We start from the raw sequence: 51,617 nt of genomic DNA, 5'->3' as shown, positions 1-51,617 counted from the left end.
CCCCAGGTACAGCCGGCCCTGGCGCGGTGACCTCCGGTGCGGCTGTCGGCGCGGCGGCCTTCGGCGCGATGGCGCCCGATGTGGCGGCCCCGGTCAGTGGCCGGCGCTGACGCCGCCGTCGACGTGCAGGATCTCGCCGGTGACGAAGGGGGCGTTCTCCAGGTAGACGATCGCGTCCACGATGTCCTTCGTCTCTCCCAGCCGGCCCACCGGCTGCAGCGCCGCGAGGGTGTCGTGGGTGTGGCGCGGGTGCATGGGGGTGGCGATGGTGCCCGGTGAGACGGCGTTGACGCGGATGCCGCGCGTGGCGTACTCGATGGCCAGGGACCTGGCGGCGGCCTGCAGGCCGCCCTTGGTCAGTGAGGCCAGCACGGACGGGACACGGGAGTCGGGGTTGTCGACCAGGCTGGTGGTGACGTTGACGATGTGGCCGCCGCCCTGGTCGAGCATGCGCTCGACGGCGAGCTGGGTGATGTGGAAGAAGCCGTCGAGGTTCACGCCGGTCACGGCGGCGTAGTCGTCGGCGGTGTAGTCGGTGAACGGCTTGGCGACGAAGATGCCCGCGTTGTTGACCAGGGTGTCCACCCGGCCGAACCGTTCGACGGCCGCCTTCGTCGCCCGTTCGGCGGTGGCGCGGTCGGCGACGTCGCCCTGGATGGCGACGACGTCGGCGTCGTCGGGGGCGGCGATGGTGCGGGAGATCGCGACGACGGCGTAACCGAGCCCGCGGTACGCCTCGACGAGTCCGGCTCCGATGCCCTGCGACGCGCCGGTGATGACCGCGACCTTCTGACCCTGGTGGTTCATGATGACCTTCTTCGCTGTTTTATGTTCACGGCCGCTTAGCCGACCGGTCGTCTATGACGGTAGACGACCGGTCGACAATCGTCAAAAACCAGGACGGCGTGTGCCGCATCAGACCCGGTGACCTGCGCGGACTCTCCCCCGAACTAGCATGATCGGAGAAGTTCGGGACACGGAAGGAAGCAGGGAGCCGATGACAGCGGATGAGCCAGAGTCCTCGCCGGCGATGACGATCGAGCTGGCCCGGTTCAGGGTGCGCGAGGGGGCCGAGGACAGGCTGGTGGCCGAACGCCCGGAGATGGTGGCGGCGTTGCGGCGGCGCTTCCCCGGATGCCTGGCCGCGTATCTGACCAGGGGCGACGACGGCGAGTGGCTGGATGTGATCCTGTGGCGCAGCCGGGCCGAGGCCGAGGAGTCCGCACGCGAGGTCAACTCGGTGCCGGAGGTCGCGGCCTGGTTCCGGCACATCGCGGAGTCGGGCGGATTGCGGCACGTGGAGGTCGTCTCCGCCTGGACCGATAGTCGACCGGTCGAGTAAAAAGTAGACGACCGGTCGTACACTAGCAATATGGGACGAACGAGTGACGCCAAGGAGAGGATCCTCAGCGCCGCGCAGACGCTCATCGAGCTGCGTGGCTACTCCGCGCTGGGCGTGGCCGAGATCTGCAAGGCGGCGGGTGTGCCGAAGGGGAGTTTCTACTACTTCTTCGCCTCCAAGGAGGATCTCGCCCTGGCCGTCATCGACGCGCACTGGGCCGTCCAGCGCGACGACTGGGGCCGCATCCTGGGTGCCGGAGACCCGCCGCTCCAGCGCCTGCGGCGGCTGTTCGAGGCGACCCAGGCCGTCCAGCACGCCGGGCAGCAGAGCTGCGGCACCGTCTCCGGCTGCCTGTTCGGCAACCTGACCCTGGAGATGAGCAACCAGACCGAAGCCCTGCGCGTACGCCTGCAGCAGATCTTCGACGCGCAGGCCGATCTGGTCGAGGAGGTCGTCACCGAGGCCAGGGAGCGCGGCGAGGTCACCGTCGCCGACACCCGCGAGGCCGCACGATCCGTGGTCGCCCAGCTTGAGGGCCAGGTGCTCTTCGCCAAGTTGTACAACGACACCGGGCGCCTCGACGCGCTGTGGACGAACTGCCTGGCCATCCTCGGCGCCACCGCGAGTGGCGCCGCGAGTGCCACCGCGAGTGACACGGTGAATGCCGCCGCGAGTGGCACGGGGAGTGCCGCCGCCGTCACCGCGCCGGAGCCGGAAGGCGTGCCGGCGCGGTGAAGATCACCTGACGACCTCGCGCCCGATCAGCCGGCGGGCCTGCCGAACCAGCGGGAGAGGTGCTCGTCCAGGTCCCGCTGGTCGTCGCCGATCCAGGCCACGTGGCCGTCGGGGCGGAGCAGGACGCACGGATGATCCAGCCGCGCGGTGGGATCCGCGACGTGGTCGACCCGGTCGGACCAGCCGCCGGCGGTCAGGCGTTCTGTGCGGTCCAGCAGCAGGCCGCGGCCACCGCGCAGCAAGTCATAGAGCCTGCCCTGTTTCACGTCGAGGTCGGGCAGCCGGCGGCCGAGCAGGTCGGGGCCCGGGCCGAAGTCGTAGCGGATGCCGATCGCGGCGATCTTCTCGATCAGGTGGCGGTTCACCTCGTCGAAGTCCATCAGCTCGGTGAGCAGCCTGCGCACGGCTCGCGGGCCGGGACCGGGGGCCAGCAGTTCCGCCTGGGCGCGGGTGTTGTCCAGCACGTCCTCGGCGACCGGGCGGCGTTCGGCCTGGTAGGTGTCCAGCAGTGGTTCCGGCGCCCAGCCCCGGATCCGCGCGGCCAGTTTCCAGCCGAGGTTGGCCGCGTCCTGCACGCCGAGGTTGAGCCCCTGTCCGCCGATGGGCGGATGGATGTGCGCCGCGTCGCCGGCCAGCAGCACCCGCCCGTCCCGGTAACGTTCGGCCAGCCGGGTGGCGTCGCCGAAACGGGACAGCCAGCGCGGTGAGTGCACGCCGAAGTCGGTTCCGGCGACGGCGCGCAGCTGCCGCCGGAAATCCTCCAGGGCGGGCGGTTCCGCGCGGTCGCCGACGTCTCCAGCGGGGACGACGACGCTGTAGACGCCCTGGCCGAAGGGGCGGAGCCAGAAGGGGTGCGGCAGCTCGCGCAGTGTGGCGAGCCTGGCGGTGATCTCCTCGTAGGGCACGCCCGCTTCCATCTCGCCCATCAGCGTCTCGTTCCGTGAGGGCTCGCCGGGAAAGCCGACGCCGAGCAGTTTGCGCACCGTGCTGCGCCCGCCGTCACAGCCGACGAGATAACGCGCACGCAGCCGTTCGCCGCCGGCCAGGTGGACGGTCACGCCTTCGCCGTCCTGCTCGAACCCGGTCACCGCGTGACCGCGCCGGATCCGCGCGCCCAGTCCGGCGGCGTGCTCTTCGAGCAGGCGCTCGATGACCGGCTGCGGGATGCCCAGCAGGTAGGCGTGCGCGGAGTCGAGGTTCTCGGGCACGGGTTTGCTGATCGCGGCGAAGAAACCGGCGGCCGGCCGCTTGCGTCCGTGTTCGAGCAGGCGGTCCAGCAGGCCGCGCATCGCCATCAGCTCAAGGCTGCGCATGTGCAGGCCGACGATGCGGACGAACGACTTCGGCTCGGTCTCCTGCTCCAGGACGAGGACCCGTACGTCGTGCAGCCGTAGCTCGGCGGCCAGCATCGCGCCGGTGGGCCCGCAGCCGGCGATGATCACGTCGTACGCGGGCGCGGCACCGGCCTCCGGCGACGGGAGTGCGGGGGCGTGGTGCGCCGAGGGTCCGGCGGGGAACTGCGGAGAGTCCATGGTGGTGCCTTTCGGGAGTGCCTTGGTGGCGAGGCGCTCCCGGCGACACCTACGTCAATCGCCGGCCGTGACGGAGAGGGGGAGCACCCACATCGCTACAGCGTTCATGGGACTCACCTCCTCGGGCGGTGTCACGGTCAACGGCACGCTACAAGCCCGGGTCTCCGCACGTCCAACCCTTTTCGCGGACGGCGCGCGCCGCCGATCGCCTTGACAAACAGATTTGTCGGTGCGAGGCTGGGCCCAGCTCACCGACAAATCTGTTTGTCAAGGAATGGAATCCCATGAGAAAGATCATCGCTAGCCTGTTCATCTCCCTGGACGGCGTGACCGAGGCGCCGGAGACCTGGCATTTCCCCTATCTGAACGACGAGATGCACCAGGCGGTGGCCGCCCAGATGGAGGCCGCGGACGCGCTGCTGCTCGGGCGGCGCACGTACGACATCTTCGCCGCGCACTGGCCCCAGCAGGACGCCGCCAAGGACCCCATGGCGGCGACGCTCAACGCCGTGCCCAAGTACGTCGTCTCCACCACCCTGACCAGCCCGACCTGGGAGAACACCACCGTCCTGGCCGGCGACCCGCACAAGGAGCTGACCCGGCTCAAGGACGTGCCCGGCAAGCACATCGGCGTCACCGGCAGCGTGGCCCTGGTGGCCTGGATGCTGCGCGAGGGCCTGCTGGACGAGCTCACCCTGCTGGTGCACCCCATCGTGCTCGGCTCCGGCAAGCGCCTGTTCGAGGAGGGGATCGGTAACATCCCGCTCGCTCTCACCCGTTCCGCCACCTTCAGCACCGGCGTGCTGAACCTGACCTACGAGAGGGCCTGACCACGGCCGCCAAGACCTTCGCCGCCAAGCTGCTCATCAAGCCGGAGACGGCGCTGTGGATCTCCGACCCGGCGCACCCGCCCGCTGGTGGAGCCGCTGCCCGAGGGCGCCCGGCATACTGCGGAGCTGAAGGAGGCGGGGGTCGCGGTGTTCTTCGCCGCCGACGCCGCGGCCGCCCGCCGCCTGCTCGCCGCGCATCGCCCGGTGGATGATCCGGATGCCGGTGAGATCGGGTTTGTCCATGTGACCAGGCTGCGCGCCGGCTTGGCCTCGAGGCGAGGGAAGGTCACCGGTCGAGCATGAGCTCCGCCACCGCCTCCGGGGCTTCACGCATCGCGTCGTGGCCGGTCGGCAGGTCGTGGACGCGCCATCCCGGATCGGCCCGCAGCCGGGTGCGGAGTTCGGTGAACGGGGTCCGCTCCGCCCATCCCGTGCAGTACACGAACTCCCGGCGGGGGACCCGGGCGTGCGCGCCGGTGAGCCGGACCGCCTGCAGGAACGAGGCGAGGGGATGGGGACGGCGGCGGGGGTCGCCGCCGCCCGGCGGGGAGACGGCGTAGCCGGTGCTCGCGGCGCCGGCCGCGATCAGGTCCCGGAAGTAGGGGTTGGCCGACGACCACCACGACTCGCCGTCGCGCGGGACGAAGGCGTCCAGGTGCACCAGTCGTGTGATCCGCCCGCCGGCGCGGTTGGCGGCGGCGGTGATCACCATCCCGGCGTAGCTGTGGCCGACCAGCGTCGCGCCGGTGACGTGGGCACGATCGAGCAGCCGCAGGACGTCGCCGGCGTGGGTGTCGAGGGTGGCCGTCGCCACCGTCGCGTCGTCGTCGTCCGGCCGCAGGCCGGTCAGGGTCAGGGCGTGAACGGTATGACCGGCCCGCTCCAGCAGCGGGGTCACCGCCTCGTACGCCCAGGAGCCCTTCCAGCCGCCGGGTACGAGGACGAACGTCGCCATGTGCCTCTCCTCCGCCGCTTCCGTTTGTGTAAACTTATCGTGTCGACAAATCGTGGGCAACCAGCGGTCAGGAGCGGGCGGACGATGACGGACACGGGCGAGCCGGGCAGGAAGGCACGCCCGCACGCGGGCCGTTCCCGTAACGAACAGGCGCGCCAGGACGTGCTCGGCGGCGCGCTCGAACTGGCCGCGGAGACGGCCTCGCGCGGATTCACGATGGAGGAGCTGGCCGCCCGCGCGGCGGTGAGCAAACGCACCCTCTACCGGTGGTGGTCCTGCCGGTCGGAGGTCCTGGCGGAGGCCCTGGTCGAACGGGCCCTCACCGTCGTGGACACCCCGGCGAGCGACGATGCCGCCGCCGATCTCAGGGCGTACATCCGATCCGTCTACCGCCAGGCGCACGCCCCCCAGGCGGCCGCCGCGCTGCGGCTGCTCATGGCCGACGCGCAGACCAGCCCCGCCGCCGCCGCGGCGTTGCGCGCCTTCACCGATCACCGGCGCGACACCTGTCTGGCCCTGCTGTCCCGCGCCCGCGAGCACGGCGTCGTCCCGGCCGGGCGCGATCCGGGGGTCATGGCCGACGTCATCCTCGGCACCGTCTGGTATCGCCTGCTCACCGCGGACCCGATCACCGGCGACACCGTGGCCGACGAGATCCTCCACCTGCTGTCGCGGTGACGGCCGCGCCGGCGACTGCGCACGCATGCGGCCTTCTTCCGGCGTCGCTGATACGTCACGGGCTGAAGGTGCGGAAGCCGGTGAGGGTGACGCTCCAGCCCAGCCGGGTGGCCGGGTCCAGCAGGTCGGCCTGGTAGACCATGGGTGCGGGCCGGGTGAGCAGCGCGGTGAGGCCGGTGCCGGCGGGCAGGCCGGTGAGCAGGGCCCCCGTCGTCCATGGCGTGCGGGATGAGCTGGATGGCCGGCAACGCGCGGCTGATGAACGCGATCCGGCCCTAGGTCACGTTCCGCAGCAGGAGCAGGGACTCGGCACGGGACAACCGCCTGGTCACCGGTGGGGGCGGCGTGGTTCGGTGTGGCACGCTCCCACCCTGCCGCGAGCGCGAGCGCCTGGGTAGGGACGAAAGTCCCAACCCCGATGATCTTCCGGCCCGCGCGCCTGCGGGCGCGGTCCCCGTCCGGAGGCGAGGATGGGCCTGACCCACCGATCGGCCACCAGATGGGGGAACCCGGTGAAACCCGTGTACGCGGCCGCCGCCGCGCATGTGCCCGCGCCGCCGGAGCAGGTGTTCGAGCTGATCACCGACTGGCCCAGGCATCAGGAGTGGATGTTCATGACGACGGCCCGCCAGGTGGGCGAGCGGGAGCTGGAGGCGTACACGGGGGTGTGGCCGATCGGGTTCCTGGACACGATGACGATCACCCACTGGCAGCCGCCGACGCTGATGCGGGTCACGCACACCGGCCGGATCGTGCGCGGCCGCGGCGCGATCCGCGTCAGCCCGTGCCGGGACGGCAGCCGCGTGGTGTGGGCCGAGGAGCTGGAGCTGCCGCTCGGGGTGCTGGGGTGGGCGGCGTGGCCGCTGGTGCGCCCGTTCGCGGTCGCGCTGGCGCGCCACTCGCTGCGTACGCTGTCCTCGCTGCTTCCCGTGCACGTCTGACGAGGATCGGAGGGACGCCGGACGGTATGTCAGGCCGTCGCGTCCGCGCGGGTCCAGTCCTGTTCCTGCCAGGCCGGGTCCAGCGGGGTGTGCGCGAGGTGGTTGGTGTAGTTCGACAGCGTCTTCATGCCGACGCCGAGCACGATGTCCAGCACGTGGCGGCGGGTGTGCCCGGCGGACAGGAACGCCTCGACGTCGGCCTCGTCCACCCAGCCGCGCTGGGTCACGACCGCGTGGGTGAACCGGCGGACCGCCTCCAGCGCCTGGTCGGCGAGGGGCCGGCCGGCGCGCAGGTCCTCGACCACCTCGGCCGGCACCCGGGCGCGCAGGGCGAGGGTGGAGTGGGCGGCCACGCAGTACTCGCAGCCGTTGGCCACGCTGGCCGTGATCAGCACCACCTGCTTGGCCGCCGCCCGCAGCGACGACCGGCCGAACTGCTCGGCCAGCGCGTTGTAGCCGGCCAGCAGTTCGGGTGATTCGGCCATCACCCCGTTCAGGGTGGTCACGAACCCCGTCCGCTCCTTGGCCGCCGCCGGCATCGGGCGGGCCGCCTCGGGCGCGTCACTCTCGTCATAGGTACGGAATCCGTGCATCATCTCTCCTCGGCAAGGGTGAAGGCGTCGACCACGGCACGCACGCCCGCCAGCAGGACGTCCGCCTCGGCGCCGGCTCGTGAGCGCAGGTTGACCGCGTACGCCTGCAGGGTCAGCGCCTCGGCGACCGCCTCCGGATCGAGGCCGGGCCGGAGCCGGCCCTTGGCGCGCGCGGCCTCCAGCGCGGCGCGCATCGCCGCGCGCAGCGCGTCGTGGTGGCGGTCCAGGATTTCCCGGATCTCGGGCGGGCCGCCGCCGGCCGTGGCGTGGGTGTTGGTGACGAGGCAGCCCCAGCGGGCGTGCTCGCCGGTGCACCGGGCCGCCACCAGCCGTTCGAAGAACGCGGTGATGGCCGGTACGCCGCGGGTGTCGGCGGCCAGGGCGTCGAGGACCGGCCGTGACTGGCGTTCCAGGTAGCGGCCCAGCGCGGCGGCCTGCAGCCGCTCCTTGCCGCCGAAGGTCGCGTACAGGCTGGACCGGCTGAGCCCGGTCGCCTGGACGACCTCGGCGATGCCGGTGGCCTCGGCCCCGCGCCGCCAGAACAGGGTCATCACCTGGTCCAGCGCCACCTCGGGATCGAAGTGCTTGACGTCGGGCATTCCGCCGACCCCCTATCTTGGAACGATCATTCCAAGATAGGGGGTGGCGAAGCCGCGGCACAGCTCGGAAAGAACGTGCCCGGCGGCCGACCGTCAGGCGTACCAGTCGCCCGCGCCGCCCGGCACCGGCGCGGCCGGGTCGTAGGGCTCGCGGGTGAAGATGAAGGTGTTGAGGTCGAGGTGGTCGGCGGCCGGCCGCAGCGTCTCGCCGGCGTAGTAGCCGTCGAGTCCCAGCCAGGTGCCGTCGTCCTGCGGCACGAACCGCGAGGCTCGCCCGCCGCCGTCGATCGGCTCCAGCGACAGCCCCCGGTCGGGCAGCAGCCGCAGCGCGTACGGCTTGGGCCCCCAGTGCCACAGCCCCGTCAGCGCCAGCAGGTCGGGGTCGGCGGGCACCGGCCGCCACTCGTCGGGCAGGCGCGGCTCGTGCTCGTCCAGGATGTCGAGCAGGTCGGTGAGCAGCGTCCCGCTCATGCCCGAGGTGGTGTTGGCCATGAACAGCACGCCGACGCCTTCCGACGGCTGGGCCCACACGGTGGCCAGGAAGCCGGGCATGGACCCGGAGTGGCCGGACAGGCGCCGCCCGCCCGTCCTGGCCAGCTGCAGGCCCAGCCCGAACCCGCCGGTCCAGGCGTCGCCGTCGACGACTCCGGCCGGTTCGCGCATCTCGGCGAGGGTGTCGGGGCACAGCACGCCCTCGCTGTCGCCGCACAGGAACGCCGCCCAGCGGGCCAGGTCGTGCGGGGTGGACCACAGCTGGCCGGCCGGCGCCATCGCGTCGGCGTCGTGCTCGGGCTCTTCGAGTACGACGTCGGCCCAGGGGTGGACGGCGTAGCCGGTGGCGTGCGGAAGGCGGGGGCGGGTGGTGGTGTCGTGCATGCCGAGCGGGTCGAGCACCTCGGCGCGCAGCGCCTTGAGCCAGGTGGTGCCGCGCAGCCGGCCGACGAGCTCGCCGAGCACGGCGAAGCCGACGTTGGAGTAGTGGAAGCGGCGGCCGGGCCGGTGCTTGAGCTCCTCGGGCCCGACCCGGTCGAGCAGGTCGGCGGCGGGGATGCCGGGGGTGCGCTCCCACCAGGCGGTGGGCGGCTCGGCGGTCAGCCCGGCGGTGTGCGAGAGCAGCTGGGCGATGGTCAGGTGGCCGAGCCGGGTGCCGGGCAGGTGCTCTTCCAGCGGGTCGTTCAGCCGCAGGGCGCCTTCGTCGCGCAGCCGCATGACGACGACGGCGACCATGCTCTTGGTGATCGATCCGATGCGGTACTGGGTGGCGGCGGTCGGGGCCGCGTCACCGACGCGCCCGCGCCCGCCGAACCACACGGTCCGCCCGTCGCGGACGATCGCCGCCGTCAGCGACGGCACCCTGCACTCGGCCTGTTCGACGGCGAGCCTGCGCATGAGCGCGCGCGCCGTCGGCTGTCCCACCTGACTCATGAGCGACAAGATTAGTGCGTTCCCGGGGGTCAGCCGCGGCTGATCGCGCAAGCCGCCCGCCGGTCGTCACATCGGGTCCCCGAGCGGCCCGTATCCGGCTTCCAGGCCGGCGGCCCGGTATGCGGCGAAGTCCGGCTGGCGGTGACCTCCACGACGCGCGCTTTTCCTGGCGGCCATCCCGACCTCTCGCGCCATCGCGGCGAGGGTGAGCTTCGCCGGCCCCTCCGGATGATCACCGCGGCCGCCGCTCACCGTGCGGGAGACCTTGGTGCGCCGGGGGCCGGCGGTCAGCGGGAGGGCGCGCGGTCGAAGGTGTCGAGGATCAGGCGGGTGGCGTCCAGGTCGCGGGCCGTCGCCCCGAGCCAGGGCAGCTCGATGCCGCCGGGCCAGGTGTGACCGCCCCCTTCGACCGTGTAGAGGCGCAGGGTGATGCCGGCCGGGCACGAGGTCCACTCGCGCAGCCGTACCTGGCGGGTGAGGGAGCGCGTGGTGCGGCCGGCGCAGCCGAGGCGGGCCGCCCAGCCGTCCGCCGCCCGCTGCACCGGGTCGAGCACGACGAGGTCGGCGAGCGCGCGCAGGTCGCCGGTGGCGTCGGGCAGCGGATGGCCGCCGCGGTAGGGGACGATGCGGTCGGCGGTGCCGTGGAAGGCCACGATCGTGGTCGGGACGGCCCGCTCGCAGGGGCGGACGATGTTGAGCCCGGCCACGGCGGCGACGGCGGCCAGGCGTCCGTCCAGGGCGCAGATCAGCGCGGCGGACATGGCGGCGCCGTAGGACATGCCGGCCGCGAACTCGCGGCCGGGGTCGACGCACAGGTTGCGCCGCAGGTGGTCGAGGAGCGCGGCCAGGAACGCGGCGTCGTCGGGGCCGCCGGTGTGCGGCAGCGTCCAGCCCATGCGCCCGTCGGCGGCCTGCGGGGTGGCCACGATGTATCCGCGGCGCGAGCCCTCCTCGGCCAGCCGGCTGTAGGCGGTCTGGCGGCTCGCGGTGGAGTTGAGGCCGTGCAGGTCGAGGATGACGGGGTGGGGGCCGTCGCCGTCCGGGACCGACAGCAGGAAGCGGCGTTCGAGCCCCGCGTGGCCGAGCCGGTGGGTGCCGGGTTCCAGCCGGGCGGCGGCCTGGCAGCCGCTGGTGGGGGCGGCCTGGGCGGGCGGGTCCGGCGGGGGAGGCGCGGTCGCGCAGCGGGCGGTGAGCAGCAGCGCCGCCAGCACCAGGGTCGCGCGTGTGGGCATCGGGGGCCTCCCGCGGCCGTGAAGTCTCCTGCTGGCAGTCTGCGGGACGGGGCCGTCGTCGCGCGAGCCGTACGCGGCGGGTGTATGGTCGTGGCGAGTCCTTTCCGGTGACCGCGCGTGTCGACCCCGCCCGGTCCGGGGGCTCTCCCCGTGGTGGCGTCCGTCCCCCTTTTTTTCTCTTTTCCCGTTCGTGTGCCTGGAAGGCAGCCGTACGACGATGAAGCGTTACATCCTCACCGGAACCCCCGGTTCCGGAAAGACGACGATCCTGCACCGCCTGGCCGCCCTCGGCCACGCGACGGTCGAGGAGGCCGCCACGGCGGTGATCGCGGCCGAACAGGCGCGCGGTGAGGACGAGCCGTGGACGCGGCCGTCCTTCATCGACCAGATCGTGGCCCTGCAGCGGCGGGCGTCTCTGCTTCCCCCGGCTGCTCGGCGGGGGTGGCAGTTCTTCGACCGCTCTCCCGTCTGCACGCACGCCCTGAGCACGTTCGCCGGCCACCCGATCTCGCCGGCGCTGTCCGCCGAGATCGAGCGGATCATCCGTGAAGGGGTCTATGAGCGGGACGTGTTCTTCGTCCGCAATCTCGGGTTCTGCGAGCCGACCGCGGCCCGCCGGATCGGGTTCGAGGAGTCGCTGGTGTTCGAACGCCTTCACGAGGAGACGTACCGCGCCTTCGGTTACCGGATCGTGGACGTGCCGGCCGGGCCGGTGGACGGACGGGTGGCGGCGATCGAAGCCGCCGCCGGCGCCGCCTGAGACGCGGCGTCGCCCGCGTCCTGGGCAGTCACCCGTGTCCTGAGGAAGTCGCCCGCGTCCTGGAGACGTCACCTCTGCCCGGGGAAAAGGAGGCGAAGGACCCGTGCTGCCTGTGTCACCATCTCGGCCATGTCTGTGCCGATCCCGATGCCGATGTCCGGCCGTGAGCCGAGCGCCGAGACCCTGGCGGCGATCGCTGCCCTGCACGGGGCCGGCGGCGGCCGGGTGCGGCCCCTTCCGCCGGGCGTCGCCAACCACGCCTTCCTGCTGGGCGAGGACCTGGTGATACGCATCCCGCGAACCGCGCGTTTCCTCGCGGACCTGGTCAAGGAGGCCGAGGTCATCCCCGTGGCCGTGCGCGCGGGAGTGCGGACGCCGCGGCTCGTCGCCTTCGACGACACGTGCTCGGTGGTGGACGTGCCGTACATGGTGCTGGATCGGGTGCGGGGCGACGATCTCGCGCGCCTCGACCTGCCCGCCGACCGCGCCGCCGACGTGCTGCGTCAGGTGGGAGGGGAACTGGCCCGGCTGCACCGCGTCCGCAGGGCCGCCGGGCCCGCGCTGGCCGCCGTCCCCGTGCAGGACGGCGATGTGGACGCGCGGGCCCTCATCGAGGACCTTCACACGGGCGGCTGGCTCGACGCCGAGGCCGCCCGCTGGCTGACCGGCTGGACCGGCCGCCTGGCGGAGCATCTGCCCGCCGGCCCGCCCCTCGTCCTGACGCACGGCGACCTCGCGCCGCAGAACCTGCTCGTCCATCCGGAGACGTCCCGTCTCAGCGGGATCGTGGACTGGGGCGACGCGCAGTGGGCGGACGCGGCTGCCGACTTCGCCAAGGTGCCCCTGACCGGCGTGCCGGCGGTGCTCGCCGGCTACCGGGAGGAATGCAGCGAAATGGACGCGCCGGTGGGGGAGGCCCGCGTGCTGTGGTACCACCTCACGTGGGCCCTGGCCCGGCTGGCCGACCCCGTCCCGCATCCGGGTGAGCGCCACTGGAGCGCTCCGGCGGCCGGCCGCCTCCTCGGGCTGTTGCGTTTCTTCACCTCAGGCCCGCCGGCCCCCTGGTCGGCGCTGGTCTGACCGTGGCCTGGAGCGGCCCGCCGGTCACTTCTTGAAGGTGTCCTTCACCTTCTTGCCCGCGTCCTTCACCTTCTCGCCGGCTTGCTTCAGGCCGCCCTCGGTCTGGTCGGCGCGCCCCTCGGCGCGCAGCCGCTCGTCGTCGGTGGCGTCGCCGACGTTCTCCTTCGCCCGTCCCTTGAGCTCCTGAGCCTTGTTACGGATCTTGTCGTCGGTGCTCATATCTGTGCCTTCCTCGTCGAATCCCCGCGAGCCCTTGTCCTTACCGAGCGGGAAGGCCGGAAACGTGTTTCCCGCGCGCGGGGGGCGACGATCACAGGTAGAGGCAGAAGGGATGCCCGTCGGGGTCGAGCATCACGCGTACGTCGTGCTGCGGCTGGAACCCGGCCTCAGCCGCCCCGCACTCCAGCGCCCACGCGACAGCCGCGGGCAGGTCGTCGACCTTGATGTCGAGGTGCTGCGAGGCGTTCTGCCGCCCGGGCTCGCTCGGCCACACCGGCCGCTCGTGACAGCGCTCCCACTCGAAACCGACCGTGAGCCCGGCCCCGCCCTGCGGCTCCCGGATCTGCGTCCACCCCGCCTCCTCGGGCTCGCCCTGCGCCGGCCCCTCCTCCGTGGTGACGGGCCAGCCGAGCAGCCGGGCGTAGAAGCGCGCGAGCTCACGCGGCCGCGACGTGCCGACGGTCACGGAGGTCAGCTGGAGACGAGGGGGCATCACGATCGGTTCCTTTCAGGAGCGGGCCCGAATCAGTGGCGGGCCCGGATCAGCACCGGTAGGCCCGGATCTCCCACCGCTTGATGTCCTGGCCGATGTCATCGGTCAGGCGGTGGAGTCCGGGTAGCCCTGTGCCCTTGAGAACCCAGCGGGAACCGTTCCAGTAGGAGACGTCGGAGCAGTACCCGGCGCCCGAGTAGAAGCCGTCGGCCTTGTTCCAGCCGAGGTAGGTGTCCGTGCGCCGCCCGGCCGGCAGGATCGCGTCGTAGTTGCCGTGCGTGTAACTCCCGTCGAGCTTGTTGATCACGCCGAGGCCGATCGAGCTCTGGTTGCTGACGTAGCTCTCCAGCCGCAGAGCCGTCGCACCGGAACTCGGCGCGGCGCCGGCGGGGATGGCGGCCGACAGCGCGGCGACGACGGGCAGGGCCATGAGCGCCGGCCTTCTCACGTACTTCATCGTGTCCCTTCTCCTCGGACGGCGGCGCCGCTTCGCCGCACCCGTGCGGCCGACGGCCAGGCGACGTCGTCGATGGCGAGCCACGGCGCGGCCGCCAGGGCCGAGGGGGTGAGGCCGGTGAACGTCATGATCTCGCGGTGGAGGTGGGACTGGTCGACGTAGCCGCTCTCGGTGGCGGCGCCGGCGGCGGTGTGGCCCGCCGCGAGCAGGTGGGCGGCGTGGTCGAAGCGCACCAGCCGGGCGGCGCGCTTGGGGGTGATGCCGAGCTGGGACCGGAAGCGGGACCACAGGCGTTTGCGGCTCCAGCCGACCTCGTCGGCCAGGCCGTCGACCCGTACCCGTCCCCGGCTGGTGACCGTCCGCCGCCAGGTGTGGGCGACCTGCGGATCGACCGGTGGGCGGGTGCCCAGCCGGCGGCCGAGGAGGCCGGCCGCGATCGCGAACCGTTCGTCCCACGACGCGGCGGCGCGCAGCCTGTCCTCGGCTCGCCCGGCGTCGCGGCCCCAGACGTCCTCAAGGGCGGTCACCGTCCCGCTGAGCTCGGCCGACGCCCCGAACAACGCCGCCGCCGCGACCGGCTCCAGCCGGATCTGAAGCAACTGGCCGGCTCCCCGCCCGGTCGCCCGGAGATCGCCGGGCAGGAGGCCGACGACGACGCTGCCGCGCTCGCGCCGGCCCTGGGTCTCGTAGACGGCGCCCTCTCCGTCGCTCAGATCGACGAGCAGGGTGACGGACGGGTACGCGACCATGGGGATGTCGACCACGCCCGGCGCCCGATGGCGGAACCCGGCCATGCTGACCCCGGGCAGCCGGACCGATGGGCCCGGGACCGCGACGTCCACCCACGCCCGGCCGGACGGCGTCCCGATCGGCTTCACAGTGCCAGTCTAGGCATCGGGGTCAGGGCCGCCGGCTCGTCGCCATGAAGCTGAGCAGCAGTTCGCCGACCGTCTCCGGGGCTTCCATCATGGGCAGATGCCCGACGCCGGGCAGCAGTTCGACCCGCGCGTCCGGCACCGCCTCGTACAGGCGCGCCGACGCCGGATCCCAGCGCGGGTCGGCGGCGCCGAAGATCACCTGCACGGGGAGCCGGAGGGCGGCCAGCCGCTCCGGCAGGCTCCGCTCGGCGATGTAGGCGGTGTTGCGGCGCAGCACGGTCCGCATCGCGGGGTAGGTGATGGCACGGATGCCGGCGACCACCTCGTCCGACAAGCTGATCGGGCGCACGGCTGTCGCGCCGATCCCTTTACGGATCATCGCGTCGGAACGCCTCGCCCACAGGAGCGGCCCCAAGGGCGGGGCCAGCAGGACCCGGAGGATGAACGGCTGCCGGAGCAGCGCGTCCGGGCGCGGGCCGGCGCTGATCAGCGCGAGCGAACCCACGAGGCCGGGCCGCTGCTCGGCCAGCGCGGTGGCGATGTAGCCGCCGCTGGAGTGCGCGACCACGGCGACGTGATCGAGGCCGAGGTCGTCCAGCAGCGCCGCCACCCGGCCCGCCTGCGCGGGCACGTCGTACGACGGCGCGGGCGGCGACTTGCCGCAGCCCGGCAGGTCGACCCGGATGAGGTGATGGCGGGCGGCCAGCGCCGGCACCACGGGGTTCCAGAAGCCGCCCGAGGCCCCCGATCCGTGGATGAGCAACACCGGCGGCGCCTGCCGCGGGCCGTGACGGGCGACGTACATCCCCTGCGCGTACTCACTCATGCGGTGACTATGCACGGACGGCCACCCGCCGGTCTTGGACTTTTGTTCCCGCGAAGCCGGGCACCGGCCCGGGCCGGGTGTCGCGGTGAGGATGATCTGCCCTAGTCTCCTCGGTGTGGGGAGGCCCGTGGGGAGCCAGGACGAGGGCTCGAAAAATGCCGGAACGACGCTGAACGCCGTACTTGAACGCATTGCCCCTAAACCACTAACTATCCTGATCGCATGCTGAGGCCGAATCCCCCTGGTCAGACCTTGATCCCTGCAATCGGCTACATCCGTGTCTCGATGATGCTGGAGGAAAAAATCTCTCCGGACATCCAGCGGACCGCCATCAAGGAGCTGGCCCGCCGCCGTGGCTACCGGATCATCGAGTGGGTTGAGGACCTCGACGTCTCCGGCCGAACCTTCCAGCGGCAGATCATGAAGGTCATCGCTGATGTCGAAGAGGCCAGGGCCAACGCGATCCTTGTCTGGAAGTACAGCCGCTTCGGACGCAACCGCACCGGCAATCAGCTCAACCTCGCCCGCGTCGAAAAGGCTGGCGGCGAGCTAGTCTCCGCCACCGAAGAAGTCGACGCCCGTACAGCGGTCGGGAAGCTGACGCGCGGCGTGCTGTTCGAGTTGGCCGCGTTCGAGTCGGACCGGGCTGGTGAGCAGTGGGGCGAAGCGTTCCAGAACCGTCTCGCCCGGGGGCTTCCTCCGCTCGGCGCGGCCCAGTTCGGCTACATCAGGCGCGGCCGGACACGACACCCGCTCTACCACGACAGAACCTTTGCTGCACCCGAGGACGGTCCTGAGCGCTACGAACCCGATCATGCAAGCGGTATGGCTAGCCTCTTCGCGGAGTCGTACCACCGGTGGATCGCTGACCGGAACTTCTCCGCCCTCGCCGACTGGCTGAACTCTCGCGGTGCCCGGACTGTAGCTGGCGGAATATGGAGGCCAAGCGAGCTGGTGCGGGTGATGGACCGGGGTTTCGCTGCTGGTCTGATCTGTGTCCACCATCGCGACTGCCGGTGCGCCAAGCCATCGAGTTGCCGGAACAAGGAGTACCACCCCGGCGCGCATGAAGCTTTGATCAGCGTGGAGACGTGGGAGACCTACAGAAGGCTCCGGAAGATCACATCCGCTCTGCCGCCCCGCGCCAGAAGAGCTGTCTACCCATGCTCCAAGCTGCTGAAGTGCGGCTACTGCACCAATTCCATGTACCCGCTCAAGGTCAACCACAGCGGCACGTTGGCGTGGGTGTGCGGCTCCATCTACCGGAAGCGATACGACATCCCTCGCTGCGGCACGCGGTTCGTGACGATGGAGGCCGTCGAGAAAGCGATCCAGCAGGTGCTCGTTGAGTGGCTGCCCGATATTGAGGCCGCGGCCGCTGCAGCAGCGGCTGACCTGCAGACGGTCCCAGAAGTTGAGGCCTCCCAACCAGAAGTGCTTCGCCGTGAGTTGGAGCGGATCGACAGGGCGCTCGAACGGCAGACCGAGCTGTTAATCAACGAGGTAATCCCGCAGTCGTCCTACGAGCCGGTGCGTGACAAGCTGCTCCGGGAACGCGAAAGCGTCTTGGGCTCGCTCGCCGAGTTCGAGAACCTGGCAGCCCCGATTGACCCGATGGACTGTGTGCCAGTGATTGAGGGGCTGGTCCAGGAGTGGGACAGTCTCCCCTCTGACCGGCTACGGAACATCCTGGCTGAGGTGATCAGCCACGTGGACGTGTACCGGCAGGATCCGGCGACGGCGTGGATTGTCGTCCACTCGGCGTGGGGCGAGGAGAGGCGTCGCGATCTGGTCGGCCGGTTCAGCAAGTGGAGCAGCCGGGAGCCTGTGGGATGATCTTGCGACTCACACGAAGGAGATTGATCGGCTAAATGAGAAACGGCCCGCAGTGCGGGCCGCCCCTGAAGTAACCAACTTCATCGCGATTTTCCCTGCTCTGTGCTTTGGCCGGCTGCGAGCGGGGTGTTATCGCGTTGCCCCCGTGGGGGCGTTGTGCTTGGAGTAGACGATAACACGCCTGTCCCCGGTTTGCGAACAAACCGAAAGCGGGGAGCGTCGGTGCAGGTCGACGCACACCCCTGTCACGCCTGTCCCCATGGACGGCCAAAAACTTGCACCCACCCGCGCCACCTGGCTCGACGCGGTGGACTACCTCGCCCGCGCCCACTGCAACCGGCAGCGGCACCGCAACCTCATGCGGCTCGCGTGGCAGCTCGCCACCCGCACCGACCGGACCATGATGACCGCGCCCAAACGCGGCGCCACCTGGGACGTGCTCGCCGAAGAGATCGAGGTGTCCCGCCGCACGATCGCCTACCTGCTGGGATGGATGCGCGACCAGCAGCTGCTCGTCACCATCGTCACCGGCTCCACCCCGCGCACCCGGCCGGGCAACCTGTGGGGCCTGCTCGACGACGGCCTGGGCAACCTCGCCGCCGAGTACGCGCTCACCATCCCCGACGAGCTGCTGCCTGACGACGTCGACGAACTTGAGGCGGCCGAGCTCGGCGAGGAGGAGGAAGAGACCCCGTGGCCGTGCGAAACCGTCACGGAGCGTCCCACGTTTTCCCACGTCAGCGGGCATGTGGATCAAATTTGCACCCCCGCTGTTCAGGGGTTCTCTTGGGGAGGATCTCTCCCATACGCGGGCGCGCGCGACAACTACGGGGCCACGGGCCCGTCCCGCTCGTGGCCACGCCACTCGACGCCTGGCAGCAGGAAAGACCAGCTCGCAGCATGTGAGCGGCTCCGCCAGGACAACCGGCTCACCCTCGGCATCCTGTCGGCGAAGGACCTGCGGTCACTGCTGCGTCCCCTGTTCACCGCTGGACATACCGTCGCCGACGTGGAGCACGCGCTGAACCGAATGCCGGACGGCAGGCACTGGGGGGACCTCGACCCCGGCCGCCTCGCAAGCACGGTTGCCCGCAAGCGGGGCATGCGGGCCCGCATCCGCCACCGCGTGGGCCTATGGGTCGACGCTGACGGCCGGCCGCTGGCACTGTCTGCGTCGCAGCAGACTCAGGAGGCCGAGGACGCAATGTGGTGGGCGCAAGCTCGCCGCCTCGTCGCCGCCTGGGGCGTTCACGACCCCGGGCCTGAGCCGGTCGACCAGGCGGGGCTCGTGGTCGATCTCGTCGAGCGGCGGCGGCCGCCCGCGGAGTACCTGGCCGCCCGGGCGGCGATGCAGTCACGGATGGAGGAGGGCGCGTGACGGGAGACCCGCCGCCGCAGGTGCCCAAGCATCTGCTGGACCTGGCCGGCCGCTTCTTCGACGCAGGTTGGAGTCACACGGACGTGCTGCACGCGCTGAACAACTCACCGAACGGCGCACCGGTGTGGGGCGACCCGATGCGGTGGGAGGTGGCGCGGGCGCGGTTGCGGCTCTGGATGGATGAGCAGCTGCAGCCGATCTTGTCGCGGTCGCAGCAGGTGGCTCGCGCAAATTCGGCGAGGATGCGAGCTCAAGCGCTTGCGAAGGTGGCGCGGGCTGAGGCCGAGCAGAGGGCGGCGCCGGATTTCGAGGCGACGATGGCGCGGGTGAGGGAGACGGTGGCGAAGGTGTTGCCGGCTGCTGCTGAGCCGTTGGTTAGGCGGGAGTCGAAGGTGGGGACGCGTGAGAATTGGGAACGGTGGCGTCGGTTGGATGAGGCGGCTGCTGCCGCAGTAGTGGCGGGAGCTGTGGCTGAGGTGCAGGTGCCGGAGCCCGAGTCGGAGGTGGATCTGCGGGATATGGCCCAGCGGCGGGCGTTGGCGCGGGCGCGGTGGGAGCGTGGCCGCAAGGGCGGAAGCGGTGTCGGTTGGTAGCAGAGGAATGCCGTTTGGTGAGCGGGGTCGTAGGGCGACTCGGCTCACGGCGCGCCCCGAGCCGGCCTATGACGATTCGGCCTGCTCCTGGGGTGGATCGTCGAGGAAACGGGCTGGCGGGCTTGCGCGCTGCTTCGCTGCTGCCGATTCAAACTGCGCCCTGGTCAAGCGTGCGCCAGCCAGGTCCGCGCCAGCCAGGCACGCACCGGTCAGCTTTGCGCCGACCAGCCTCGCGCCGATCAGTTTCGCATCGGTCAGGTCCGCGCCGGCTAGGTTAGCGCCGGTCAGGCTAGCGCCGGTCAGGTTAGCGCCCGTCAGCGTCGCGTAGGTCAGGTCCGTGCCGGGCAGGTCCGCATGGCCCAGCGTCGCACCTGTCAGGTCCGCATCGGCTAGGCGTGCGCCCGCTAGGTTCGCACCGCCCAGCATCGCAGCGGTCAGGTCCGCGCCAGCCAGGTCCGCGCCGGTCAGCTTTGCGCCGGTCAGCTTCGCGTTGATCAGGTCCGCGCCAGTCAGCTTTGCGCGGGACAGATCCGCGCCGGGCAACTCCGCGCGGGCCAGGTATGCGCCGGTCAGGTTCGCGTCCAACATGTTCGCCCGGCCGAGCACCGTGAGAGAAGCTTGAACGTCTGCGGGTACCTTGCGCGGGAGCGCGACCTGCGTCGCGCCTTCTTCGGCTGCTGACTGTTCGGGTTCGGGTGCGTACTCGCGTACGAAGGCGGTAAGGACCTCCTGAACGGTGCTGTGGTCGCGTTCGGAGTCGCGGGCGATGCGTTCAAGCGCATAGATGCCGCCGATGCGGATGTGGAGGTTTTCGGAGTCGCCGAGTTGCTGGATGGCTTTGGTGTAGCGGTCGGTCACCTGGCCTTGCTCGGTCAGCTCCAGAGTGCGGGTTGAGGTTTGCTGGGTTAGCTCGACGGCCCGGCGGGCGGTTTCGGCGTTGCGTGCCGTGTAGTACACAGCGGCCAACGCGACCAATCCGGTGGCAATCGCGAGTGCCCGCCCGCGTACGGCGTCGGCCGCAGTCGCGAGATCCTTCTCCGGCAATTGGGTGACGTCCACATCAAGGTCAACAACCCATCGAGCACCGGGCCCCAGCACCCAGACGAGTCCGGCGAGGAGCAACCCAGCGGCCACCATCAGGATTGTGCGCTGGGAGGGCAGGCGTCGACGCTTCTCCGTCATACGCCGAGCGTAGAAGCCGGGCCTTGCGGAACGGTTGCGATCGGGCTCATCTCGCCATCGGGAGTGGGCGGGTATCCTCCACCTGCGATGGCGGGAGCAGTTGCTTCCGTCTACGCGCGGCCAGAATCGCGCGTGAGCGCTTCAGGTCGCGACCGCTACCCGAACCTGTTCTTCCGGTATCCAGCGCCGGCCTGGCTTCGCGACCTGTCGGTGCTACGGTTGGCAGGTCACTGAGCTGGCCAAATCTCGTTCGCCATGTTCCGCCGCCTTTCATGGGTGTGACGTAACAAAGACGGAACAACTAATCAGTTCTGCCGTTCCGACGTATCTGCTATGCTGCAAAAGCAGGGAGACAGGGACCAAGCCCTAGTCGGCTCGCAGCCGGAGTCTCTCACAGAAAGGTGGCGACCCGGGTTCGAGTCCCGGCTCCAGTGGTTTGCTGGATGTAGCTCAATAGGAAGAGCCCCCTTTTTCTCACTTCCTTCTTCTGCGAGGCGGCACTGAGCCTGCTGGCCGCGTCCAAACTCCCATAGTTCTGGCCGCCCGTTCCAACTCGCCCTCAGGAAGGTTCAACTCTCTGTACACTCTACGGGCGTAGCCCCATAGCGCCCTCATCCATTGGTCGCTATTACGGGTTCTGCCGGTGCTTGCGGGATCATCTAAGAAATGCTCTACAGCCAGCTCTACCCAGACATTCGAAGGCAGACCGATTTGTAGTGCGGAATTGATGTCTCGGCCCAGCCTTTTACTTATTGCAAAGGATGCGAATATATCATTCGCGGTAAAGACGATAGTCGAAGAGGATAAAATGTCCTGCGGATGACGTCCGGTAAGGAGCTCCCAATCGACCGTCACGTCTCCTGGCATACCGTTAACTGCGTCGATCAATTGACTAGATACTGCACCCCCTTCATGAATCAATGCATTGCGCAAATGTCGGAGGAGGTGGAATTGCGAAAGGGTTGCTGCAGGCAGAGGCGCACCGAGCGAACGAAATAAGGTTTCATGCATATTCCACGCCTTTATCGGCTTACCCAGGCTCAGCAGGGGCATGCCCGCGCGCTTTACCAAGTCTAATGCGACAGATACGAAGTCTTCGTGGACTGCCAATGCGTAAGGGATGGTCACGGCGCCAAGGTAAGCGTCTGCATTCAGAAGCAATTCTCTGGCGGTTTCGCTCTGCAAATTGAATCTCGTAATATGGTCGACGGCAGGAAAAATCTCGGGGAGAAGCTTTTGGGAGCCACTTGTCAGTTGAAGTGTGTGTGCCGCGAGTCTGGATCCTGCCAAAAGCGCCATGATGGCATCGTTGACCTCCACTCTCGTGCGTGTATATATCTCGTACGCCTTGAAACGGACTTCTGCCACTCAGATACTTCTTTCAATAAAAAATAATGTGATTTTCTATGATTGAGCCATCTACCCCGGGCCCAAAGCCACGATTCTAGAAGGGAGGATCGGGAGGATAGACGGCAAGCCGACCGTTGCGGTACAGGGCGCGAGCGCTTTCGAGGGCATCAAAGAGAGAGGTGGGATCGGCCCAACCCTTAGGGCGCACGTGATCGTACCAATCCATCTCGTTCAACCGATGGGCTTCTATCGTATAGCCCTCATCAATGGCCATAACCTTTGTTTCTGTGATGACCCATTGGGGATCGCAGAATTGTATTAGCGGGCCCAGAGGGTTGCGCATTCGACTTTCCCCGGTCGAATGACGATGAGCTAGATCCAGCAAGTTGCGAAGGTCGACAAATATATGTGTTGGATAGAACGCCACGTCTCCTGGATACTGTCCGATCAGTTGCACTTTCTCGATGATATCCACCAAAACGGCCTCAGCGCTATTGTCGTGAGCCCAGTATGCGGTATGGATGGCATTGCCTGCCATGTCTTCTAGGGTTAGCTGTACGTCATGAGGCATATTCGCGTGAAATCTCACGAAGAGGGGCGTTTCCCGTAAGGGCACTCTGCATCCTTGATCAGATATTAGCCCCAGTTCTCGGGCGCGTTGCAGAGCGTCACCCAGAGACTCAAAGGTAGGATTGGCACTGACGGCCGCAAACCTTTCCTTGTCCTTTGTTCGGGCTGTCTGTAGACGTTCAAACACAGCCTCTGAGAGCTGATCTAGGGTTCGTTGGATATCGTCCTTATTTTGGGCTACTTCCTCCGACAGGGCTGCAATTTCGTTTATGGTCCTGTTTTGTCGATCTTCGATAGCTTGTTGACCTGTCTCAACCAGATGAAATCTCTTCTCAATGCGGCGTTGCAGCATCAATAGAGGTGCGAAGAGCAGGAATGTAGCACCAACTTCAGTCAGGGCGCTTGAGTACCAGGGCGAATCCTGGAAAATGAACGATGCCGCGAGGCATATCATGCCGGCCAGCAGAAGGGCTAGACCCGCCCGCCAGCGACGGATGCGCCTCCTCCATGTTTGTCGCAGCAAGGACGTCTCCGTCGCTCTCGTCGTTCCGTAGTTCGCCTATCCATCCCGTGTGTCGTCGGCCCACTGCGTAGCAGCAGTGGGCCGACGACGGAGGTGCAAGCCCGGCTTAACATGTCCCAACGCTTGGCACCTTCCAATTTGATGCCAATAGTAACGGCCGGGTGGGCGGCGGCGGGGGTGTTCTGCTGCAGGTTGCCTGGGTCGATGGCAGACGGGATGCCTTACGCTCAGCCACTCACCACCCGACGACATTCGGGCGCCATTCCGGAGTCGTGGCGTCTCGTGCGCTTGGTGGGAACGCTCCTCGGAGCGCTCACGCGCGCTCTGAGGAGCGCGTTTCCCAACGTCAAAGGGTCGTTTTGCAAACGATATAACTTTATGGCAAGCTGATCTCAGCAAACAAGCTTCTGGCCTGCGGAAATGCGGCGGAACATCGGAGGTCGCGCAACCATGCCACCGCTCCCGGAATTACGTCCGCAGCTGTTCCTCGCCACAGATGCAAGCAACACCGCTAGCAGAGAGGTGCGCATGATTATCACTATGCCCAGGGTTGAACCCTAAACCCTTGCCGAGATCTGAGAGACCCTGCTCAGGGTGCTGCGCCGACTCTCCGCTCCGGAGGTAATATCCCGTCCGGACGCCATGCTCGCCTCGTCACCGTGACCCGGGCGCAGTACGACCTCGACAACACCGGCCTGGCCTGGATCCACGAGTACGTGTACCGCTTAACGCAAGCAATATTGCTTGCGTTAACCCTCTACGCCAACCGGTGCTCGCCGGCTCGGCGCAACCCCTCCACTCTCGAAAGGGATCGACATGCCCAACCCGAACCGCCGCCACATCACGATCATCCTGGACCGCTCCGGCAGCATGCAGAAAGTCAAGGACGACACCGAAGGTGGCCTGAGGGCGTTCCTCGCCGAGCAGGCCGCCAACCCGGGCGAGACCCTCGTGTCGCTGTACCAGTTCGACGACCACTGCGAGACGGTGTACGAGGTCCGCCCCCTGGCAGAAGTCCCCAACTACCATCTCCAGCCGCGCGGCATGACCGCGCTGCTCGACGCCATCGGCCAGACCATCACTCGCATGCAAGACCAGTTCGACGCCATGCCCGAGGGCGACGTCCCCGGCACATCAGCGTCGTCATCCTCACCGACGGCCAGGAGAACAGGTCCACGGAGTGGCGCTCCCGCCGCCAGATCCGCAGCCTGATCGAAGACCAGCAGAAGAAGGGCTGGACGTTCATTTTCCTCGGCGCGGACCAGGACGCGTTCGTTGCGGCCGGCGACATCGGCATCGGCGCGGACACGACGCTGTCGTACTCCTCCCGCCGCACCACCGAAACCATGACGCGCGCCGGGCGGCTGGTGTCGCGCGGCGGCGGCGGATTCACCCAGGACGACCGCGACGCCACCAGGTACTAGCCCCTCTCGCGGCTTCGCCTCGCCCGGGGCGGGCCGCCCTCAGCGAACAGGCCGTCACGGCTGAGGCTGTGACATGACGAAGCCCCGGCCTTGAAGCCGGGGCTGCGTCTCGTTCTACAGGCTGTGGTCGCGCATCAGCTGGTACGCCAGCCGAATAATCGAGGCCGCAGCCGATAGCGTGCCAGGAAGCCACCACCACTTACTGTGGCGTTTCTGCTCTTCCTGAAGCATGCTCTCCCTCCCCTCACGCCTAGGGATCCCGAGCCCGCTGTCCGGCAGGTGCCTGAAGGCCCTGCAGAACCACACAGACCCAGCTCGCCCTTGGGCGTGAGGGGCGGAGGCTAGTCGTGAAGACCGCTCCGTCCATGATTCGACGATAAGGCGCAGGCGTGGTCGTACGGGGATCAGTGACAGCTTTGTCGCCACAGCGGAATCCGTATCGTGGCTACAAGCAGGACGGTGTCCCCCTCACGACGGCGCGGGACAGAGCCGTTCGGCTGATAAGCCTCGACGACGGCTATGGCCTGTCCCAGAGCAGAAACACCCATGACGACCCCGTGGCCATCGGCACCGACTTGTTCGGCCTGCCGCCCGCAGTCACCACCCGACTCCGCCCCGGCGCTGGCCCGTCCCGGGGCCAGCGCAATCACGCAAGCAAAAAAGCAAGCAAGAAAGGGCAACCCATGAGCAGCACGACCCGCAGGACCAGGAAACGGCCCCGCGCCAACTTCACCCCCGAGCAGCGCGCCGAATGGGCGGCGCGTAAGCACGCCGACAAGCAGGCCGCGATCGCGGCCCGCGAGAACGGTGCGGCGGTGCTCGCCTCCCGGCCCGAACTGATCGACATGTTCCGCATGTACGCCAGTCGCGTCATGGGGCACCGCACCCTCGGCAACGCGCTCGGCATGATGGCGCAGCGGCCCGACGCGATCCGCGTCAACAGCGCGTTCTTCTGGGCCAAGGAAGGCCGCACAGTCCTGGACGAGGCGAAGCCGCTGTGCGTCCTCGCCCGCCGTCGCGGCAACAAGATCGTCGCGGAGGAGAACCCGGACACCGGCGAAGTTGAGGAGACCGTGCAGGGCAAGTGGTCCGGCTGGACCGCTGAACGCGTCTTCGACGTCCGCGACACCGTGCCCAGCAAGGAGCCCTGCCCGCTCTGCGGCGGCGAGGCCGGCCAGCGGTGCCCCGACTCGTGCCCGGTGTACGACCCGGTCACCGGGCCCCTCCCGAGCCGGGATGAAGTCGCCGAACTCCTCGACAAGATCCTGCGCGAGGAAGGCGGGTTCGACCTGGACTTCGCCGAGGCGGCGCGCGACGAAGCGACCGACCTCGAAGGCGAGGACGGCGAATGAGCAGTTCCCCGAACCCGGCCACGAAGACCGGCCGCGCCGCGATCGCCCGCAAGGCGCGCAGCCACGGCTACTTCCACGACACCAACAACCACACGATCGGCGTGAACTGCCCGATGTGCCGCGAGCGGGTCGAGGGCAGCGAGCCCGGCCACGGCGAGATCGTCACCAGCACGCTCGACGCCCTCATGGACACCCACCTTCTTTACGACTGCACCCTGGAAGGACTTCAGAAATGACCATCACCGACATCGCCCTCGAAACCCGGTACGTCCTGGCCGGGATCCCCGGCTGGGGCGAGCACGACCACCTCATCCGCCGGGAGGGCCTGGCCGTCGTCAACTCGCCCCGCTACGTGGCCGGTGACCTCACCTGGACCGGCGAGATAGGCCACGGCCGCTACTACGCCGCCGGGAAGCTGGAGCAGATGGCCGAGGGGTGGCACGCAGACGGCGCTGTCCTCCTGGTCGAGCTGACGCCGCAGGCCGTCGTGCGGCGCGTCAAGAAGTTCGTGGACATCTACGGCTCCAGCCTGGAGAAGCTGGCCGCGTCGGAGGGCGCGGTGGGCGACCTGGCCGAGGAGATGGGGCTGCCGTGGGAAGACGGCTGGCTGCAGGTGCCGTTCGTCCCGGCCCCGCCGAGAAGGGTCGCAATCAGCGGGATCCCGCTGTGCGAGCACGGCGTCCAGGCGCAGGCGTGGGTCCTGCAGGTCGTCCGGCCGGGCGACCCGATGCCCGAGGACGTCGAGATCGGCCGCGTCGGCGAGGACAACCCGACCGCGCTGCTGGAGCTGAACATCCGCGCCGCCGCGCAGGAAGGGCTGGCCGACCAGTACCAGCTCGGCTACATCCACAAGGACATGTGCCGCACCGCGGACGACCCGGGCAGCAGGACGCTTCGGTGATCGCGGCCACGCCGCTGCTCGGCCGCGACAGCGCGCCGACCGTGTTCCTGCGCATGTCGCTGGCCTGCCCGTACAGCTCGTGCGGCAGCGAGGAGATCGCGGAGACCACCACGGACGGCGAACATCACGCCATCTATATCGCTGGCGACAAGGTCGTCAGCGCGACCACCGTCTCCGACGACGACCGGACGTCCGGGCACGCGGGGTTCACCTGCACCGACTGCAGCCGGCCGGTGTCGCTCCCGCCCGGCTGGACCTACCAGCGGTCCTGACCCATCCGTCACGGGGCGGCGGCCACCCACCACCGCCCCTCCCCCCGACCAACCCAGAAGAGGGCACGTTGACCATCACCATCAAGCACAACCACGAGGACGGCACCCTCGTGTACGGCACCCGCAAGGGCGACGGCGTGTACGAGATCATCCGCTTGTGGGAGAACGGCGGCTTCAAGTTCTTCCCGTCCATCCGGATGCTCGGCCTGCGCAACAGCCGTGACCAGGTCGCCGACCGGTACGCCATCAGCGCCGCGGCGAAGGCGCTGCGCGCGGCCGGGTACGAGGTCGAGGTCGAGATTGACGACACCTTCCGCGACCGCGCCCAGGTCCTGGCGGACAAGGCCGACCGGCTGGAAGACCGGCGCGACGCGCTGGAACGGAAAGCGGACCGGCACGCCGGCGCGGCGGCGGCCGCGCACGACCGGGCGGAGCAGCTGAGCGAGCGGTTCGCGGGCGGCCAGCCGATCCTGGTTGGTCACCATTCCGAGCGGGGTGCGCGCGCCGACCAGAAGCGCATGCACCAGGCGATGAGCAAGAGCGTCCGCGAGAACGACGCCGCGCAGAGCGCGGCCGAGCGCGCGAACGCTGTCGGCTCCCAGATGCGGCGCTCCGCGACCCCGGCGGTGACCCGCCGCCGGATCGAGACGGCTGAGGCGGAGCTGCGCCAGATCCAGAAGGGCCTGGACGGCTACGAGCGCAGGCACCTCGACTACGGAGGGAACCCGCGCTACATCGAGGACCACGCGCCCGCCCAGGGCGACTACCGGGAGCGGCTGCTCGCCCGCAAGGCGCAGCTCGACAACCAGCTCGAATATGACCGGGCGCAGCTCGCCGCCGCGATCGAGGCGGGCGAGTACGTCATGTGGCACAAGGGCAATGTGCACGTCGGCGACATGGTCACGTACTGGATGCGAGGCCGTCGCCGCACCGTGGTGAAGGTCAACAAAGTGACCGTCGCCGTCGAGTCCGGCTACTCCTGGCCGGACAAGGTGAAGTTCACCGACATCCTGGCCGTCGACTGCCCGCACGGCGAGGACGGACCGGCCATCACCACGACGAACCGGCCCAAGAAGAAGGGCCAGGCCAGGCCGAAGGTCGAGGTACCGAAGATGAACATGGACGAGCTCGCCGCGAAGATCGAGGCGGCGTTGCCGGAGGTGCCGCGCGACTCCGAAGCGTTCTTCTCTCCGCCCGCCGTGGTGGCGCGGATACTGGACGCCGCCGGCCTGGAGCCCGGCATGGTGGTGCTAGAGCCCTCCGCAGGTGCTGGCGCCATCGCCAAGGCGGCGGCCGCGGCTGGCTGCGAGGTTCATTGCATCAAGCGGTATCCGCAGCTGTCTAAGGATCTGCTCGACGTGCCCGGCATCGTCGGCCTAACCACGGGCGACTTTCTGCAGGCCGCGCCGAGCCACTTCCCGGACCGGTTTGATCGGGTTCTGATGAACCCGCCGTTCTCACGCGGGCAGGACATCGCGCACGTCGTCCACGCCCTGCAGTTCGTGAAGCCCGGCGGCCGGCTCGTCGCCGTCATGGGCGCCGGGATCACCTTCAGCCAGGTCAAGGCCGCTCAGGACTTCCGGCAGCTCGTCGAGGACTGGGAAGGCGAGATCATCCCGCTCCCCAAGGACGCGTTCGCGGCGGCCGGGCTGTCGGTCCTCACGGTCGCCGTCGTCATCCCCTGCTGATCTCTCACCTCGGGCGCTGGCCGTTGTCGCAAGCGGTACGGCTAGCGCCACCATCCCCGAAGGAGCTTCGCATGACGTGGAACAGCGGACCTTGCATCGACGACGTCCCCGAGGCGGTTGTCACCGCGATCGACGCGATCAACGCCCAGCTCGGCTGGCCTGGCGGCCGCCCTGCCCCGTGCGTCGGCCACATGGTGCACGACCACCGGCCCATCGACGGCATCGACGTGACGCTCGGCAGTGAGCGGGTGGAGATCACGGTAGCCGGAGTGACGGTCGGCACCGGGCGGCGCTGGCCCGCGTTCGGCAACGCCTACCTCAAATGCCACCTGCCGCACACCTGGCCGCACGACCCCCACGTGGCCGCGCTGAATCAGGGCGGCGCGCTCAACGCCTTCCAGCTGCACCTGCTGACCCTGCACGGCACCCACTGCCACGGCTGCACGTCCGTGGCCCGCTCCGAGTGGTGCCACCTCTGCCGCGGCGAGCGCGCTTAACTGACCTGGAGGTTTTCGTGGCCACCGACCTGAACCGCGAACTGACCGTCACGCTGACCCACGAGGTTTGGGATCACCTCCTCGACCGGCTCGGCGACTACGCCGACGACGCCGAGGAGCGCCCGTGGCTGGGCGACTGTTTCGGCTGCGACAGAGCCGAGCCCGGGATGTGCCCCAAGCACCAGGAGGAGGCCGAGTACGGCGGGCAGGTCCGCGCCTGGCGCGACGAGATCGTGGACCAGCTCGCCGCGCAGACCACGACCACGGCCGACCTGGTGCGCTACTCCTTGCGGCCGGTCAAAACCAACGTCAGCGACCTGCCTGGGGTGTCCGTCGCGCTCGTGAACACGTTGGCGCGGGCAGGCATCTTCACCCTCCGAGACCTGGCGAAGCTCAGCGAGGAAGAGGTGCGCGGCATCCGGGACCTCGGCGCGGGCAGGCGCGCTGAGCTGCGGGCCGCGCTCCGCAAATCGGCTCACGACCAATGAGCGGGCCGCTCTACCTCGCGCCGCCGTCGACCCCGTCCATCCGCGCCGAGATCGTCGGCGGCCGGTTGGGGGCGATCCTCAACCCGGCCTCCGGCAACGGCGTCCCCAAGCAGGGCTTGTTCGGCGTGGACAACGCGGTGTTCAGCGGCAAGTACCCGGACGACCGGAAGTACCTGCGGTGGCTGGAGCGGTTCGTGCCGCACGCCGACCGGTGCCTGTTCGTGACCGCGCCCGACGTGGTCGGGAACGCGTTCGCCACGGTGGCGCGGTCACGGCACATGCTGCGCGAGATCCGCGCCATGGGTCTCCCGGCCGCGCTGGTCGCGCAGGACTACATGGAGTTCTGCCCGCTGTGGGACTGGGAGGACTTCGACTGCCTGTTCGTCGGCGGCACCACGGCGTGGAAGCTGTCGGACGCCGCCGAGAACCTCGGACGAGTCGCCAACTCGATCGGCCTGTGGACGCATGTCGGCCGCGTCAACTCGCTGCTCCGCTACCGGACGGTCCGCTGGGCCCTGTCTGTTGACGGCACCTACCCGCAGCGCGCCGGGCCGGACCGGTCGATCCCCACCATTCTCGGCTGGCGTGACGCGCTGCTCCGCGACGACGAGCCGCCGCCGCCCGGCCTGTTCGACTTCGACCAGCCCCCGCACGACCTGGACCCGTGGGACGGCGGATACGACCTCGCCTCCTGGCGGAGAACCCCGCCGGTCCCAGCCTCGCGACGCCCCGCCCATGAACAACTCGCCCTTCTCTGAAAGGAAACCCCTCATGGACAGCGACACCCTGTTCGACCCCCCGTCGACCGCCGACAGCCCCGCGGCCGCGCCTGGCTGGGTGATGGTTGCTCGGAAGAAGGTGACGGTCACCGTTCACGACCACTTCGCCGCCGCCGAGGCCGTCGTCCGGCCTGGCCAGCGTGACTTCTACCCCCACAAGGCCACGTACCAGTGGGAATGGACGCCGGATCGCGCCTGGACCCTCGTCCGGTACGACTTGAGCGGCCCGAACCGGAAGGCGGACCGATCGGCCGGTCTGATGACCGTCACTGAACGCAAGTACAGCGCCGACCCCATGGTGTGGGCGCAGCTGCCGGCCTGGCTGTACCTGGCCATGGTCGCGTCCCGGCCCAACTGGGAGCCGCCAGCCGCCGAGCTGCAGCCGGCCGAAGGCGCGGTCGAAGCCGTCGTGGCGGCGTTCGACGACGTGGAGGAAGGGCAGCCGCAGTGAGTTACAGGCACGCAGCTGCCTCTACGGTCGACTCGCGGGCGGCCGCTATCGCGGTCGTCCGGCGGAAGCGAGCTGAGCGGAAGAAGAAGGCCGCGGAGCTGCTGCGCGTCGGCATCACGGACACGGCTGTGATCGCCAGCCGCATCGGGGTCGACGAGCGGACCGTGATGCGGTACGTGCGGGAACTGCAAGGCGATGTCGACCGGCGAGCCAGGGGTCAGAGAGACTTCCTGTACCGCGAGATCAAGCCGCAGGTGATAGCGCACCTGCGTGCGTATCCACAGCTTCGGATTAGCTCGTTCATGCTCGCCCGAGCCATTCGGATGCCGAAGCTGTGGGTCGTAACGAGAGCGTTGGTGAGCCTGGAACGGGATGGCCTCGTTCGGCACGAGATCGAGACTCGTGAGTCCGGCTCCCCGAAGGCGATCCTGTGGTCGCTCGCGCCGGGAGCGTCCGATGAGCGGTGAGTCTCGCGGAGCGGCGGCCCGCCACGCCGCCCGCCGGCAGCTCCCGATCGGTGAGGGGCGCGGCCAGTGGGGCATCTACTTCGCTCACCCGGGCGCGAACGTGCGCGGAAACGACGAGTTCCCGTCGACCGCGCCGGACCACCGGCCGACCATCCTGTTCCGCGTCGTTGACGAGCCGAAGTGGCACCAGCTGTACCGGGGCGCGTGCCTGGGCTGCGACTGGGAGGGCGAGACCCGCGAGCGGGAGCGGGACGCCGTCGAGGACGCTCACGACCACGCCTGGCCTGGCTGGCGCGACCTGCCTGGCGTGAAGCCGTCGAAGTCGAACTACGAGCGGTGGCTGTCCGACGTGAAGCGGGCTTACCCGCCGGGCTGGCTGGAGGCAGGCGGCCCGATCGTCACCATCCGGGCCGACTCCCGCTTCTCCCGGCACTCGCCCGGTAGGGCGCCGGGCGGCGGCTACGACCTGGCCGCGTCGTACTACCAGACGAAGAAGACGCAGAGGTCCGCGCAGGAGGCGCTTGACCTGGAGTTTCACGTGGGAGGTGCCGAGTGAGCGCGTGGATCTGGCTGCACGAGAAGGGTAAGAGCCCGTGGGCCGACGACACGAAGATGTACCGGTTCGAGGTGCGCACCGTGGCGCACGCCCGCGAGCTGGTCGCCACGCTGCACCCGGACGCGCCCGAGCTGGACGCGATGGTCGTGCTCGCCTGCGAGTACACGAACTGCATGACCATGCTGCTGATCGCGGAGGAGGCGGCCGACAGCGTCGAACGCGGCCGGGAGATCGCCTACCACCCCACGGCACTCCGTGGCGGCTGGTATTCGGCGGTCTACAAGGGCCGCCGGGCCGACATCTGCCAGATGCATTTCGAGGTGGATCCGGGGACGCACCGGCCGCAGCCGGTGGGCACGATGGCGGCCGTGCGGAAGGCCGCCGAGGAGGCTCCGGTCGGCGGCGACCAGCTCGACTTGTTCGGTTCGCTGTGATCTCGAACAGCGCGACAATCGATCAACCCCCGAATGGAGAATGATGATCGACCTGACGAAGTGGCCGCGCCTCCTGGTCGTCGGCGAGCCGGTGACGCGCGAGCAGGCCAGCGAGATCCTGGTACGCACTGACGACTGGTTTCTGAGCACGAACGACAGGGCGTGGAAGGCGGCCGTGGAGGGCCTGGCCGCCGAGTACGGCATGCCGGCCGAGCCGCCGTTCAGCGCGGACATCGAGACGAAGAAGTCGGCGTGGGCAGGGAAGAGGGAGTGGCGGCAGCGGGTGGGAGTCCTGCAGCTGGAGTATCTGGGCAACGCGCGCATCGCTTCGCCGTGGATCGGCGGGCCGAAGGGGTGGTGCGATTGGGACGGCCGGATCGGATGCGGCAACTACAACGTCGGCAAGTACCCGATGGACTGACCGGCAGGACGTCCTGCTGCAGGAGCTGTACGCGAAGGTCCCGGACGTGGGCTGCAAGGGCCTGTGCCAGGAGCATTGCACGAGCATCGCCGGGGGCCGGCGGGAGGCGCAGCGGATGGCCGAGGCCGGGTTCCCGCTTCCGACGTCGGTCGGAGCCTTGATGCGGGAGCGGGTCAGTCGGGTGACCGAGGCCGAGCCGTGCGCGGCGCTGGGCGATGACGGTCGGTGCCGGGCGTACGAGCTGCGTCCGCTGATCTGCCGCTTGTGGGGCGCGGCCGAGGGCATGCCGTGCGAGCATGGCTGCGTCCCGGAGGGCGGGCGACTCAGCGACGCTGACGCGCAGCTGCTCATCAAGCGGTCCCGCCGCATCTGAAACGCCAGAGAGGCCAGCGAAAGCGCTGGCCTCTCTGGCGCTTGGTTGAAACAGGCCCGCCAGTACCCTAGATAACGGCAGAAGCTTCGGTGAAGGTGGCGCCCCTGGGCCGGACGGCTATTCGCCGCCGCCCGCGTCGCTGGACCACCCGTCCTCGTCGCCGGGCCCCCCTTTCCTCTTCCCTCGTGATTCGCTGGCCGCGGCGATCCCCAGGGCGACCAGAAGCAGGAGGAAGACCCCCGGCCCGGTCGCCTCCATGACCGCAAACAGGATGAAGATCACGACGACCAGCCCGGCCGCGACCAAGGCATAGAGCCGAAAGAACTCCCAGTCCATGGCACGACCTCCAGCCATCAGGGGGGAGCACCATGCTACGCACCGGACGGCCGTCCGGTCGTCTCGTGTCCCCCTCATCCGGCCGCGTCCGGGCCCCTGACTCATCCCCGAACGTCCGGCCCGAAACCGGTCCTCGGCGAGCGATCCCGGCGGCCGGCCCGGCTACTGGCCCAACCTCGCCCTCCTGTTTTGTCAGGTGCCGGGGGTGGGGCGGTAGAGCGGGATGCCGTGCCGCATGAGCCACGCCTTCAACGCGGTCTCCACCACGTCCTGCGGGCCGGTGGAGGTGTTCAGGCACGCAACCGTAAGCCGGTTGTCCGTCTGCCGGGTGATGCGCGGCGCGATCGGTACTTCGTCGACCTCTTCCCTGGCGCGGCGGATGCGCTTCTTGAGGGTGCGTTCCCGCTTGGGGCGGCTGCCGTCTGGGGCGCGGGGCGGTTCGACGTCGGCGGGGATGCCGAGGAAGTCGAAGTACTCGGTCAGGGCGGCTTCGACGATGCCGGAGATGCCGAGGCCGGTGTCCTCGTTGGCGATGCTGAGCCGTTCGTTGGTCTGGTGACTGATGCGGGCGGACAGCGTGGGCTTGTCCTGCCGCGCCTTGGTGCGGACACGAGGGGCCTGCTGTTTCGCTTGCGTGACTAGCGTTTTGCGGGTGGCTGCGGCTTTGATCGAGCGGGCCATGGGTGGCGGTGTCTCCTTGCCAGGGCGGCGGTTGGGTTAGTGCACCTTACCTTCCCGCGCTTCGGTTTATTCCGCAAGTGACGGTGCTTGCGTGTCGGTCGCCGGATTCCCGCCCGTCGTGGCGCGGAGAGTGCGCGCACGCGGAGCTGAGAGCCCCCGTAAGCGCTTCTCAGCGTGGTTTGCGTGCGTGGGGGACTGGCTCGCGTCTCACGCGCTCTCAGAGAGTGTTTCAGCACGCCCTAGGGCTCGTTGCGAAAACGGAACGACCATGCCAGAATACGGAAGATCCACAAACCAGCACGCGCGAGCCCACCCAGCTCACGCAAGCAAAATCGCTCGCACCAACCCAAGAAAGGCACGACCAACCGGTGACCACCACCGCAACCGAAAAGACCATCGAGCGCATCCGGCGACTCCTCGCCGTCGCCGAACACCCCAACACCAGCCCCGAAGAAGCCAAAGTCCACCGCGAGCGCGCCATGGCGCTCATGGCCAAGTACAACGTCGAACGCGCCCACCTCGCCGCCGCCGGACAAACCCCCGACGAGCTCGGCACCTCGGTCCTCATCGTTGACGTCAAGACCTACCAGCTCGAACACCTGTACCTCATCGGCTCCATCGTCGACGCCAAGACCTGCCGCGCCGTGCAATGGAAGGTCAACGGCATCACGTACGTCCTGGTCGTCGGACACACGAGCGACCTCGACGCCGTGACCATGCTCTACGCCTCCCTGTCGCTGCAGATGAGCAACGAGGTCAACACCATCCTCCCGGCCGGTAGAGGCCGTGCACCCGCCCGCAAGGCTTTCATGCGAGGGTTCGCCAGCCGCGTCGGCGAGAAGCTGCGCGAAGCCAACCAGCAGGCCGCGGCCGAGGCCGACGCCAGCAACGGCGGCCCGTCAACCGAACTCGTCCTACGCGACCGCGCGACCGCCGTCGAGCAGTACTTCAAGACCAAGGCCCCCAACACCGGCACCGTCAAGGCCCGCCCGGTCAAGGACTACGGCGCGTTCCTCGCTGGACGCGACGCGGGCGACCGCGCCGACGTCGGCGGCCGTGCCCGCCTCGGCGGCGACCGGCGCGCCATCAACGCCTAACCCCCAGCGGCGGGCGCCCACCCAGCGCCCGCCGCTCATCCAACCCGAAGGAAGCCATGAAGAACACGAAAACGACCTGCACCAGATGCAGGACCCCCATCATCAACCGGGCCGCGAACGGCCGCCCTGATGTGTGGGGGCACACCACCGTCACGAACCCCTTCTGCCCCACCCCGTCCCCGCCGTACCTCGTCGAGCAGAACCTGCCCCGCGAGACCCGCACGATCCGCATCAGGGTCGAGGAAGTGGTCACCTACGACTGGGAGATGAAGTTCGAGGTCCACCTGGGCGTCACCCCGGACGCGCTATCCCCCTACCTCTCCGACCACGAGGAGCGGTGGATCGACAGCATGGAAGACAACTACCACAGCGCCAGGATCGGGGAGATCGTCAGCAGCCGTACGTACTTCGCCGACGACGCCGGCTACCTCGCCTGCCTCGCCCAGGCCATCGACGAGCACCCCGAGAAGATCATGAAGTGGCTGACCCTCACCTGCCCGGTGTGCGGCGTCCAGCCCGGCGCGGAGGACACAGAGCACCAGAACGTCGGCTACTTCGTCGCCATTGCTTGCGAGGGTCTGTACGTCGTCAACCCCGGCTGGGTCGGCATGGACGGCAGCCGGTGGGAGGACTGGACCAAGGACGTGACCGTTAACGCAAGCAGAAAGGATGGCAAGTGATGGCGCGCATCGTCGTGAAGATCGAGCCGGTGCAGTTCAAGGGCGAGACCCGGCACCGGGCCGTCTGCCACACCCCCGGCTGCACCCTCGGGGTCGACGGCGGCGTGTGGGCCACCATGCCCTGCGGGATCAAGGCCCCAGCGGAGGAACTGGCCCGCATCCACCGAGCCGACCACCGCAACCCCGACCGGAAACCCGTTTCCACCGCGTCGGCCTCCCGTCTCGACATCGTCCAGGAGGACAGCCAGTGATCAGGTACATGGATCCCGCCCGCGTCGAGCGCTTCGCCATCGAGATCGCTCAGCACCTCGGGGAGGGCTGGGAGAGACAGAAGGTCTACCAGGACCACGGCATCATGGCCCAGGTCCTGGTCAACGGGGACGAGCGGGTCGCTCTGGTGCACAGCACCTACGGTGCCCGCGCCACAGACCGGATCACCTTCATGGGCCTGGGCCTGGACGTGGACCTGGAGAACCCGAAGTGCCTGCACCGGCTCTGCGGCCCGATGACCACCGCGGCGTTGACCCGCCCGGCGAAGACCGTGGCCGCCCAGATCGACCGGAAGTTGCGGCCGGCCTACCGCAGGCTGCTCGACGCGGAGCGGAGCAGGACCGCCGAGCGGGAAGCCGCGCAGGCCGCGCGGCGAGCCGAAGGTGAGCGGCTCGCCGCGCTGCTGCCCGGCGGGGCGCAGTACAGCAACAGGGACCGAGAGCTGATCAACTTCGTCGGCCCCGACGGCAAGGCCGCCAGCATGACGATCATCGCCACCATGCGGGGCGGCTTCCACCACAGCCTGGAATTCGCTCAGGACAAGACGTTCCTGGACGACCTGCTCGACCTGATCCGCAAGCACTGCTCCTGACCGAGGGGGCCCGGCCGCGCGCCGGGCCCCCTCCCTACCCTCGGAGACCTCATGCGTCGCGCCCCCACCCTCACCCCACCCCACCGCACCGTGCCGATGGACTACATCGACGGCGACACCAGCCAAGTCGTCCGCGGCCTCCGGTACGACATGCTCCTCATCTGCCGGGAGCACAACATCCCCCGCAAGCACATCACCCCGTACGTCAGCCGGTGGGGCTACGGCTTCACCATCCAGGGCGCCGACTACGACCCCGACAAACACCGGCACGTCAACCTGTGGACCAAACAGGGATACATGCAGCGGTTCCGCCTCAAAGCCGGAGCCGCCGAGTACCGGACCCTGATGCATTTGCCCGACTACGACCGGCTCTTGGGTGCGGTCGAGCGGGACTACTCGCCGGGCAGCCTCACCGCCGAGCTGACGGCCACACTCGCGCAGGTCCTGCAGCTGTGGGCCGCCGCCAAGAACGACGGCGACAACACCATCGACCTGCGGCAGATCGACGAGATCGTGGCCGCCCGGCTCAACCACTTCGTCAGGGCGTGGCTGTCGCAGGACAACACCTGACGACCAGCAACCACCCCACCCCAGAAAGGAACACCCATGCGCTACGTATACCTCGACACGGAGTCGACGCACCTCGACGCGGAAATCGGCCACCTCTGGGAGGCCGCGCTGATCGTGCGCGACCCCGATTTCCCCGAGGGCGGCGAGGCGGAGTTCTGGTGGCAGGTGAGGCCCGGCCTCACCGCCGCGGACCCCAAGGCGCTGCAGGTCAGCCAGTACTACGAGCGGAGTCAGGTCGCTCACCTTCCCATCGGCCACGGCGTGCTGCTGTCGTGCGGCGCGAACTGGGACGACACCGACGAGGGCACGATCGCAAAGAACATGACGGCGGATGACATCGCGCTGCAGATCGCCCGGCAGCTCGACGGCGCGACCATCGTGGCGAACAACCCTAGGCATGATCGGGACTTCCTTCGCTCGTTCCTGCGTGCCCACGGGCAGGCGTTCACGGCGTCGCACCGCATGGACGACATCCGCAGCATGCTGAAGGGCTACGTGCTCGGCCGCCTGGCCGCCGCTGGCGGCAAGGTGGACGAGGCGTTCACCGGCGAGGCCGCAGAGCATGTCCGCGACTGGCTCGAAACCAGCACCGACGTGCTCCCCTGGGAGGTCGTCGGCGTCACCCAGCCCTGGTACACCAAGCACACCGCGCTCGGCGACGCCCGCTGCGTGCGAGACGTGGCCGATGGCATCACGCACGGAATCCTCAGATGAGCCCCAGCCACGTACATGCTTTTCTACTGGGGCCTGACGGTTACCTGAAGAACGTCGTCGACCCAGCCGTGAGGGCGGTATTCTCGATCGTCGCCACTGTATTAATCTCCTACCTTCTTCCAACCTTTAGCTGTTGGTGTATACATGGGAGCGTTTGCGGCTGAGGCTGTCCGAAATGGCTTCCCTTCATCATCTATCACTGATCGCCCCGCCTTGCCGTCGGCCACCCATGTGAGCTCTGCTTGCCAGTCGACGTCAAACTTCTGGACGTCAGTGATTATGAGGAAAACCTCAGGCTCCGTATTTGAGATCCGAAATGGAAAGTCAATAGCCCTCTCTTGGCCCGGCACTATTTCCTCGGGCTCCATGTATTCAATCCGCGATTGTTCTTCGTCTAGCGAAGCGAAGAAGCTGCGCGTCACTATCGGGCCCGCACCGATGGCATCTATAGCCACACCTGATGGCGGCGGACGCCTCTGTAGAACTCGTACGCGCAAACCGGTCAACACGACCGTTTTAGATTGCGGCGCATCAACCACTACTCGGATGTAGGAGTTGTAAGCATCTACAGCATTGTTTTGCTTAGCCCAGGCTGCTCTTGCCGCATAATCTTCCATATCGATCTTCGGTGGCGGACCCATCGATGCAATTGATCTACCAGGAAGAATATAGGAGGATCGGCGAAGGCGTTCGCGTTCCTGGCTAACAAAATCGATGGTTTTAGTTACGCGGACCGGAGGTCCGTCAAAAATCCTGCTCTTTATGCCGGACGCGACCGTGGAGAGGGCGCCGGTGGTCGCATCTGTGATCGTTATTCCTAGTGCGGCCACCAGGACGCCTACTATCCAAGTTCGTGCAACTTTTGCCCTGCTCTTATTGCCGAGCTTCCTTTGCGGCGATCTAAGACGACGGAGGCGTTTCGCTATTCGATGCTCAGAACTTACTTCGTCGCGCTTTGGTGATCGGTTCATGCCCTGCTCCAGAGGAAGTCCATGTCAATGTACTCATGTGGGGAAAAAAAGAGCAATGGCCCACTCTGTGAAGATCATCAGAACACGCGTCATCGGAGTCGTTCGGTCGCCGTGAGGATCGCATCATCCTAGCGATAATGCTTGCATGATAGAGACTACTCTCGTTGCCCCTCTTTGACGTTGGAAGGACCAGTGTTGCCCTTGACCGACACGAACCCGCTGTGCATCGGCCCTCGCTGCGGACGGGGCGAACCCCGCCAGGCAGCGGACGGGACACTCATCTGCGAGGTCTGCACGACCAGGCTGTGCCGCGACGTGGAGATCACGCCGCAGCTCATGCGGTGGCTGGAGCAGCACAAGACGCCGGGCCAGGGCGGCGGGGATAAGGTGTCCGGATCGCAGGAGGCTGGCACGCCGACGCGGCTCGATGTGCTGTCGATGCTGCACGACGGCGCGACGCCGATCCACGGCGACGATGACGACCAGATCGGCCCGCTGTCGATTCCGTCGACGTTGAAGAACTGGGCGTGGCTGATCGCCGAGCACCGCGGCCTGGTTTACCCGGAGCGGGCCGACGTCGAGGAGCTGTCCGCGTGGCTGCTGCGGCACCTGGACTGGGCGGCCGGCCAGCTGTGGATCGACGAGATGATCGGCGAAGTCGGAGCGTTGCGTCGGTGGGCGCACGGGCTCGCGCCGTGGGCCGTTCACGTGCAGGAACTCGTTGGGCCGTGCCGGTCGTGCGGCAAGCGGGCGCTGGTCCGGACGGCGGGGGAGCGGTACATCGAGTGCGACGCCCGCGAGGTGATCGGCGGGTGCGGCGCGTTGTGGACCGAGGAGGAGTACGAGCAGCACGTGGCCGATCTGGTGGGGCCGTATCGGCGAAAGCCCCGCAAGGTCGGTACGAAAACGAAATGAGATGTGGCAGACTGATGTTCATGAAGAACCCGGGCAGGCTCCCACCGGCGGAGCAGAGAATCGCGGCGGAGAAGGCTCTCATGGAGGCGGCCCGCGAGTACTACGAGGCGATCGAGGAGCCGACCAGGAAGTTCCAGCAGGCCCTGGCCGCCGCTGCGGGGCCGCCCGAAGGCGTCCCCGGCAGCGACAAGAAGAGTCTGGTGACCCGTCGCCGCATGGTCGAGATCACGAAGGCTGCCGACCCGCAGGGGGAGGGGTTCACCCTGTATACGATCTTGAGAGTCGTGTCAGCGCTAACAGCGAAGGACGACGACGGCGACGAGTAGAGCCCCGCGGACCTATCCGGATGCCCCGGCTGCGGCCGGGGCTTCCGGCATTCTCGGGGCAGGCTGCTCGGCCGGGCCGGACAGGTCGGACTCGAACGCGCCCATGATGCTGATGCCGTGCTCCAGGCCCAGCGCGTACGCCTGCTTGGTCTCGCCAATCATTCGATTGAACGCACGCAGCGCTACCAGCAGCAGCGTGCTGATCGTCGCCACGAGCGCGGCGCTGTGGAGCCATAGGAGGGAGACCGGGACGTAGTGCATCGTCGGGTTGAGGACCACCCAGCAGGTGGTGACCCCCGCCGCGATCCAGCCAAGTATCGCGGCGGATGCGGATGTGATCAGGGCACGGGTAGTGCTCGGCATCAGGAACCCCCAGTGATAGTGACGTGCTACAGCCAATGCTTCGTTGCATAGTGGACGAGCTGGGTCCGGGTGGACACGCCCGCGAGCTGCCGCATGCGTGCGATGCGGCGGCCGACCGTCCGCATGGACGATTGGCACACGCGGGCGATCGCCTTGTCGGTCTCGCCGGCCACCACCTGTTGCAGAATCTTGCGGTCTTGCTCGTCAAGGTCCGGCGGAGCGGAGCTGACGTCCGCGTTCCACGGCGTTGCCTTCTCCCACTCCTCCTCGAAGCGGGCGATCTGCCCGTTGATCAAAGACGGCGCCTCGATCAGCAGCATGGGCAGGCTGCCCCGTTCTTCGAGGGGAGTCATCGCGACGGCGTTGTCAACGATCAGGAGCTTCGTGGGCAGCTGGTCGGTGAAGCGGATCTGCGCGCCCCCCCAGCGCAACGTGTTCCGCAGGCCCTCCATGACGAGCGGATCTTCCATGACCTCTCGCTCGTACACCACCCGCCTGCGGCAGTCGAGCGTGGTGGACGGGATCACGCTGCGCTCGGGCCGGAGCGGCTCGGCAAGCCGGAAGAACGGTCCGGTGACAAGCTGCATCCAGTCCTGCCGGACGGTGCGCTGCAGGGCGTCGAAGACCTGGGTGACTTCTTCCCGGCTGGTCAGCTTGGACACCGGTTCTGCGGCGTCCTGGTAGTGGCCGCTGACCTGGTATCGGGTGTCCAGGTCGTGCACGAGGGCCTTCAGCCGGTCCAGGGTGTGGGTGGCCTCGGAGACGGCTGGGCTGAGTGCGTGGCGAGGGCGTCGGGCTCGGGCTGGCTGGCCGATCACGAACCCTCGGCCGCGCAGCCACTCCAGGGTCTGCTCTGGGTCGTCGACGACGCCGCGCAGGTCCTCCACGGGCGTGGGCCCGTGGTCGATCAGGTACTCGTACAGACGCAGCTCATCGCTGTCGTCACCGCGTAATGGCACTTGAGGTCCTCAGACGGGTCGGTATGGGAGGGGGCGCTTATGGGACCGCCTCTGCTGGTCAGGCCGGTCGCCGGCCTGCTACATGCCGCCCGTGGTGGCGTTGGTCGACTCGGTCGGCCCGGAGGAGTCGGGGTTCGTGGTGGAGGTCGGCGCCGGGACGACGGTCACGGTGACGGACTTCGTGGTGGTGGTTTCAGTGATCAACTTGCTGCCGTCGGGGTTGGTGACCGTCTCGGTGGCCGTGGTTTCGGTGGTGGTGGTGCCAGTGGTGGCGGTGGTGGCGGTGGTGGCCGGCGCGGTGTCGTCGGCGTTCGCGGCGGTGGCTCCGGCGAGGAGCAGCGTCAGGGCGAGGGCGGCGGCGGGGAGACGCAGGCGACGTGCGAAGGACATGTGAGGTTCACTCCGAAATGTTGCGGTGGGATAACGGCTTGAACCGTTCCAACGACGGAGGGCCGTTTCGGCCCCTACGGACACGGCGGAACGGGTAACAACAAAAGAATGTTGTAAACCTTCACGTCCGATTCGTCCAGTGAAAACCATGACCGAAATGTGTCATGGCCAATGTCGGCCACTGCGACACCGCGAGAGGCCATGGTGCGCAAATCCCTAGGTGAGAGCCATGGACGCGCACCACGCCGCTTTGGTTGACAAGGAAACTTATCTAATTCCCTACGGTTTAGGTGTCCGCAATATAACGGCACCTGGCGTCCCAAATCAGGGGCGCTCTTGACGCATGATGTCGATCTGCTTGGTGTGCAGGTCCAGCAGCGCGTCTACCTGCTGCATTAGCACCTCGATCATCTCGGCCTTGGTCTCCTCGCTGAAGGGCAGGCCCTCGATCTGGGCAATCGCGGCTTCGATCCGCTCGGCGGCCCGCGCGCCCGCAGGCGAGCTGCGCCGATCGAGCTCCCCGCGCAGCAGCTCGCTGGCTCGGTCGCGGCCGGCGGCCGCGACTTCCTCGGGGGTGGCGCCGACGACGAGGGCCATCAGGACGTACTCGCGGTCGGGTATGGGGCGCTTGCCTTGCTCGTAGGAGGACCAGGTGCGGTCGCTGAAGGGTTGAGAGGTATACGTGCGGAGCATCTCGGCGCAGCGGGAGATGCTTAGAGGACTTTCGAGCCCTCGATCGGTGCGTCGTCGCTGGATGAGGGCGACGTCTTCCGGCAGGGGGGCTTCCTGGGGCGCGGTCGATGGCATAGCGATGAGGCTCCTTCTGTTTCTGCACTGATCTTCAGTTTGTGCGTCACGGCGTCACCGTACCAGCTCGGTGCGCGAATGTATCGGCGTTTCGCGAAATATCCGTCACTCTCAGTAACTTCTCGAATCTTCGCGCAACTTCGCGAAGCAAGCTTGAATTTCGCGAATAACCGAGTAGGGTCGCTTTGTCAGCAAATGTTGATCTTCAACGAAGATCGCGAACGCACGGGAGGTGCCCATGACCAGCGCAACAACGGCAGAGACGCCGGAGCAGATCGTCGGCGACCTCATCGACGCCGTGGTACCGACCGACCAGCACATGCTTGAGGTCCGGCATGTCGCCAAGGTGCTCGGCGTAACGGACCGCGCAGTCCTCTACCTCCTGCAAGACCGCAAGCTCGGCTTCATCCGCACGGGCAAGCGCGGCTACCGCATCCCCCGCGTGATCCTGACGGAGTACATGATGCGGAACTTCGTCGCCCGTGAACTCACGGAAGCCGAACAGCGGCTCGCCGCCACCCGCAAGGCCCTGCAGATGGCGGAGAGGCAACTGGCCAAACTCAACGCCCGCATCGAGGAGGCGGAGTTGGCCCTGCGCGATGAAGAGTCACCCCCCAAGGGACGGTCCACCCAAACCGTCCTCGTCCCCTAACCAACCCACGGACTCCACGGAGACCCACGACCATGACAGTAAACGCAAGCACTCTTGCTAGCGACAAAGAGCAGGCCCCTGACCTGCCGTTCCGGCGCGGGTACGCCCTCATCGCCCTGCACGCCGCGGAGCACATCACCTGCCCGGCCTACGGCGCCCTCCGGCGGATGCTGATCGACTTCCTCCTGGACGACGGTCACTCCCACGAGGACGCCAGCCGGCACGCCGACACCCTCATCGAGATCGCCGCCGGTGTGCGCGTCAGCATCGAGGCGGGCGAGCCCCGCAAGACCCCGTGGCCCGGCGGCCAGCACGCGGCCGAGTACGCCGAGGCCATGTTCAAGCTGCAGGAGGGCCGCAAGTGAGCCGACTCGCCGTCTCCGCCGCGGACGAACTGGCCGACGAGAGCGCCAGCGACTGGGAGGACGCCGCCGAGGAGGTGTTCCCCGAGCTGTACCCCTGCCCCGGCGAAGAGTGCAAGAAGACGGGCAAGCTGCAGAGGGTCAACAAGAACGGCCGGATGCGCAAGCACAAGACGGACAAGCGCGACGTGCTGCCGTGCACCGGCTCCGGCGCGCCGATCCTGACCGCCCGCATCCCGCGCCGCTCCAAGTCCGGCTTCTACAAGGACCCCGCGACCGGCGTGCTACTGCGGTCGGTGACGACGATCCTCAACCAGGGGTCCGCGCACGAGGCGCTGGTCTACTGGGCAGCCAAGGTCACGGCCGAAACCGCGATGGACAACGTGATCGACATGCTCGCCGCCTCCCGCACCGAGGAAGGCCGGGAGCAGTTCATCCGATGGCTCAAGCAGGAGCCCAACCGGCGCAAGGACGAGCGGGCCGATGTCGGGAAGGCGGTCCACAAGCTGGTCGAGTGCAGGATCCTGGGCGAGCCCGCGCCGGTGCGGCTACTGGCCAACGAGGAGCTGCGGCCGTACATCTTCCACTTCAACCGGTGGGTCACCGAATGGGAGATCGACTTCGAGGCGTCGGAGATGGTGGTGGCCAACTACGACGAGCCGTACGGCGGGACGCTCGACTACCTGTTCCGGTCGGTGCCGCTCGCGCGGAAGCTCGGCGTCCCTGAGGACACCATCTTCCCGGGTGACACCAAGGGCCTCGCGCTGGACACACCGCTGCCCACCCCAACCGGGTGGACGACGATGAAGGACGTCCAGGTTGGAGACACGTTGTTCGACTCGGACGGGCGGCCATGCACCGTCACCGAGGTCTCCGAAGTCCACTACCGGGACTGCTACCGCGTTACCTTCGACGACGGCAGTTCGGTCATCTGTGACGACGAGCACTTGTGGTGGACGGAGAGCGGTCACCCGCAGTGGAAGAAGTTCGGCGTCCACTCCACGGTGGAGGTCGCCGCGACGCTCAAGGCGTACGGCAAGACTCACCATCGGGTGCCTGTGGCCGAGCCGCTGAACATTCCCCAGGCCGCGCTCCGTATCGAGCCGTACGTCCTGGGCTGCTGGCTCGGCGACGGGAAGCACACCAGCGGTGAGATTTCCAGCCAAGACCAGGAGATCTTCGACAACATCGAAGCCTGCGGCTACACCGTAGGGCCGCAGCAGAAGCTGTCCCGCCCTGGCGGATGTCCTGTCCGGACCGTTCTTGGCCTGGTCCTTGATCTGCGAGTGCTCGACCTGTTCGGCAACAAGCACATCCCCGCCACCTACCTGCGTTCCAGCAAGGAACAGCGTCTCGCGTTGCTGCAGGGCCTCATGGACACCGATGGCACGTGGAACAAGCGGAGGAAGTGCGCCCAAATCGTCAGCGCCTCCAAGGAGTTTGCGTCTTCGATTCGGGAACTCCTGCTGTCCCTCGGACAACGGGTCGTGATGTTCGAGATGAACCACACCGGCTTCAAGGCAGGCAAGCACTACCTGGTCACGTTCACACCGCGCGGAATCAACCCGTTCCGGCTCACCCGCAAGGCGGAACTGGTCAATGTGCCCAGCACCACCCGAGCCTCACGCCGAATGATCGTCAGCGTCGAGCAGACACTGACCGTGCCCACGAAGTGCATCGCCGTGAACTCGCCAAACCGCACCTACCTCTGCGGCAAGGAAATGATCCCGACGCACAACACCGGCGGCACCCTCAACGGGACCACGTACGACGGCTCCGTTCACGGCGTCTACGCGGAGGCCGGCCTGCAGATGGCCGCGTACCGCATGGCCCCGTGGGGGTGGGAGCGCGACGGGACGCGCATCAAGCTGCCGCCCCGCCACGACGTGGGCGTGATCTTGCACTTGAGGCCGGAGGGCTACAACCTCTATCCGGCCCGCTGCGGCGACGACATGTACGAGATCTTCCAGACCATCCGCAAGGTGGCCGAGTTCAACACCGGCCTGGCCAAGAACGTGATCGGCGAGCCGCTGACCCTGGCCGACGACGACCCCACCGACGAGATCAAGGAGGAGGCAGCCTGATGGGCGGCCGCATCATCGACCGGCAGCACCGGCTCCGCACGATTGGTCGCATCCGCCTCGGCACGTTCGAAGGCAGGCCGAAGGCGTCGGAGTTCTTCATCCCCACCTCCGAGTTCGAGCACTTCATCCGGCAGCTCGCCGACATCTACGGCGGCACGGTCGAGCAGTGGAAGCCGCAGGGCGACGGCGGCATGCAGTGGCGGCTCATGAACGAGGAACTGACGTCCCTCGACGCGATCATCCCGCCTCACCGTGACCCCCTTGACCAGGCGTACGAGAAGTGGAGCCGGGGCGGCAGGCAAGCCCGCTGCAACGGCGAAACCGTCGAGAACCTGGGACGGCCCTGCGTCTGCAAGGCGCAGTGGGGGCCGCGGTTCTGGGAGAACGCACCGTCGCAGCAGGCGTGCAAGCTGCACTCCCGCCTCAACATCTGGATTCCCGAGATTCAGGACATCGGGGTGTGGCTGTTGGAGACCAAGGGCGCGAACGCAGGAGCGGAGCTGCCCGGCTTCGTCGACATGCTTCAGGCGATGTTCGGGAACAGGGTCGCCGTGCCGGTCAGCCTGTGGCTTGTCCCGGGCAAGACCAGGGAGAAGGGCAAGCTCAAGCTCTACACCAAGGTCGAGATCGCGTTGCGTGGCATGACCTCCATGGGGGCCGCAGCACGCATCATGGCCGCCGCGCCCGAGCATGCCGAGCTCGGCGCCGGGCCTTCGGAGGATCGGCTGGCGATCGAGGCTGGCCAGCCCGGACAGATCGACTACATCGCGGCGATCCGTGCCGCGCGGACCCGCGAGACCGTGACCGAGCTGTGGCGGCAGGCCAAGATCAACCGCGAGGTCTGGATGACCAGGGGCAAGGAGATCGAGGCGGAGGCGGCCAAGCGCGCCAAGGAGATCGACCGGTTGGCCGAGCTGTGGAAGGAGATCGTCACCGCCTGGGAAGGCGGCGACATCGACGCCCTGCACCGCACCTTTGCGGACTTCTCCCGAGGCCGCCGCATTGAGGACGCCACGGCCGCCGAGCTGGAAGCGTTCCTCAAGCACATCCAGCCCGAGCCGCCCACGGATGAGACGCCCACGGTGCAGCCGCCCGCCGGCCGCAGCGCGGACGACGTTCCGGTGCCGCCGGACGACGAGATCGTGGACGGCGATGTGGTCGAGGACGACGACGACTCGGGCAAGCAGCCGGTGGCGAAGGAACGCCTTACCCGCATGAACATCATGATCGGGGAGCGCGGCATCGCCTCCGCCACCGGCAAGGGCAGCACCGCGGCGAATCGGGCCGCCAAGGCGGCGTGGCTGACCGAGACGGTGAAGCGGCCGGTCGAATCGACGGCGGACCTCACCGAAAGCGAAGCCGACCAGGTCATGAAGCGGCTCAAGAGCATGCCGATCGTCAACCCGACCAAGCCCAAGCAGGCCACCGCCCAGCAGGAGCAGGACCCGGCCAAGCTGCGCACCCACCTGCTGAACCTGTTCGGCCAGCTCAGCATCACCGACCGGGAGGACGTGCTGAGGGACATCAGCATCATCACCGGCGAGAACGTCGACACCACAGCGCCGCCCACCCTGCAGCAGATGCAGGACGCGATCGACGTGCTCGAAGCGGCCAGCGGCGACGTCGCCACCTACGACGCGATGATCACGCAGATTCAGCAGGCCCGCGCCGAGCAGGCCACCAACTGACTTTCGGCCGCCCGGCCCTCCCCCAGGGCCGGGCACCCAACCCCTCTTCAAAGGAGACCGACATGCGACCTCTCTACGTGGAGTCCGAGCACCTCAGCACCGACCGGATCGGCTACATCCGGCACGAAGAGGAGGCGGCTCTGTCGATCGGCGCCTACCGGCTGCCCACGTCCACGACGGACCTGGGCGCGCTCAAGGCAGACGTCATCATCTACAAGAAGATCGCGGAGGCGGCCGAGCACGCCTTCCGCGACTTGATGGCCCGCATCGCGTGGCTGGAGAACCGAGAGGAGCAGCGCCGCCTGGCCGCCGCGCACAACCACGCTCCCGCCGCCCAGCCCGCCCCCGCTCCCGCCTCAGCGGCACCGGCCACGCAGCCCGTCCCCGCCGCGAAGCCCGCGCCCAAGCCCACGTCGAAGCACGAGCCGTGCCGGTGCGGCTCGCCGGCCGCGCCGTCCATGGTCCACCGGCAGGACGCGCCCTGCCACCCGATCAGCACCAAACCCTGCCCCACCTGCCAGGGCAACGGCTGCCCCAACTGCTCCGGCAGCGGCATCGCCGATCTCAACCCGCCCGAGCAGACCCGCCACCTGCAGCCCGTGGTCGACGGCGGCGACGCCCGCGCGCCCATGTCGAGCACGACCGCGTTCCACCCGCCCGCGCGGCCTCCGGCGGCCGCGCCGGGCCGCTAACCCTCGAACCACCGCGAAAGCAGAGAGAAGGACAGATGAAGATCAGCACGAAGAAGACCGCCAACCTCGACGACATCGCCGAGCTCGTCGCGAACGCGACCGACCTCGACTTGAAGACCGCGAAGAAGGCCGTCACGGCGACCCTGTACGCCATCGAGGAGAAGGTGGCCGAGGGCAAGAAGGTCGTGTTCATGAGCTTCGGCCGGTTCGAGGCCGTCCTGCGGCCCGCCCGCACGGCGCGGAACCCCCGAAACGGCTCCGAGGTCAACGTCCCCGAGACGTGGAAGCCCAAGTTCACGCCGGGGTCGGGCTTCCTCGGCCTCGTCGCGGAGAAGCGGGCGGAAGCGAACTGATGCAGTACCGCACGTTCCGAGGGTGGGCCGGGCTGCGAGTCCATGCAGCCTGGAACCCCGAGCGGCGCACGTTCACCGCGTACGGCCGCGACCGGCACGACACGATCGTCTGGCAGATCGGGCAGGACGACGTCGAGCTACCGACCATCACCGCCTTGCAGCAGGCGCTGGAGCCCCTCCGCGCCCACCTGACGGTTGAGGTGGTGGCCGCCCTCCTGGGAGACCAGGAGGGCGGCCCCGCCGCTCTCGCCCTCGCCGGGGTGGGAGGTGACCAGTGATCGGGATCCCGGACGCCGCGTTCGTCGTCGGCGGCGTGGTCGCCGTCCTTAGCGGGCTGATCGTGGCCAGCTACCTGTCCAGCTCGCAGCGCAACCACCGGTGCCGGTGGTCGCCGGTCGCGGTGTGCACGGTGAGGCACGGTCCGTTCCTGCCAGAACAGACCGCTGTGCTCAAGCGGTGCGACCGCTGCGGCGACCTGGCATCTTCGACGCTGGTCGGCGCGTGGACGTACGCCCAAGTGATCGGCCTCGACGCCGAAGCGGGGGTCGCGGCCGGCACCGGCGCCGAAAGCGCTGCACGGTGAAGCCGCTGTTTTTCGTCGCCATCGGCGTGCTGCTCGCCCTCGCGGCCTTCGCCATCCTCGCCTGGGTCTTGAGCCAGGCCGACGACGACCGCGTCACCCAGCGGGACACCCCGCCACCCGGATATCTGCAGGCCAGCGCCTAGCAGGCTGTCCGTGAGGGGGTGTGCTGGTCACGGCAGGGGCCGTGACCAGCACACCCCTGTTCCGTATCGAGAGGAGAAACAGCTGTGAGACCCCTTGCTGTCCTGGTCGTGTGGGCCGCCCTCACGGCCGCGCTGTCGGCGCTGGCGTTCGCGTGGGCGCCGGTCGGCTACGTGCTCATCCCCATCGGCGCGATCGGCGTCGCGTTCGTCGTGATGGTCGTCGTCGACGGCTTCGCCGAGGAACTGCAGCGCAGGCGGGCGGTCCAGCGCTGGCAGCGGCAGAGGGCGGAGTTCCTCGCCCACCGCGCCCGGTTCGAGCGCACCGGCGACGAGTGACGTCGCAGAAACCCACCCCACCAACGGAAGGAAACAAGCACGTGAGCGACTCCATGGATGAGCAGAACCCCCCGAGCAACCGCAAGAAGAAGCGGGCCCGCCGGATCGACGGCAAGCGCGTCGTCCGGCAGAAGAAGAAGCCGACGCAACTGCCCCGCCACTACGTGGAGTGCGGCGACAAGGCCACGGTCGTCGAGGGCCACGGAGTGACGGCGGCGGACCTGGCCAGCGCCCGCGCGATGGTGCTCGGCCTGGCGATCGCGTCCACCGGAGGCATGTGATGGTGAAGCCGGGCGACTGGCTCGCCAACGCCCGCGTGCGGGCCTCCATCGTGCGCGAAGTCCTGGCCGTACGGGAACGCCAGCACCGCGAGCACGGCCAGCAGCAGTACCCCGACCACGCCACCTACAGCCGGGAGGAATTCCAGTACCTGCAGCTGCTCGCCCAGGCCGAACGGCAGATCAACGCCGACCCCGAGCTGAAGTCGTGGCCGTCGATCCTGCTGGAGCAGGTGTACGGCGCGCTCGCCGCTGACGAGCTGGCCAGCCTGCGCGCGGGCCTGATCCAGTCGGCCGCGGTCATCACGGCGTGGGTCGAGGACATCGACACCCGGACCACCGTGGGGGGCGGTGGCGATGGCAGTTGACCAGGCTCGCCGCGTGAAGGCGAGCACCCGGCAGCGGAAGGCGCACCGGCTCGGCATCAAGACGCGTCGAGACATCGCCCCCGTGATCCGGCATCTCCAGCTGCTGCGCCGCACCATGAGCATCCACGAGATCGCCGAGGCAGCGTCCATGGACTACACCTCCATCTGGAAGATCCTGCACGGTGCACGCGCAACCGTCCTGCCGGCCACCGAACGGAAGATCCTCGCGGTGGCCCCCATCAACGGGGCCCTCCTGCTGGACTCGACCGGGTCCCGGCGGCGCGTCCAGGCGCTCGCCACGGCGGGCTGGACTGGCGAAGAAGTCGGCAGGCAGGTCGCGGCGAGGCGAGGCGACGCCTGGGCCAACATCACCCGCGTCCTGAAGGGGCAACGGATCACAGCGAGCCTCGCCCACGAGATCGCCGCCGTCTACGTGGACCTGCAGCAGCAGGCGCCGCCCCCCACTACCGCCTCCAAGCGGGCCAAGGAGCGAGCCCAGCGCAACCGGTGGGCGCCGCCAGCCGCGTGGGAGACCGTCAACATCGACGACCCCGACGCACTGCCGGACTGGTCAGCGGTGCTGTGCGAGTTCGCCGCGTGCAGCCGGCCGGTGAAGCCAGGCCGTGCCCTGTGCGAAGCGTGCGACAAACAGCGAAGAAAGCGCGGCACGCTCGACGGCTACACCCCGGCCAGGAATGGGAGCGCCCTCGTCGAGGACGCCCTGTGGATCTCCCAGCAGCAGGGGTGGTCGCTGCGGGAGGAGAACGGGCGGCAGCTGGTCGCGGAGCGTCTCGGCGTGACCCTCGACGCGCTGGAGCGCAGCCTCTACCGGCACACAAACACGCAAGCGGAATCGCTGGCGGGAAAGGAAGCCAGATGAGGGGGAGACGTCAGGCGCTCACGCCGATCGAGGCCGACCGGCACTTCGGCTACTGCAAGGAGTGCGGCCGCGTCCGCTACGCCACCAAGAAGCGGGCCAAGGCCGCGGCCCGGCAGCTCCACCCGGGCCGGAACATGCGGGCCTTCCCCTGCGACACCTACTGGCACTTCGGCCCGCACACCGCCGCCAAGAACAACACCAGCTTCCAGGGGGTCCGGCCGACCCTGGTCATCGTGGACGAGGCCGTGTCGTGGGAGGCGTCATGAACAGGACCATCGCGGTCGACTTCGACGGAGTGATTCACCGCTACAGCCGGGGATGGTTCGACGGCACGATCTACGACGAGCCGGTGCCTGGCGCGCTCGACGGGCTCCGCACGCTGATGCAGCACTACGCGGTGTTCATCCACACGTCCCG

At 68.4% G+C, this 51,617-nt stretch carries 71 protein-coding genes (1 of these 71 cut by a window edge); 49 read left to right on the top strand and 22 right to left on the bottom strand.

The features are described 5' to 3' along the window. Positions 1 to 93 precede the first annotated feature (93 nt). Positions 94 to 807 (bottom strand): SDR family NAD(P)-dependent oxidoreductase, encoded by a 714-nt coding sequence (locus B0I32_RS16735; protein ID WP_106239897.1) that lies wholly within the window; start codon positions 805 to 807, stop codon positions 94 to 96. A gap of 190 nt (positions 808 to 997) precedes the next feature. On the opposite strand from B0I32_RS16735, the gene B0I32_RS16730 reads away from it, so the two are divergent. Both B0I32_RS16730 and B0I32_RS16725 read left to right on the top strand, forming a co-directional pair. Beyond that, positions 998 to 1,342 carry an antibiotic biosynthesis monooxygenase gene (locus B0I32_RS16730; protein WP_181307463.1) on the top strand — a complete coding sequence of 115 codons (345 nt, stop codon included), beginning with the start codon at positions 998 to 1,000 and terminating at the stop codon, positions 1,340 to 1,342. A 30-nt stretch (positions 1,343 to 1,372) separates the two neighbouring features. Then, positions 1,373 to 2,077, top strand: coding sequence for a TetR/AcrR family transcriptional regulator (locus tag B0I32_RS16725; RefSeq protein ID WP_106239893.1), 705 nt, complete (start codon positions 1,373 to 1,375; stop codon positions 2,075 to 2,077). Positions 2,078 to 2,103: 26 nt separating this feature from the next. Here the strand turns inward: B0I32_RS16725 and B0I32_RS16720 are convergent, their stop codons facing one another. Next, positions 2,104 to 3,486 carry an FAD-dependent monooxygenase gene (locus B0I32_RS16720; RefSeq protein WP_245955870.1) on the bottom strand — a complete coding sequence of 461 codons (1,383 nt, stop codon included), beginning with the start codon at positions 3,484 to 3,486 and terminating at the stop codon, positions 2,104 to 2,106. A 407-nt stretch (positions 3,487 to 3,893) separates the two neighbouring features. Between B0I32_RS16720 and B0I32_RS16715 the strand changes: the two genes are divergently transcribed. Both B0I32_RS16715 and B0I32_RS16710 read left to right on the top strand, forming a co-directional pair. Then, entirely contained in the window at positions 3,894 to 4,439 is a 546-nt protein-coding gene (locus B0I32_RS16715; protein WP_106239888.1) for a dihydrofolate reductase family protein, read from the top strand. 87 nt (positions 4,440 to 4,526) lie between these two features. Next, positions 4,527 to 4,742: a hypothetical protein gene (locus B0I32_RS16710; RefSeq protein ID WP_106239886.1), complete on the top strand. Its 216-nt coding sequence runs from the start codon at positions 4,527 to 4,529 to the stop codon at positions 4,740 to 4,742. Here the strand turns inward: B0I32_RS16710 and B0I32_RS16705 are convergent. Next, positions 4,726 to 5,394 (bottom strand): alpha/beta fold hydrolase, encoded by a 669-nt coding sequence (locus B0I32_RS16705; protein ID WP_106239883.1) that lies wholly within the window; start codon positions 5,392 to 5,394, stop codon positions 4,726 to 4,728. The two genes, B0I32_RS16710 and B0I32_RS16705, sit on opposite strands and share 17 nt — an antisense overlap. Before the next feature lie 84 nt (positions 5,395 to 5,478). On the opposite strand from B0I32_RS16705, the gene B0I32_RS56475 reads away from it, so the two are divergent. Continuing rightward, positions 5,479 to 6,072 carry a TetR/AcrR family transcriptional regulator gene (locus B0I32_RS56475; protein ID WP_181307461.1) on the top strand — a complete coding sequence of 198 codons (594 nt, stop codon included), beginning with the start codon at positions 5,479 to 5,481 and terminating at the stop codon, positions 6,070 to 6,072. 512 nt (positions 6,073 to 6,584) lie between these two features. Beyond that, complete coding sequence (locus B0I32_RS16695) at positions 6,585 to 7,013, top strand: SRPBCC family protein (protein WP_245955860.1); 429 nt, start codon at positions 6,585 to 6,587, stop codon at positions 7,011 to 7,013. Between the two features lie 29 nt (positions 7,014 to 7,042). Here B0I32_RS16695 and B0I32_RS16690 read toward each other — a convergent pair whose 3' ends face one another. The 4 genes from B0I32_RS16690 to B0I32_RS16675 form a co-directional block, all read right to left on the bottom strand. Further along, positions 7,043 to 7,609, bottom strand: coding sequence for a carboxymuconolactone decarboxylase family protein (locus B0I32_RS16690; protein WP_219911842.1), 567 nt, complete (start codon positions 7,607 to 7,609; stop codon positions 7,043 to 7,045). Further along, a complete protein-coding gene (locus B0I32_RS16685; protein ID WP_106239878.1) occupies positions 7,606 to 8,205 on the bottom strand; it encodes a TetR/AcrR family transcriptional regulator in 600 nt (199 codons plus the stop codon). Before B0I32_RS16685 ends, B0I32_RS16690 begins: the two co-directional genes overlap by 4 nt. A 93-nt stretch (positions 8,206 to 8,298) precedes the next feature. Then, entirely contained in the window at positions 8,299 to 9,630 is a 1,332-nt protein-coding gene (locus tag B0I32_RS16680; protein ID WP_106239875.1) for a serine hydrolase domain-containing protein, read from the bottom strand. Positions 9,631 to 9,917: 287 nt separating this feature from the next. Continuing rightward, a complete protein-coding gene (locus B0I32_RS16675) occupies positions 9,918 to 10,862 on the bottom strand; it encodes a CE1 family esterase (protein WP_106239874.1) in 945 nt (314 codons plus the stop codon). Positions 10,863 to 11,079: 217 nt separating this feature from the next. Between B0I32_RS16675 and B0I32_RS16670 the strand changes: the two genes are divergently transcribed. Next, positions 11,080 to 11,622, top strand: a complete 543-nt coding sequence (locus B0I32_RS16670; protein ID WP_106239871.1) for an AAA family ATPase — start codon at positions 11,080 to 11,082, stop codon at positions 11,620 to 11,622. A gap of 129 nt (positions 11,623 to 11,751) precedes the next feature. Next, positions 11,752 to 12,702 (top strand): phosphotransferase family protein, encoded by a 951-nt coding sequence (locus tag B0I32_RS16665; protein ID WP_106239869.1) that lies wholly within the window; start codon positions 11,752 to 11,754, stop codon positions 12,700 to 12,702. A 24-nt stretch (positions 12,703 to 12,726) separates the two neighbouring features. On the opposite strand, the gene B0I32_RS16660 is transcribed toward B0I32_RS16665, so the two are convergent. The 5 genes from B0I32_RS16660 to B0I32_RS16640 form a co-directional block, all read right to left on the bottom strand. Continuing rightward, positions 12,727 to 12,921 (bottom strand): CsbD family protein, encoded by a 195-nt coding sequence (locus tag B0I32_RS16660; protein ID WP_106239867.1) that lies wholly within the window; start codon positions 12,919 to 12,921, stop codon positions 12,727 to 12,729. A gap of 91 nt (positions 12,922 to 13,012) precedes the next feature. After that, positions 13,013 to 13,414, bottom strand: a complete 402-nt coding sequence (locus B0I32_RS16655; RefSeq protein ID WP_106239864.1) for a VOC family protein — start codon at positions 13,412 to 13,414, stop codon at positions 13,013 to 13,015. A gap of 49 nt (positions 13,415 to 13,463) precedes the next feature. Further along, positions 13,464 to 13,871, bottom strand: a complete 408-nt coding sequence (locus B0I32_RS16650; protein WP_106239863.1) for a hypothetical protein — start codon at positions 13,869 to 13,871, stop codon at positions 13,464 to 13,466. Continuing rightward, a complete protein-coding gene (locus tag B0I32_RS16645) occupies positions 13,868 to 14,749 on the bottom strand; it encodes an AraC family transcriptional regulator (RefSeq protein ID WP_245955859.1) in 882 nt (293 codons plus the stop codon). Before B0I32_RS16645 ends, B0I32_RS16650 begins: the two co-directional genes overlap by 4 nt. A gap of 22 nt (positions 14,750 to 14,771) precedes the next feature. Further along, a complete protein-coding gene (locus B0I32_RS16640; RefSeq protein WP_245955858.1) occupies positions 14,772 to 15,575 on the bottom strand; it encodes an alpha/beta fold hydrolase in 804 nt (267 codons plus the stop codon). Between the two features lie 222 nt (positions 15,576 to 15,797). On the opposite strand from B0I32_RS16640, the gene B0I32_RS16635 reads away from it, so the two are divergent. The 3 genes from B0I32_RS16635 (at position 15,798) to B0I32_RS16625 (ending at position 19,382) form a co-directional block, all read left to right on the top strand. Beyond that, positions 15,798 to 17,411, top strand: a complete 1,614-nt coding sequence (locus B0I32_RS16635; protein WP_106239857.1) for a recombinase family protein — start codon at positions 15,798 to 15,800, stop codon at positions 17,409 to 17,411. 259 nt (positions 17,412 to 17,670) lie between these two features. Beyond that, a complete protein-coding gene (locus tag B0I32_RS16630) occupies positions 17,671 to 18,789 on the top strand; it encodes a hypothetical protein (RefSeq protein WP_106239855.1) in 1,119 nt (372 codons plus the stop codon). Next, positions 18,786 to 19,382 (top strand): hypothetical protein, encoded by a 597-nt coding sequence (locus B0I32_RS16625; protein WP_106239852.1) that lies wholly within the window; start codon positions 18,786 to 18,788, stop codon positions 19,380 to 19,382. The genes B0I32_RS16630 and B0I32_RS16625 overlap by 4 nt, the downstream gene beginning before the upstream one ends. 66 nt (positions 19,383 to 19,448) lie before the next feature. On the opposite strand, the gene B0I32_RS16620 is transcribed toward B0I32_RS16625, so the two are convergent. The 3 genes from B0I32_RS16620 to B0I32_RS56465 all read right to left on the bottom strand — a co-directional run bounded on the left by B0I32_RS16620 (position 19,449) and on the right by B0I32_RS56465 (position 23,007). Further along, positions 19,449 to 20,564 carry a pentapeptide repeat-containing protein gene (locus B0I32_RS16620; RefSeq protein WP_106239851.1) on the bottom strand — a complete coding sequence of 372 codons (1,116 nt, stop codon included), beginning with the start codon at positions 20,562 to 20,564 and terminating at the stop codon, positions 19,449 to 19,451. Positions 20,565 to 21,038: 474 nt separating this feature from the next. Further along, the gene (locus B0I32_RS56470; protein ID WP_146178197.1) at positions 21,039 to 21,884 is read right to left on the bottom strand and encodes a hypothetical protein; all 846 of its coding nucleotides are present in this window, start codon (positions 21,882 to 21,884) and stop codon (positions 21,039 to 21,041) included. 124 nt (positions 21,885 to 22,008) lie between these two features. Beyond that, entirely contained in the window at positions 22,009 to 23,007 is a 999-nt protein-coding gene (locus B0I32_RS56465; RefSeq protein ID WP_146178196.1) for a hypothetical protein, read from the bottom strand. Positions 23,008 to 23,823: 816 nt separating this feature from the next. Here B0I32_RS56465 and B0I32_RS16615 point away from each other — a divergent pair. The 15 genes from B0I32_RS16615 to B0I32_RS16540 all read left to right on the top strand — a co-directional run bounded on the left by B0I32_RS16615 (position 23,824) and on the right by B0I32_RS16540 (position 33,110). Continuing rightward, positions 23,824 to 24,219 (top strand): vWA domain-containing protein, encoded by a 396-nt coding sequence (locus B0I32_RS16615; RefSeq protein WP_106239849.1) that lies wholly within the window; start codon positions 23,824 to 23,826, stop codon positions 24,217 to 24,219. 895 nt (positions 24,220 to 25,114) lie between these two features. Then, positions 25,115 to 25,783 (top strand): hypothetical protein, encoded by a 669-nt coding sequence (locus tag B0I32_RS16605; RefSeq protein WP_106239845.1) that lies wholly within the window; start codon positions 25,115 to 25,117, stop codon positions 25,781 to 25,783. Further along, positions 25,780 to 26,019, top strand: a complete 240-nt coding sequence (locus tag B0I32_RS16600; RefSeq protein WP_106239843.1) for a hypothetical protein — start codon at positions 25,780 to 25,782, stop codon at positions 26,017 to 26,019. The genes B0I32_RS16605 and B0I32_RS16600 overlap by 4 nt, the downstream gene beginning before the upstream one ends. After that, the gene (locus B0I32_RS16595; RefSeq protein ID WP_106239841.1) at positions 26,016 to 26,684 is read left to right on the top strand and encodes a hypothetical protein; all 669 of its coding nucleotides are present in this window, start codon (positions 26,016 to 26,018) and stop codon (positions 26,682 to 26,684) included. Before B0I32_RS16600 ends, B0I32_RS16595 begins: the two co-directional genes overlap by 4 nt. After that, entirely contained in the window at positions 26,681 to 26,956 is a 276-nt protein-coding gene (locus B0I32_RS16590) for a hypothetical protein (RefSeq protein WP_106239838.1), read from the top strand. The genes B0I32_RS16595 and B0I32_RS16590 overlap by 4 nt, the downstream gene beginning before the upstream one ends. Positions 26,957 to 27,024: 68 nt before the next feature. Beyond that, positions 27,025 to 28,644: a DUF3560 domain-containing protein gene (locus tag B0I32_RS16585; protein WP_106239837.1), complete on the top strand. Its 1,620-nt coding sequence runs from the start codon at positions 27,025 to 27,027 to the stop codon at positions 28,642 to 28,644. A gap of 71 nt (positions 28,645 to 28,715) precedes the next feature. Next, positions 28,716 to 29,141, top strand: a complete 426-nt coding sequence (locus tag B0I32_RS57705; RefSeq protein WP_106239835.1) for a hypothetical protein — start codon at positions 28,716 to 28,718, stop codon at positions 29,139 to 29,141. A gap of 17 nt (positions 29,142 to 29,158) precedes the next feature. After that, positions 29,159 to 29,629, top strand: a complete 471-nt coding sequence (locus B0I32_RS16575) for a DNA-directed RNA polymerase subunit alpha C-terminal domain-containing protein (protein WP_106239834.1) — start codon at positions 29,159 to 29,161, stop codon at positions 29,627 to 29,629. Beyond that, positions 29,626 to 30,387, top strand: a complete 762-nt coding sequence (locus B0I32_RS16570; RefSeq protein WP_181307460.1) for a hypothetical protein — start codon at positions 29,626 to 29,628, stop codon at positions 30,385 to 30,387. Before B0I32_RS16575 ends, B0I32_RS16570 begins: the two co-directional genes overlap by 4 nt. Before the next feature lie 13 nt (positions 30,388 to 30,400). Next, the gene (locus tag B0I32_RS16565; protein ID WP_106239832.1) at positions 30,401 to 30,859 is read left to right on the top strand and encodes a hypothetical protein; all 459 of its coding nucleotides are present in this window, start codon (positions 30,401 to 30,403) and stop codon (positions 30,857 to 30,859) included. Then, complete coding sequence (locus tag B0I32_RS16560; protein ID WP_106239829.1) at positions 30,856 to 31,326, top strand: hypothetical protein; 471 nt, start codon at positions 30,856 to 30,858, stop codon at positions 31,324 to 31,326. Before B0I32_RS16565 ends, B0I32_RS16560 begins: the two co-directional genes overlap by 4 nt. Beyond that, positions 31,316 to 31,882 carry a DUF6349 family protein gene (locus tag B0I32_RS16555; RefSeq protein ID WP_106239827.1) on the top strand — a complete coding sequence of 189 codons (567 nt, stop codon included), beginning with the start codon at positions 31,316 to 31,318 and terminating at the stop codon, positions 31,880 to 31,882. Before B0I32_RS16560 ends, B0I32_RS16555 begins: the two co-directional genes overlap by 11 nt. Then, on the top strand, positions 31,879 to 32,316 hold the full coding sequence (locus tag B0I32_RS16550; RefSeq protein ID WP_106239824.1) for a hypothetical protein: 438 nt from the start codon (positions 31,879 to 31,881) through the stop codon (positions 32,314 to 32,316). Before B0I32_RS16555 ends, B0I32_RS16550 begins: the two co-directional genes overlap by 4 nt. A gap of 40 nt (positions 32,317 to 32,356) precedes the next feature. After that, complete coding sequence (locus B0I32_RS16545; RefSeq protein ID WP_106239822.1) at positions 32,357 to 32,737, top strand: hypothetical protein; 381 nt, start codon at positions 32,357 to 32,359, stop codon at positions 32,735 to 32,737. A gap of 46 nt (positions 32,738 to 32,783) precedes the next feature. Beyond that, positions 32,784 to 33,110 (top strand): YkgJ family cysteine cluster protein, encoded by a 327-nt coding sequence (locus B0I32_RS16540; RefSeq protein ID WP_106239819.1) that lies wholly within the window; start codon positions 32,784 to 32,786, stop codon positions 33,108 to 33,110. Positions 33,111 to 33,227: 117 nt separating this feature from the next. Here the strand turns inward: B0I32_RS16540 and B0I32_RS16535 are convergent, their stop codons facing one another. Both B0I32_RS16535 and B0I32_RS16530 read right to left on the bottom strand, forming a co-directional pair. Beyond that, positions 33,228 to 33,446, bottom strand: a complete 219-nt coding sequence (locus B0I32_RS16535) for a hypothetical protein (RefSeq protein ID WP_106239816.1) — start codon at positions 33,444 to 33,446, stop codon at positions 33,228 to 33,230. Positions 33,447 to 33,638: 192 nt separating this feature from the next. Further along, a complete protein-coding gene (locus B0I32_RS16530) occupies positions 33,639 to 34,127 on the bottom strand; it encodes a ribonuclease H family protein (protein ID WP_106239814.1) in 489 nt (162 codons plus the stop codon). A gap of 368 nt (positions 34,128 to 34,495) precedes the next feature. Here B0I32_RS16530 and B0I32_RS16525 point away from each other — a divergent pair, with 368 nt between their 5' ends. Genes B0I32_RS16525 through B0I32_RS16495 form a run of 6 tightly spaced genes read left to right on the top strand, consistent with a single transcriptional unit; the run spans position 34,496 to position 38,050 of the window. Beyond that, positions 34,496 to 35,224, top strand: a complete 729-nt coding sequence (locus B0I32_RS16525; protein WP_181307458.1) for a DUF2786 domain-containing protein — start codon at positions 34,496 to 34,498, stop codon at positions 35,222 to 35,224. A gap of 56 nt (positions 35,225 to 35,280) precedes the next feature. Then, on the top strand, positions 35,281 to 35,904 hold the full coding sequence (locus B0I32_RS16515; protein WP_146178194.1) for a hypothetical protein: 624 nt from the start codon (positions 35,281 to 35,283) through the stop codon (positions 35,902 to 35,904). Continuing rightward, positions 35,904 to 36,155, top strand: a complete 252-nt coding sequence (locus tag B0I32_RS16510) for a hypothetical protein (RefSeq protein ID WP_106239803.1) — start codon at positions 35,904 to 35,906, stop codon at positions 36,153 to 36,155. Before B0I32_RS16515 ends, B0I32_RS16510 begins: the two co-directional genes overlap by 1 nt. Beyond that, positions 36,152 to 36,766, top strand: a complete 615-nt coding sequence (locus B0I32_RS16505; protein ID WP_106239801.1) for a hypothetical protein — start codon at positions 36,152 to 36,154, stop codon at positions 36,764 to 36,766. The genes B0I32_RS16510 and B0I32_RS16505 overlap by 4 nt, the downstream gene beginning before the upstream one ends. A 51-nt stretch (positions 36,767 to 36,817) precedes the next feature. Continuing rightward, positions 36,818 to 37,336: a hypothetical protein gene (locus B0I32_RS16500; protein ID WP_106239799.1), complete on the top strand. Its 519-nt coding sequence runs from the start codon at positions 36,818 to 36,820 to the stop codon at positions 37,334 to 37,336. 36 nt (positions 37,337 to 37,372) lie between these two features. Continuing rightward, positions 37,373 to 38,050 carry a hypothetical protein gene (locus B0I32_RS16495; RefSeq protein WP_106239797.1) on the top strand — a complete coding sequence of 226 codons (678 nt, stop codon included), beginning with the start codon at positions 37,373 to 37,375 and terminating at the stop codon, positions 38,048 to 38,050. Between the two features lie 101 nt (positions 38,051 to 38,151). On the opposite strand, the gene B0I32_RS56460 is transcribed toward B0I32_RS16495, so the two are convergent. After that, the gene (locus B0I32_RS56460) at positions 38,152 to 38,880 is read right to left on the bottom strand and encodes a hypothetical protein (protein WP_146178193.1); all 729 of its coding nucleotides are present in this window, start codon (positions 38,878 to 38,880) and stop codon (positions 38,152 to 38,154) included. Positions 38,881 to 39,222: 342 nt separating this feature from the next. On the opposite strand from B0I32_RS56460, the gene B0I32_RS16490 reads away from it, so the two are divergent. Both B0I32_RS16490 and B0I32_RS16485 read left to right on the top strand, forming a co-directional pair. Further along, positions 39,223 to 39,936: a hypothetical protein gene (locus B0I32_RS16490; protein WP_106239795.1), complete on the top strand. Its 714-nt coding sequence runs from the start codon at positions 39,223 to 39,225 to the stop codon at positions 39,934 to 39,936. 20 nt (positions 39,937 to 39,956) lie between these two features. After that, positions 39,957 to 40,262 (top strand): hypothetical protein, encoded by a 306-nt coding sequence (locus B0I32_RS16485; protein WP_146178192.1) that lies wholly within the window; start codon positions 39,957 to 39,959, stop codon positions 40,260 to 40,262. 12 nt (positions 40,263 to 40,274) lie between these two features. On the opposite strand, the gene B0I32_RS16480 is transcribed toward B0I32_RS16485, so the two are convergent. From B0I32_RS16480 to B0I32_RS16465, 4 genes are all read right to left on the bottom strand, one after another. Continuing rightward, a complete protein-coding gene (locus B0I32_RS16480; RefSeq protein ID WP_106239791.1) occupies positions 40,275 to 40,625 on the bottom strand; it encodes a hypothetical protein in 351 nt (116 codons plus the stop codon). Between the two features lie 26 nt (positions 40,626 to 40,651). Continuing rightward, the gene (locus tag B0I32_RS16475; RefSeq protein ID WP_146178191.1) at positions 40,652 to 41,512 is read right to left on the bottom strand and encodes a helix-turn-helix transcriptional regulator; all 861 of its coding nucleotides are present in this window, start codon (positions 41,510 to 41,512) and stop codon (positions 40,652 to 40,654) included. Between the two features lie 150 nt (positions 41,513 to 41,662). Then, positions 41,663 to 41,974, bottom strand: coding sequence for a hypothetical protein (locus B0I32_RS16470; protein ID WP_106239787.1), 312 nt, complete (start codon positions 41,972 to 41,974; stop codon positions 41,663 to 41,665). A gap of 324 nt (positions 41,975 to 42,298) precedes the next feature. Further along, positions 42,299 to 42,781 (bottom strand): hypothetical protein, encoded by a 483-nt coding sequence (locus tag B0I32_RS16465; RefSeq protein ID WP_106239785.1) that lies wholly within the window; start codon positions 42,779 to 42,781, stop codon positions 42,299 to 42,301. Between the two features lie 238 nt (positions 42,782 to 43,019). Between B0I32_RS16465 and B0I32_RS16460 the strand changes: the two genes are divergently transcribed. The 15 genes from B0I32_RS16460 to B0I32_RS16395 all read left to right on the top strand — a co-directional run. After that, the gene (locus tag B0I32_RS16460; RefSeq protein ID WP_106239783.1) at positions 43,020 to 43,433 is read left to right on the top strand and encodes an excisionase family DNA-binding protein; all 414 of its coding nucleotides are present in this window, start codon (positions 43,020 to 43,022) and stop codon (positions 43,431 to 43,433) included. 32 nt (positions 43,434 to 43,465) lie between these two features. Then, positions 43,466 to 43,798 carry a hypothetical protein gene (locus tag B0I32_RS16455; RefSeq protein ID WP_106239781.1) on the top strand — a complete coding sequence of 111 codons (333 nt, stop codon included), beginning with the start codon at positions 43,466 to 43,468 and terminating at the stop codon, positions 43,796 to 43,798. Continuing rightward, positions 43,795 to 45,879, top strand: a complete 2,085-nt coding sequence (locus B0I32_RS16450; protein ID WP_106239779.1) for an LAGLIDADG family homing endonuclease — start codon at positions 43,795 to 43,797, stop codon at positions 45,877 to 45,879. The genes B0I32_RS16455 and B0I32_RS16450 overlap by 4 nt, the downstream gene beginning before the upstream one ends. Further along, positions 45,879 to 47,567 carry a recombination directionality factor gene (locus B0I32_RS16445; RefSeq protein ID WP_106239777.1) on the top strand — a complete coding sequence of 563 codons (1,689 nt, stop codon included), beginning with the start codon at positions 45,879 to 45,881 and terminating at the stop codon, positions 47,565 to 47,567. The genes B0I32_RS16450 and B0I32_RS16445 overlap by 1 nt, the downstream gene beginning before the upstream one ends. A gap of 62 nt (positions 47,568 to 47,629) precedes the next feature. Then, positions 47,630 to 48,259 carry a hypothetical protein gene (locus tag B0I32_RS16440; RefSeq protein WP_106239775.1) on the top strand — a complete coding sequence of 210 codons (630 nt, stop codon included), beginning with the start codon at positions 47,630 to 47,632 and terminating at the stop codon, positions 48,257 to 48,259. Positions 48,260 to 48,294: 35 nt separating this feature from the next. Next, positions 48,295 to 48,612, top strand: a complete 318-nt coding sequence (locus B0I32_RS16435) for an HU family DNA-binding protein (RefSeq protein WP_106239773.1) — start codon at positions 48,295 to 48,297, stop codon at positions 48,610 to 48,612. Next, the gene (locus B0I32_RS16430; RefSeq protein ID WP_106239772.1) at positions 48,612 to 48,890 is read left to right on the top strand and encodes a hypothetical protein; all 279 of its coding nucleotides are present in this window, start codon (positions 48,612 to 48,614) and stop codon (positions 48,888 to 48,890) included. The genes B0I32_RS16435 and B0I32_RS16430 overlap by 1 nt, the downstream gene beginning before the upstream one ends. After that, positions 48,887 to 49,195 carry a hypothetical protein gene (locus B0I32_RS16425; RefSeq protein ID WP_106239769.1) on the top strand — a complete coding sequence of 103 codons (309 nt, stop codon included), beginning with the start codon at positions 48,887 to 48,889 and terminating at the stop codon, positions 49,193 to 49,195. Before B0I32_RS16430 ends, B0I32_RS16425 begins: the two co-directional genes overlap by 4 nt. Continuing rightward, positions 49,192 to 49,338, top strand: a complete 147-nt coding sequence (locus tag B0I32_RS57700) for a hypothetical protein (protein ID WP_181307456.1) — start codon at positions 49,192 to 49,194, stop codon at positions 49,336 to 49,338. The genes B0I32_RS16425 and B0I32_RS57700 overlap by 4 nt, the downstream gene beginning before the upstream one ends. Positions 49,339 to 49,422: 84 nt before the next feature. Then, positions 49,423 to 49,674, top strand: coding sequence for a hypothetical protein (locus tag B0I32_RS16420; RefSeq protein ID WP_146178190.1), 252 nt, complete (start codon positions 49,423 to 49,425; stop codon positions 49,672 to 49,674). Positions 49,675 to 49,715: 41 nt separating this feature from the next. Beyond that, on the top strand, positions 49,716 to 49,955 hold the full coding sequence (locus B0I32_RS16415; RefSeq protein WP_106239765.1) for a hypothetical protein: 240 nt from the start codon (positions 49,716 to 49,718) through the stop codon (positions 49,953 to 49,955). After that, entirely contained in the window at positions 49,955 to 50,320 is a 366-nt protein-coding gene (locus B0I32_RS16410; protein WP_106239763.1) for a hypothetical protein, read from the top strand. Before B0I32_RS16415 ends, B0I32_RS16410 begins: the two co-directional genes overlap by 1 nt. A 13-nt stretch (positions 50,321 to 50,333) precedes the next feature. Then, on the top strand, positions 50,334 to 51,200 hold the full coding sequence (locus B0I32_RS16405; RefSeq protein WP_106239760.1) for a hypothetical protein: 867 nt from the start codon (positions 50,334 to 50,336) through the stop codon (positions 51,198 to 51,200). After that, positions 51,197 to 51,466, top strand: a complete 270-nt coding sequence (locus B0I32_RS16400; RefSeq protein WP_106239759.1) for a hypothetical protein — start codon at positions 51,197 to 51,199, stop codon at positions 51,464 to 51,466. Before B0I32_RS16405 ends, B0I32_RS16400 begins: the two co-directional genes overlap by 4 nt. Next, positions 51,463 to 51,617: the beginning of an HAD family hydrolase gene (locus B0I32_RS16395; RefSeq protein ID WP_146178189.1), read on the top strand. 376 nt of this gene lie beyond the right edge of the window; the window shows 155 of its 531 coding nt (coding positions 1-155); it begins with the start codon at positions 51,463 to 51,465; its stop codon lies beyond the right edge, outside the window. The genes B0I32_RS16400 and B0I32_RS16395 overlap by 4 nt, the downstream gene beginning before the upstream one ends.

The sequence above is a fragment of the Nonomuraea fuscirosea genome, from assembly GCF_003001935.1.
GTDB classification, from domain to species: domain Bacteria; phylum Actinomycetota; class Actinomycetes; order Streptosporangiales; family Streptosporangiaceae; genus Nonomuraea; species Nonomuraea fuscirosea.
Note: the sequence above shows the minus strand (reverse complement) of the source record. Positions and strands in the feature narration are given on the sequence as shown.

Excerpts from the sequence above, each read along its gene's own strand:
- B0I32_RS16735 (WP_106239897.1), bottom strand. The coding sequence starts at position 807 with ATGAACCACCAGGGTCAGAAGGTCGCGGTCATCACCGGCGCGTCGCAG.
- B0I32_RS16730 (WP_181307463.1), top strand. The coding sequence starts at position 998 with ATGACAGCGGATGAGCCAGAGTCCTCGCCGGCGATGACGATCGAGCTG.
- B0I32_RS16725 (WP_106239893.1), top strand. The coding sequence starts at position 1,373 with ATGGGACGAACGAGTGACGCCAAGGAGAGGATCCTCAGCGCCGCGCAG.
- B0I32_RS16720 (WP_245955870.1), bottom strand. The coding sequence starts at position 3,486 with ATGCTGGCCGCCGAGCTACGGCTGCACGACGTACGGGTCCTCGTCCTG.
- B0I32_RS16715 (WP_106239888.1), top strand. The coding sequence starts at position 3,894 with ATGAGAAAGATCATCGCTAGCCTGTTCATCTCCCTGGACGGCGTGACC.
- B0I32_RS16705 (WP_106239883.1), bottom strand. The coding sequence starts at position 5,394 with ATGGCGACGTTCGTCCTCGTACCCGGCGGCTGGAAGGGCTCCTGGGCG.
- B0I32_RS56475 (WP_181307461.1), top strand. The coding sequence starts at position 5,479 with ATGACGGACACGGGCGAGCCGGGCAGGAAGGCACGCCCGCACGCGGGC.
- B0I32_RS16690 (WP_219911842.1), bottom strand. The coding sequence starts at position 7,609 with ATGATGCACGGATTCCGTACCTATGACGAGAGTGACGCGCCCGAGGCG.
- B0I32_RS16685 (WP_106239878.1), bottom strand. The coding sequence starts at position 8,205 with ATGCCCGACGTCAAGCACTTCGATCCCGAGGTGGCGCTGGACCAGGTG.
- B0I32_RS16680 (WP_106239875.1), bottom strand. The coding sequence starts at position 9,630 with ATGAGTCAGGTGGGACAGCCGACGGCGCGCGCGCTCATGCGCAGGCTC.
- B0I32_RS16675 (WP_106239874.1), bottom strand. The coding sequence starts at position 10,862 with ATGCCCACACGCGCGACCCTGGTGCTGGCGGCGCTGCTGCTCACCGCC.
- B0I32_RS16670 (WP_106239871.1), top strand. The coding sequence starts at position 11,080 with ATGAAGCGTTACATCCTCACCGGAACCCCCGGTTCCGGAAAGACGACG.
- B0I32_RS16665 (WP_106239869.1), top strand. The coding sequence starts at position 11,752 with ATGTCTGTGCCGATCCCGATGCCGATGTCCGGCCGTGAGCCGAGCGCC.
- B0I32_RS16660 (WP_106239867.1), bottom strand. The coding sequence starts at position 12,921 with ATGAGCACCGACGACAAGATCCGTAACAAGGCTCAGGAGCTCAAGGGA.
- B0I32_RS16655 (WP_106239864.1), bottom strand. The coding sequence starts at position 13,414 with ATGCCCCCTCGTCTCCAGCTGACCTCCGTGACCGTCGGCACGTCGCGG.
- B0I32_RS16650 (WP_106239863.1), bottom strand. The coding sequence starts at position 13,871 with ATGAAGTACGTGAGAAGGCCGGCGCTCATGGCCCTGCCCGTCGTCGCC.
- B0I32_RS16640 (WP_245955858.1), bottom strand. The coding sequence starts at position 15,575 with ATGAGTGAGTACGCGCAGGGGATGTACGTCGCCCGTCACGGCCCGCGG.
- B0I32_RS16635 (WP_106239857.1), top strand. The coding sequence starts at position 15,798 with ATGCTGAGGCCGAATCCCCCTGGTCAGACCTTGATCCCTGCAATCGGC.
- B0I32_RS16630 (WP_106239855.1), top strand. The coding sequence starts at position 17,671 with ATGGACGGCCAAAAACTTGCACCCACCCGCGCCACCTGGCTCGACGCG.
- B0I32_RS16620 (WP_106239851.1), bottom strand. The coding sequence starts at position 20,564 with ATGACGGAGAAGCGTCGACGCCTGCCCTCCCAGCGCACAATCCTGATG.
- B0I32_RS16615 (WP_106239849.1), top strand. The coding sequence starts at position 23,824 with ATGCCCAACCCGAACCGCCGCCACATCACGATCATCCTGGACCGCTCC.
- B0I32_RS16605 (WP_106239845.1), top strand. The coding sequence starts at position 25,115 with ATGAGCAGCACGACCCGCAGGACCAGGAAACGGCCCCGCGCCAACTTC.
- B0I32_RS16600 (WP_106239843.1), top strand. The coding sequence starts at position 25,780 with ATGAGCAGTTCCCCGAACCCGGCCACGAAGACCGGCCGCGCCGCGATC.
- B0I32_RS16595 (WP_106239841.1), top strand. The coding sequence starts at position 26,016 with ATGACCATCACCGACATCGCCCTCGAAACCCGGTACGTCCTGGCCGGG.
- B0I32_RS57705 (WP_106239835.1), top strand. The coding sequence starts at position 28,716 with ATGACGTGGAACAGCGGACCTTGCATCGACGACGTCCCCGAGGCGGTT.
- B0I32_RS16570 (WP_181307460.1), top strand. The coding sequence starts at position 29,626 with ATGAGCGGGCCGCTCTACCTCGCGCCGCCGTCGACCCCGTCCATCCGC.
- B0I32_RS16565 (WP_106239832.1), top strand. The coding sequence starts at position 30,401 with ATGGACAGCGACACCCTGTTCGACCCCCCGTCGACCGCCGACAGCCCC.
- B0I32_RS16555 (WP_106239827.1), top strand. The coding sequence starts at position 31,316 with ATGAGCGGTGAGTCTCGCGGAGCGGCGGCCCGCCACGCCGCCCGCCGG.
- B0I32_RS16545 (WP_106239822.1), top strand. The coding sequence starts at position 32,357 with ATGATGATCGACCTGACGAAGTGGCCGCGCCTCCTGGTCGTCGGCGAG.
- B0I32_RS16535 (WP_106239816.1), bottom strand. The coding sequence starts at position 33,446 with ATGGACTGGGAGTTCTTTCGGCTCTATGCCTTGGTCGCGGCCGGGCTG.
- B0I32_RS16530 (WP_106239814.1), bottom strand. The coding sequence starts at position 34,127 with ATGGCCCGCTCGATCAAAGCCGCAGCCACCCGCAAAACGCTAGTCACG.
- B0I32_RS16515 (WP_146178194.1), top strand. The coding sequence starts at position 35,281 with ATGAAGAACACGAAAACGACCTGCACCAGATGCAGGACCCCCATCATC.
- B0I32_RS16510 (WP_106239803.1), top strand. The coding sequence starts at position 35,904 with ATGGCGCGCATCGTCGTGAAGATCGAGCCGGTGCAGTTCAAGGGCGAG.
- B0I32_RS16500 (WP_106239799.1), top strand. The coding sequence starts at position 36,818 with ATGCGTCGCGCCCCCACCCTCACCCCACCCCACCGCACCGTGCCGATG.
- B0I32_RS16495 (WP_106239797.1), top strand. The coding sequence starts at position 37,373 with ATGCGCTACGTATACCTCGACACGGAGTCGACGCACCTCGACGCGGAA.
- B0I32_RS16485 (WP_146178192.1), top strand. The coding sequence starts at position 39,957 with ATGAAGAACCCGGGCAGGCTCCCACCGGCGGAGCAGAGAATCGCGGCG.
- B0I32_RS16480 (WP_106239791.1), bottom strand. The coding sequence starts at position 40,625 with ATGCCGAGCACTACCCGTGCCCTGATCACATCCGCATCCGCCGCGATA.
- B0I32_RS16470 (WP_106239787.1), bottom strand. The coding sequence starts at position 41,974 with ATGTCCTTCGCACGTCGCCTGCGTCTCCCCGCCGCCGCCCTCGCCCTG.
- B0I32_RS16465 (WP_106239785.1), bottom strand. The coding sequence starts at position 42,781 with ATGCCATCGACCGCGCCCCAGGAAGCCCCCCTGCCGGAAGACGTCGCC.
- B0I32_RS16460 (WP_106239783.1), top strand. The coding sequence starts at position 43,020 with ATGACCAGCGCAACAACGGCAGAGACGCCGGAGCAGATCGTCGGCGAC.
- B0I32_RS16455 (WP_106239781.1), top strand. The coding sequence starts at position 43,466 with ATGACAGTAAACGCAAGCACTCTTGCTAGCGACAAAGAGCAGGCCCCT.
- B0I32_RS16445 (WP_106239777.1), top strand. The coding sequence starts at position 45,879 with ATGGGCGGCCGCATCATCGACCGGCAGCACCGGCTCCGCACGATTGGT.
- B0I32_RS16440 (WP_106239775.1), top strand. The coding sequence starts at position 47,630 with ATGCGACCTCTCTACGTGGAGTCCGAGCACCTCAGCACCGACCGGATC.
- B0I32_RS16435 (WP_106239773.1), top strand. The coding sequence starts at position 48,295 with ATGAAGATCAGCACGAAGAAGACCGCCAACCTCGACGACATCGCCGAG.
- B0I32_RS16430 (WP_106239772.1), top strand. The coding sequence starts at position 48,612 with ATGCAGTACCGCACGTTCCGAGGGTGGGCCGGGCTGCGAGTCCATGCA.
- B0I32_RS16410 (WP_106239763.1), top strand. The coding sequence starts at position 49,955 with ATGGTGAAGCCGGGCGACTGGCTCGCCAACGCCCGCGTGCGGGCCTCC.
- B0I32_RS16400 (WP_106239759.1), top strand. The coding sequence starts at position 51,197 with ATGAGGGGGAGACGTCAGGCGCTCACGCCGATCGAGGCCGACCGGCAC.